Origin of the sequence: Caldicellulosiruptor morganii, from assembly GCF_026810225.1 — a bacterium.
GTDB classification, from domain to species: Bacteria; Bacillota; Thermoanaerobacteria; order Caldicellulosiruptorales; family Caldicellulosiruptoraceae; genus Caldicellulosiruptor; species Caldicellulosiruptor morganii.
The window spans coordinates 801,714-859,384 of the sequence record NZ_CP113865.1; the positions used below are offsets into that span (position 1 = coordinate 801,714).

45 protein-coding genes, 1 pseudogene and 2 riboswitches (1 of these 48 only partly in view) are annotated in these 57,671 nt (G+C 37.2%); of the genes and pseudogenes, 25 read left to right on the plus strand and 21 right to left on the minus strand.

Features of this window, described 5'->3' with window-relative positions; all coding sequences use genetic code 11:
• The 8 genes from OTK00_RS03775 to OTK00_RS03810 all read left to right on the plus strand — a co-directional run.
• Nucleotides 1-573: the 3' portion of a coiled-coil domain-containing protein gene (locus OTK00_RS03775; RefSeq protein WP_045169115.1), read on the plus strand. Its footprint begins 75 nt before the window's first position; 573 of the gene's 648 nt are visible here — the last part of the coding sequence; its start codon lies off the left edge, out of view; it ends in the stop codon at nucleotides 571-573.
• A gap of 16 nt (nucleotides 574-589) precedes the next feature.
• Nucleotides 590-1,237 carry a cytochrome c biogenesis CcdA family protein gene (locus OTK00_RS03780; protein ID WP_052670865.1) on the plus strand — a complete coding sequence of 216 codons (648 nt, stop codon included), beginning with the start codon at nucleotides 590-592 and terminating at the stop codon, nucleotides 1,235-1,237.
• Nucleotides 1,238-1,262: 25 nt separating this feature from the next.
• The gene (locus OTK00_RS03785) at nucleotides 1,263-1,766 is read left to right on the plus strand and encodes a TlpA family protein disulfide reductase (RefSeq protein WP_045169116.1); all 504 of its coding nucleotides are present in this window, start codon (nucleotides 1,263-1,265) and stop codon (nucleotides 1,764-1,766) included.
• A gap of 15 nt (nucleotides 1,767-1,781) precedes the next feature.
• A complete protein-coding gene (locus OTK00_RS03790; protein WP_045169117.1) occupies nucleotides 1,782-2,102 on the plus strand; it encodes a glycine cleavage system protein H in 321 nt (106 codons plus the stop codon).
• A 48-nt stretch (nucleotides 2,103-2,150) separates the two neighbouring features.
• Entirely contained in the window at nucleotides 2,151-3,095 is a 945-nt protein-coding gene (locus OTK00_RS03795) for an ABC transporter substrate-binding protein (protein ID WP_045169118.1), read from the plus strand.
• A gap of 76 nt (nucleotides 3,096-3,171) precedes the next feature.
• Nucleotides 3,172-4,143: a FecCD family ABC transporter permease gene (locus OTK00_RS03800; RefSeq protein ID WP_268760833.1), complete on the plus strand. Its 972-nt coding sequence runs from the start codon at nucleotides 3,172-3,174 to the stop codon at nucleotides 4,141-4,143.
• A gap of 5 nt (nucleotides 4,144-4,148) precedes the next feature.
• Nucleotides 4,149-5,402, plus strand: coding sequence for an ABC transporter ATP-binding protein (locus OTK00_RS03805; RefSeq protein WP_045169119.1), 1,254 nt, complete (start codon nucleotides 4,149-4,151; stop codon nucleotides 5,400-5,402).
• A complete protein-coding gene (locus OTK00_RS03810; protein WP_045169120.1) occupies nucleotides 5,374-6,015 on the plus strand; it encodes a lactate utilization protein in 642 nt (213 codons plus the stop codon). Before OTK00_RS03805 ends, OTK00_RS03810 begins: the two co-directional genes overlap by 29 nt.
• A gap of 56 nt (nucleotides 6,016-6,071) precedes the next feature.
• Here the strand turns inward: OTK00_RS03810 and OTK00_RS03815 are convergent, their stop codons facing one another.
• On the minus strand, nucleotides 6,072-7,019 hold the full coding sequence (locus OTK00_RS03815) for an ISNCY family transposase (RefSeq protein WP_045169121.1): 948 nt from the start codon (nucleotides 7,017-7,019) through the stop codon (nucleotides 6,072-6,074).
• 215 nt (nucleotides 7,020-7,234) lie between these two features.
• Nucleotides 7,235-7,400, plus strand: a riboswitch (cyclic di-AMP (ydaO/yuaA leader).
• A 7-nt stretch (nucleotides 7,401-7,407) separates the two neighbouring features.
• Here OTK00_RS03815 and OTK00_RS03820 point away from each other — a divergent pair.
• Nucleotides 7,408-8,358 (plus strand): C40 family peptidase, encoded by a 951-nt coding sequence (locus tag OTK00_RS03820; protein WP_045169122.1) that lies wholly within the window; start codon nucleotides 7,408-7,410, stop codon nucleotides 8,356-8,358.
• A gap of 67 nt (nucleotides 8,359-8,425) precedes the next feature.
• On the opposite strand, the gene OTK00_RS03825 is transcribed toward OTK00_RS03820, so the two are convergent.
• The gene (locus tag OTK00_RS03825; protein WP_045169123.1) at nucleotides 8,426-9,334 is read right to left on the minus strand and encodes a hypothetical protein; all 909 of its coding nucleotides are present in this window, start codon (nucleotides 9,332-9,334) and stop codon (nucleotides 8,426-8,428) included.
• 176 nt (nucleotides 9,335-9,510) lie between these two features.
• Here OTK00_RS03825 and OTK00_RS03830 point away from each other — a divergent pair, with 176 nt between their 5' ends.
• Both OTK00_RS03830 and aroE read left to right on the plus strand, forming a co-directional pair.
• Nucleotides 9,511-10,020, plus strand: a complete 510-nt coding sequence (locus OTK00_RS03830; protein ID WP_045169124.1) for a YqeG family HAD IIIA-type phosphatase — start codon at nucleotides 9,511-9,513, stop codon at nucleotides 10,018-10,020.
• On the plus strand, nucleotides 10,017-10,892 hold the full coding sequence (gene aroE, locus OTK00_RS03835) for a shikimate dehydrogenase (protein ID WP_045169125.1): 876 nt from the start codon (nucleotides 10,017-10,019) through the stop codon (nucleotides 10,890-10,892). Before OTK00_RS03830 ends, aroE begins: the two co-directional genes overlap by 4 nt.
• A 143-nt stretch (nucleotides 10,893-11,035) precedes the next feature.
• Here aroE and OTK00_RS03840 read toward each other — a convergent pair whose 3' ends face one another.
• The 4 genes and pseudogenes from OTK00_RS03840 to OTK00_RS03855 form a co-directional block, all read right to left on the minus strand.
• Nucleotides 11,036-11,269 carry a hypothetical protein gene (locus OTK00_RS03840; RefSeq protein WP_045169126.1) on the minus strand — a complete coding sequence of 78 codons (234 nt, stop codon included), beginning with the start codon at nucleotides 11,267-11,269 and terminating at the stop codon, nucleotides 11,036-11,038.
• A 217-nt stretch (nucleotides 11,270-11,486) separates the two neighbouring features.
• A pseudogene (locus OTK00_RS03845) lies at nucleotides 11,487-11,699 on the minus strand (helix-turn-helix domain-containing protein); the annotation flags it as partial.
• Between the two features lie 833 nt (nucleotides 11,700-12,532).
• On the minus strand, nucleotides 12,533-12,814 hold the full coding sequence (locus tag OTK00_RS03850) for a hypothetical protein (RefSeq protein WP_157841010.1): 282 nt from the start codon (nucleotides 12,812-12,814) through the stop codon (nucleotides 12,533-12,535).
• Between the two features lie 46 nt (nucleotides 12,815-12,860).
• Nucleotides 12,861-12,983, minus strand: coding sequence for a hypothetical protein (locus OTK00_RS03855; protein ID WP_268760834.1), 123 nt, complete (start codon nucleotides 12,981-12,983; stop codon nucleotides 12,861-12,863).
• Nucleotides 12,984-13,507: 524 nt separating this feature from the next.
• On the opposite strand from OTK00_RS03855, the gene OTK00_RS03860 reads away from it, so the two are divergent.
• Nucleotides 13,508-19,186, plus strand: coding sequence for a glycoside hydrolase family 44 protein (locus OTK00_RS03860; RefSeq protein WP_045169127.1), 5,679 nt, complete (start codon nucleotides 13,508-13,510; stop codon nucleotides 19,184-19,186).
• A 243-nt stretch (nucleotides 19,187-19,429) separates the two neighbouring features.
• Entirely contained in the window at nucleotides 19,430-24,475 is a 5,046-nt protein-coding gene (locus tag OTK00_RS03865; protein WP_198525729.1) for a rhamnogalacturonan lyase family protein, read from the plus strand.
• A 403-nt stretch (nucleotides 24,476-24,878) separates the two neighbouring features.
• On the opposite strand, the gene OTK00_RS03870 is transcribed toward OTK00_RS03865, so the two are convergent.
• Nucleotides 24,879-28,355, minus strand: coding sequence for an adenylate/guanylate cyclase domain-containing protein (locus OTK00_RS03870; RefSeq protein ID WP_268760835.1), 3,477 nt, complete (start codon nucleotides 28,353-28,355; stop codon nucleotides 24,879-24,881).
• Between the two features lie 131 nt (nucleotides 28,356-28,486).
• Nucleotides 28,487-28,576, plus strand: a riboswitch (cyclic di-GMP riboswitch).
• Between the two features lie 148 nt (nucleotides 28,577-28,724).
• Here OTK00_RS03870 and OTK00_RS03875 point away from each other — a divergent pair.
• Complete coding sequence (locus OTK00_RS03875; protein WP_241765470.1) at nucleotides 28,725-29,108, plus strand: hypothetical protein; 384 nt, start codon at nucleotides 28,725-28,727, stop codon at nucleotides 29,106-29,108.
• Between the two features lie 103 nt (nucleotides 29,109-29,211).
• Here the strand turns inward: OTK00_RS03875 and OTK00_RS03880 are convergent, their stop codons facing one another.
• Genes OTK00_RS03880 through OTK00_RS03890 form a run of 3 tightly spaced genes read right to left on the minus strand, consistent with a single transcriptional unit; the run spans nucleotide 29,212 to nucleotide 32,320 of the window.
• The gene (locus OTK00_RS03880) at nucleotides 29,212-30,411 is read right to left on the minus strand and encodes a sensor domain-containing diguanylate cyclase (protein ID WP_045169128.1); all 1,200 of its coding nucleotides are present in this window, start codon (nucleotides 30,409-30,411) and stop codon (nucleotides 29,212-29,214) included.
• Between the two features lie 17 nt (nucleotides 30,412-30,428).
• On the minus strand, nucleotides 30,429-31,148 hold the full coding sequence (locus OTK00_RS03885) for an MBL fold metallo-hydrolase (RefSeq protein ID WP_045169129.1): 720 nt from the start codon (nucleotides 31,146-31,148) through the stop codon (nucleotides 30,429-30,431).
• On the minus strand, nucleotides 31,145-32,320 hold the full coding sequence (locus tag OTK00_RS03890) for a GAF domain-containing protein (protein WP_307188832.1): 1,176 nt from the start codon (nucleotides 32,318-32,320) through the stop codon (nucleotides 31,145-31,147). The genes OTK00_RS03885 and OTK00_RS03890 overlap by 4 nt, the downstream gene beginning before the upstream one ends.
• Before the next feature lie 187 nt (nucleotides 32,321-32,507).
• On the opposite strand from OTK00_RS03890, the gene OTK00_RS03895 reads away from it, so the two are divergent.
• Nucleotides 32,508-34,235: an S-layer homology domain-containing protein gene (locus OTK00_RS03895; RefSeq protein WP_045169132.1), complete on the plus strand. Its 1,728-nt coding sequence runs from the start codon at nucleotides 32,508-32,510 to the stop codon at nucleotides 34,233-34,235.
• Nucleotides 34,236-34,307: 72 nt separating this feature from the next.
• Here OTK00_RS03895 and OTK00_RS03900 read toward each other — a convergent pair whose 3' ends face one another.
• The 4 genes from OTK00_RS03900 to OTK00_RS03915 form a co-directional block, all read right to left on the minus strand.
• Entirely contained in the window at nucleotides 34,308-34,871 is a 564-nt protein-coding gene (locus OTK00_RS03900; RefSeq protein WP_045169133.1) for a uracil-DNA glycosylase, read from the minus strand.
• Nucleotides 34,849-36,054 carry an aspartate aminotransferase family protein gene (locus OTK00_RS03905; protein ID WP_045169134.1) on the minus strand — a complete coding sequence of 402 codons (1,206 nt, stop codon included), beginning with the start codon at nucleotides 36,052-36,054 and terminating at the stop codon, nucleotides 34,849-34,851. Before OTK00_RS03905 ends, OTK00_RS03900 begins: the two co-directional genes overlap by 23 nt.
• Nucleotides 36,055-36,107: 53 nt before the next feature.
• Nucleotides 36,108-36,734: a DedA family protein gene (locus OTK00_RS03910; protein WP_045169135.1), complete on the minus strand. Its 627-nt coding sequence runs from the start codon at nucleotides 36,732-36,734 to the stop codon at nucleotides 36,108-36,110.
• A 190-nt stretch (nucleotides 36,735-36,924) separates the two neighbouring features.
• Nucleotides 36,925-37,719: an undecaprenyl-diphosphate phosphatase gene (locus OTK00_RS03915; protein WP_045169136.1), complete on the minus strand. Its 795-nt coding sequence runs from the start codon at nucleotides 37,717-37,719 to the stop codon at nucleotides 36,925-36,927.
• A gap of 143 nt (nucleotides 37,720-37,862) precedes the next feature.
• Between OTK00_RS03915 and tsaD the strand changes: the two genes are divergently transcribed.
• Nucleotides 37,863-38,873, plus strand: coding sequence for a tRNA (adenosine(37)-N6)-threonylcarbamoyltransferase complex transferase subunit TsaD (gene tsaD, locus OTK00_RS03920; protein ID WP_045169137.1), 1,011 nt, complete (start codon nucleotides 37,863-37,865; stop codon nucleotides 38,871-38,873).
• 20 nt (nucleotides 38,874-38,893) lie between these two features.
• Here the strand turns inward: tsaD and OTK00_RS03925 are convergent, their stop codons facing one another.
• A complete protein-coding gene (locus OTK00_RS03925; RefSeq protein WP_045169138.1) occupies nucleotides 38,894-39,946 on the minus strand; it encodes an HD-GYP domain-containing protein in 1,053 nt (350 codons plus the stop codon).
• A gap of 259 nt (nucleotides 39,947-40,205) precedes the next feature.
• Here OTK00_RS03925 and fusA point away from each other — a divergent pair, with 259 nt between their 5' ends.
• Nucleotides 40,206-42,290, plus strand: coding sequence for an elongation factor G (gene fusA, locus OTK00_RS03930; protein ID WP_045169139.1), 2,085 nt, complete (start codon nucleotides 40,206-40,208; stop codon nucleotides 42,288-42,290).
• Nucleotides 42,291-42,417: 127 nt separating this feature from the next.
• The gene (locus OTK00_RS03935) at nucleotides 42,418-42,714 is read left to right on the plus strand and encodes a zinc-ribbon domain containing protein (protein ID WP_045169140.1); all 297 of its coding nucleotides are present in this window, start codon (nucleotides 42,418-42,420) and stop codon (nucleotides 42,712-42,714) included.
• 43 nt (nucleotides 42,715-42,757) lie between these two features.
• Here OTK00_RS03935 and OTK00_RS03940 read toward each other — a convergent pair whose 3' ends face one another.
• Complete coding sequence (locus OTK00_RS03940; protein ID WP_045169141.1) at nucleotides 42,758-43,696, minus strand: polysaccharide deacetylase family protein; 939 nt, start codon at nucleotides 43,694-43,696, stop codon at nucleotides 42,758-42,760.
• A 166-nt stretch (nucleotides 43,697-43,862) separates the two neighbouring features.
• Here OTK00_RS03940 and OTK00_RS03945 point away from each other — a divergent pair, with 166 nt between their 5' ends.
• From OTK00_RS03945 to OTK00_RS03960, 4 genes are read left to right on the plus strand one after another with little or no spacing between them, the layout of a single operon-like run.
• The gene (locus OTK00_RS03945) at nucleotides 43,863-44,321 is read left to right on the plus strand and encodes a CtsR family transcriptional regulator (protein WP_045169142.1); all 459 of its coding nucleotides are present in this window, start codon (nucleotides 43,863-43,865) and stop codon (nucleotides 44,319-44,321) included.
• 44 nt (nucleotides 44,322-44,365) lie between these two features.
• Entirely contained in the window at nucleotides 44,366-44,878 is a 513-nt protein-coding gene (locus OTK00_RS03950) for a UvrB/UvrC motif-containing protein (protein WP_045170128.1), read from the plus strand.
• 8 nt (nucleotides 44,879-44,886) lie between these two features.
• Nucleotides 44,887-45,873: a protein arginine kinase gene (locus OTK00_RS03955; protein WP_045169143.1), complete on the plus strand. Its 987-nt coding sequence runs from the start codon at nucleotides 44,887-44,889 to the stop codon at nucleotides 45,871-45,873.
• A gap of 14 nt (nucleotides 45,874-45,887) precedes the next feature.
• Entirely contained in the window at nucleotides 45,888-48,380 is a 2,493-nt protein-coding gene (locus OTK00_RS03960) for an ATP-dependent Clp protease ATP-binding subunit (RefSeq protein WP_045169144.1), read from the plus strand.
• A gap of 88 nt (nucleotides 48,381-48,468) precedes the next feature.
• On the opposite strand, the gene OTK00_RS03965 is transcribed toward OTK00_RS03960, so the two are convergent.
• The 5 genes from OTK00_RS03965 to OTK00_RS03985 all read right to left on the minus strand — a co-directional run bounded on the left by OTK00_RS03965 (nucleotide 48,469) and on the right by OTK00_RS03985 (nucleotide 54,001).
• The gene (locus tag OTK00_RS03965; protein ID WP_045169145.1) at nucleotides 48,469-49,716 is read right to left on the minus strand and encodes a 6-phosphofructokinase; all 1,248 of its coding nucleotides are present in this window, start codon (nucleotides 49,714-49,716) and stop codon (nucleotides 48,469-48,471) included.
• A 65-nt stretch (nucleotides 49,717-49,781) separates the two neighbouring features.
• Complete coding sequence (locus OTK00_RS03970; protein ID WP_045169146.1) at nucleotides 49,782-51,533, minus strand: Rqc2 family fibronectin-binding protein; 1,752 nt, start codon at nucleotides 51,531-51,533, stop codon at nucleotides 49,782-49,784.
• Between the two features lie 41 nt (nucleotides 51,534-51,574).
• The gene (locus OTK00_RS03975; RefSeq protein WP_045169148.1) at nucleotides 51,575-52,930 is read right to left on the minus strand and encodes an O-antigen ligase family protein; all 1,356 of its coding nucleotides are present in this window, start codon (nucleotides 52,928-52,930) and stop codon (nucleotides 51,575-51,577) included.
• Between the two features lie 29 nt (nucleotides 52,931-52,959).
• Complete coding sequence (locus tag OTK00_RS03980; RefSeq protein ID WP_045169149.1) at nucleotides 52,960-53,469, minus strand: hypothetical protein; 510 nt, start codon at nucleotides 53,467-53,469, stop codon at nucleotides 52,960-52,962.
• Between the two features lie 13 nt (nucleotides 53,470-53,482).
• The gene (locus tag OTK00_RS03985; protein ID WP_045169150.1) at nucleotides 53,483-54,001 is read right to left on the minus strand and encodes a DUF4330 domain-containing protein; all 519 of its coding nucleotides are present in this window, start codon (nucleotides 53,999-54,001) and stop codon (nucleotides 53,483-53,485) included.
• Nucleotides 54,002-54,158: 157 nt separating this feature from the next.
• Here OTK00_RS03985 and OTK00_RS03990 point away from each other — a divergent pair, with 157 nt between their 5' ends.
• From OTK00_RS03990 to rpsB, 3 genes are all read left to right on the plus strand, one after another.
• Nucleotides 54,159-55,325, plus strand: a complete 1,167-nt coding sequence (locus tag OTK00_RS03990) for a glycosyltransferase (RefSeq protein WP_045169151.1) — start codon at nucleotides 54,159-54,161, stop codon at nucleotides 55,323-55,325.
• Nucleotides 55,318-56,598 carry a nucleotide sugar dehydrogenase gene (locus tag OTK00_RS03995; RefSeq protein ID WP_045169152.1) on the plus strand — a complete coding sequence of 427 codons (1,281 nt, stop codon included), beginning with the start codon at nucleotides 55,318-55,320 and terminating at the stop codon, nucleotides 56,596-56,598. Before OTK00_RS03990 ends, OTK00_RS03995 begins: the two co-directional genes overlap by 8 nt.
• A 260-nt stretch (nucleotides 56,599-56,858) precedes the next feature.
• Nucleotides 56,859-57,635: a 30S ribosomal protein S2 gene (rpsB, locus tag OTK00_RS04000; protein ID WP_045169153.1), complete on the plus strand. Its 777-nt coding sequence runs from the start codon at nucleotides 56,859-56,861 to the stop codon at nucleotides 57,633-57,635.
• Nucleotides 57,636-57,671: the final 36 nt, after the last annotated feature.

Below are 57,671 nucleotides of genomic sequence, written 5' to 3' on the forward strand. Positions count from 1 at the left end.
GGCAGTGGAGTAATTTTTGCATCTAACCAGTCAATTGACAAGGACGCGCTAATAACATATGGTTTTTTCAAAAAGCAAATTGACCAGTTGAGAAGTTACATAGATGCAAAGATAAACGAATTGAATACAAAAATTAACAAAATGAGCAACACCACATTGAGCAATGCTGATGTTGCCCAGCTTCAAAAACAGCTTTCTACTTTGAATTCAGAACTGGAAAAACTAAAAAAACAGGTTTCTGATCTGGAGACCAAGACAAAATTACAAACTCAGAATCAAAACCAGCCAAAAAGTGGCTTTATTTTTACAAAAGGATATGAGGTAATTAAGGTGCCCAGGGATAAGGTTATTGTATTTGACCAATCAACAGAGTTTATTGTAAGGGTGGGGAAAGCAATATCGGTGGTTTCCCAGGGTACCTTTATAATTGACCTGACAGCAGCAAAGGATATTGGGAATAATGTGCAGCTACCTGTCAACCATTTATTACTGGTACCAAGAAATGATGGGAGGGGGTTTAAAGCTTTAAGTGATGTATGGGTAATAATAAATGGAGGGTATAGAATAAAATAGCAGGAGAGTATGAGAGATGAACATAAGTGTGATTTCAGCTGTTGTGGCAGGTTTTCTATCGTTTTTCTCCCCGTGTATTCTTCCTCTTGTGCCAGTTTATATACTTTATATATTTTCACAAAGAGGAAGCAAGATAAAAAATAGTTTTTTATTTATACTGGGGTTCAGTTTAGTATTTGTTGCGTTTGGGATTATGGCGGCAGTGCTTGGGAGTCTGTTTTCCCAGTATAAATGGACAATTACAAAAATAGCTGCGATAATCTTGATTTTGATGGGTCTGGTGATGCTTGATCTGTCTCCAGATTTTTTAAAAAGACTTTTAATACCTATAGAGGGTAAAGGTAATGTTCAAAAAGAGAGGACTCCTCTAATTTTAGGAATGGTTTTGAGTGTTAGCTGGACACCCTGTATAGGACCGGTGTTGACGTCAATTTTGAGTCTGGCTGCAGTGCAAAAGACTTTTATAAGAGGGGGAATGCTTCTTATCTTTTATTCTATTGGTTTTGCCATTCCATTTTTATTGACTGCTATTTTTATGCATAAGTTAAAAAGCTTTTTTGGTTTTATAAACAGACATGTCAAAGTTGTGGAGTATCTGACAGGAATTTTAATGATAATTTTTGGCGCTCTTGTATTTTTCGACAGGGTAAATATTCTTAGATAAAAATAATAGTCAGGGGTGAATTTTTATGTTGAATCAAAAGGCAAAAAGTGTTATCTTTATAATTGTTACAGCTATTCTTGTAGGGCTTTTAATTTATCAATTTGTGCCGCAAACAAAGTCAAAAGTAAAAACCAATGGTGCCATTGAGTTTACACTTAAATCTGTTGATGGTAAAGAGTATTCAATTTCAAACTTCAGAGGGAGAATTGTGATTTTGAACTTTTTTGCTACCTGGTGTCCACCGTGCAGAGCTGAAATTCCCGATTTTGAAAGGTTTCATGAGAATAACAGAGACATTGTTGTGGTTGGAATCAATATTCAAGAAGACAGAAATACAGTCAAAGACTTTTTAAAATCAATGGGTGTGACTTATCTTGTTTTACTGGACAGAGATGGAAATATCTCCTCGCAGTTTGGGATAGACGGAATACCTACTACCTTTTTATTAGATGAAAGTGGAAAAGTAATAGCAAAAAAGGTTGGAATGATGACATATGATGAACTTGAGAATTTTGTAAAACAAAGATAAAGGGATTGAAGAGAGATGCTTTACAATGAAAGGCTTTTTTACGGTGATATATGGGTTGAGGTAAATGGGTCATTGGCCTCGATAGGTATTACCAGAAATCTTGAAAGAGAACTTGGAGACATTGTTATATTTGAATTTTTAAAGACAGACGGTTATCTTCAACAGGGTGAAGAGTTTGCAAGGCTTGAAACAATTTATAAAACATACACATTAAAATCTCCGGTAAGTGGTTTTATAAGACGCACCAACTATAAGCTTTGTTATGATCCCACGGTATTAAATTTATTTCCAGAAGAGACAGAAATAATTAGTATAGACATAGAGCAACTTGTGTGATATAATAGTTCAAGCAAAATATTACAAATAAAGGGGTTGAAAACGCTGATGAGGATATCTAAAAAGGTTGTTGCTATTGTTGTATTGATTGCACTTGCGATAGGTTTGTTGCCACTTTATTCACATGCTGCTGATTTTCCTGTTACAGTAAAAGATGGGAAAGGCAACAATATTACGGTAAAACAAAAACCTCAGAGAATTCTTTCGCTTGCACTTCAAACTGATGAAATTCTTTTAAGCATGGTTTCAACAAGCAGGATTGTAGGTCTTTCTGTATTTGCTGATGATAAGAACAATTCGAATGTTGTGAATTTAGCTAAAAATGTAAAGGGCAGATATTCGAGCAATGATATTGAGAAGATAATTGCTGCAAATCCTGACCTTGTGATAGTGCCCTATTACATTGACAGATCCAAATATGACATTTTAAAGAAAGGTTTAAAATGTCCGATATATGTGAGCTTAAATCCAAATTCATTTGCAAACATCAAACAGGAGATTATCAATCTTTCAAAGCTTACGGGTGAGATTCAAAAAGGACAGGCTATTGTAAAGTATATGGATGAAAAAATAAATGCTGTTCAAAAGAAGGTAAAATATCTCAGAAAGAAAAAATATGTTCTTTTCTACACATATTACTTTAACTCAACATATGGCAAAAACACCACTCAACATGAAATAGCAAAATATGCAGGGGTTATAAATATAGCTGCTGTAGCAGGCTTGAAAGGGTGGCCAACAATTACAAAAGAGCAGATTTTAGAGTGGGATCCGGACATGATTATTATTCCTTCAGCTTCATACAATCCCAAGGAAACATCACAGCAATATATAGAAAAGTTTAAAAAAGATCCGGCTTTCAAGAACTTGAAGGCTGTTAAAAACAATGCAGTAATTATACTTGACGACAGGCACATTCAGACAGTTTCACACTACATTGTGGAAGGTGTTTACGACCTGGCAAAAGCCGCTTATCCTTATTTGTTTAAGTAAAGTAAATCAAGAAGCCTGAAATGAAGTGGTGGTAGTATTGAGAAAAGTTTTTTTGGTGCTATCTATAATGCTTTTAATGGTATTTGTGATATCAATAGGGGTGGGAAGTGTATTTATCCCTCCCCTTCGTGTTTTAAAGGCACTTATTTCATTTGCCGGTTTTAAAGTAGCCGGAGCTAACCAGATGGACCTGACAATTATAGGGCAGATAAGACTTCCACGGATAATAATTGCTATGATTGTTGGTATGAGTCTGTCTGTTGCAGGGGCACTTGTGCAGGGACTTTACAGAAATCCTATGGCGGACCCGGGCATAATTGGAACGTCAAGCGGTGCAAGCCTGGGAGCCATCCTGTGTATTGCCCTTTCGCTCAATACCATAAATATTTTTTATTTACCGCTGTTTTCATTTGCCGGTGCTCTTTTGGTTTCTTTTTTGGTCTACAGGCTTGCAACAAGAAGTAGAAAAACGCCTATCTTGAATCTGATTCTAATTGGTATTGCTGTGTCTACTTTTATATCCTCAATAAATTCGCTTATCCTCTCAAATATAAGTCAGTATCAGGTGAGTGAATATATATTCTGGATGCTTGGTGGACTTGATGGTCGCAGCTGGACACATGTAAAAATAAGTTTTGTGCCCCTTGTTATTCTGATACTGTGTTCATTTATTTTTGCAAAGAGGATAAACATTCTGATATTGGGTGAGGAAGAGAGCTACACAATTGGTGTTAATCCTGAGAGGCTGAAAAAACAGCTTTTGATTTTGGTTTCTCTCTTAACAGGAATAGCGGTTTCGGTATCCGGTGCGATTTCATTTGTTGGGCTTATAACACCTCATATTTTGAGGCTCATTGTCGGAAGTGATTACAGAAAACTCATTCCTGCTTCAATTCTGGGCGGTGGAATCTTTTTGATTGTGTGTGACACCATTGCAAGAGTGCTGTTTTCACCGGTTGAGATAAAGGTTGGGATTATAACCTCAATTGTTGGTGCGCCTTACTTTTTGTACCTTTTAAAAAAGCGTGAAAATGAGGTGACAATCTAAAAACTATGCCTCTTTACGTAGAGAACCTGAAGTGTGGATATACAAAGCCTGTAGTTGAAGTTAAAGGAAAAATAAAGTTCGAAGAAGGGAAGGTCTACGGAATAATAGGACCGAACGGGAGTGGAAAAAGTACATTTATCAAAGCTCTGGCAGGCATTGCAAGGATTTTTGAAGGCAGGGTTTATTATAATCAGACCGACCTTTTATCGCTATCAGATCTGCAGCGGGCGAGAATAATTTCATACATGCCCCAGAACGTATTTTCAAACTTTCCCTTTACAGTATTTGATGTTGTGATGATGGGAAGATACCCCCATGAAAAGAGCAAGTTTTTCAACGACAGAGAGAGCAAAAAAATAGCAGAAGAAAAAATAGAGGTGGTTAATCTAACAGATAAGAAGCAATCGAACATTCTGCAGATTTCAGGTGGAGAGAGGCAGAGAACCTCATTTGCAAGGGTGCTTGCTCAGGAGAGCAAGGTTTTGCTTTTGGATGAGCCAAACTCGAACCTTGATATAACCCATCAGGAGAAAATTTTGGATATTATAAAAGATGAAGTTGCAAAAGGTAAGATTGCAATAATGGCGCTTCACAATATAAAACTTGCAGCAAAGTTTTGCGATATTGTATTTTTGATGAAGCATGGCAAAATTATAGCTTCTGGAAGACCGCAGGATGTGATAAATCAGGAGAACATAAAAAAGGTGTACAATGTGGATGCTATCATATATAAAAATTCGTTTGGAATATATGACATTGAACTAATTCAAAAGGAAGATGAAAAAGGTATTCACGTGCATGTTGTGGCAGGTGGTGGTACAGGCCAGGCAATTTACAGGATTTTAATTGAAATGGGGTTTAAAGTTACAACAGGTGTTCTTGCTACAAACGACACAGATTACGAAACTGCTCAGCTACTGTCTATTTACACAGTTTTTACAATGCCATTTATGCCAATTGGAGAAGAAGAATACTTTGAGAATGTTGAGCTAATAAAGAAAGCAGATTTTTGTATCCTGTGTGATATTTCTTTTGGAATACAGAATTTTAAAAATCTTGAAGCACTGAAGTTTGCAAAGAAATTATTTATTATAGAACAAAATGACATCTCAGGTCGTGACTTTACAAATGGAATAGCAACAAATCTTTACAATAGCCTTAAAGAAAAAGCTGTGGTCTTAAATAGCCTGGATGTTCTAAAACAAATGCTTCAAAAGGAGGTTGAAATAATTGAATCCAAACAAAAAATGGTGGATTGATACGAATATTGAAGTTTTAAAAAAGAATTTGGAAGCACGAAATTTTGAATGCTTTGTTGTAGAAAGAAAAGAGGATGTTGTTCCTTTGCTTGAAAGGATAGTAAAAGAAGGTTCGGTGGTATCATGCGGGGGCTCAATGACGCTTTTTGAGTGCGGAGTGATCGAGTTTTTGAGAAATGGAAAGTTTAACTTTTTGGACAGGTATAAAGAAGGTTTGAGTGGTGAAGAAATAGGTGAGATATACAGAAAGTCATTCTGGGCGGACTACTATTTAATGTCAGCAAATGCCATAACTCTGGATGGCAAACTAATCAATATCGATGGCAATGGTAACAGACTTGCAGCTCTGATGTTTGGACCAAAGAATGTGATTGTAATTGTTGGGATAAACAAACTGGTTCTGAATGAGCAGGAGGGTATTGATAGAGTGAGAAACATTGCATCGCCAATGAATGCCAGAAGACTTTCAAAAAACACACCATGTAGCTCTTCAGGCAGATGCCATGATTGCCTGAGCGATGATTGCATATGCAGCCATATTGTGGTTACAAGAAGACATCCGGTAAAAGGGCGTATAAAGGTTATAGTGGTAAAAGAGGAGTTGGGATTTTAAGCAAAGTAATTAAGTTGTTGAATAAATAATTCTACTATTAATGTAACTATATGGGACTATAAATTATTCCATGCATATTTAAAAGAAAATTTACAGTTTTCATTTTTTTGAATATAAAGCTCTATCAAATAAGTAACCATTATCCAGTCAACGTGTCTCTTATATGTTCTAAAACCTCTTAGCCGTACTTGTTCTAAATTATATTCTCCTTTCAGCTTCCCAAATAATCTTTCAATTTTTATCCTTTGTTTATATACTCTTTGTCCTTCTTTACTTCTTAAAAATTCTATGTTTTGTGCTCTCAAAATATTTTTGACATTGTTAAAATCCTTAATATTTCTCTTATTTATACCCGCTACAAACTTTATTCCAAGTCTATCAGCCACATCAAACCACTTTGTACAATCATAACCTGCATCTGCTAATATTACATCAGGTCCAAATATCTTAGCTTCATACAAAAGTTCTACCGCTTTACTATCATGAATATTTGCACATGTCAACCACCATACTATCGGTATGACCTCATCTTCAACTGTTGCTAGCACATGTAATTTATACCCATTGTAAAAACCTAAACTAACACATCTTCCTACTCCTGCTTCTCTATCACCCCTCGAGCTTCTCAAAGGTGTAGAATCTATAGCACAAACTCTTGTCTCGGGGTCTATTTCTCTTACTAAAATTCTTGCTATTGCTTCTATATATTCTTCTTCAATCATTTTAGCCCATTTTGAAAAATATGAATGATCGGGGCTCTTTTCTATTCCTATGGTCTTTCTAAATTCTTCATCTTCATTTATCTTGTACTCTAATTCCCTAAAGCTGTTTATCCTATTTTTGACTTTATAAACAAAACAAGCTATTATATGGCTCAGCTTAAATTTCTTTGGTCTTCCTCTTTTGTAGTTTTTTATCTTCAATCCTAAATCTTTTATTACTTTTTCAATTGTCATAAATATCTTTAAAAATTTTTGTTTTTGTGCTTTAATAAAATTAGTCATTGCCATCCTCCTTGCTTGGGTTTTTTAGTATTCTCTTCTTAAAATTTTATCTCAAGGAGGATGGCTTTTTCCATTTATTAATTTATTACTTTTATGTCAATATGTTTTATTCAACAAGCTACAAAGTAATATTTTAGCAACATTTGTGTAACAATTTTGTAAAGAGAGGTTGACGTAATTTCGAATTTATAATAAAATAATAACATCAAAATAATTAACAATGGTGGCTGAATGCATGGGGCTTGTTTTGTAAAATTTGCTCCATGCAGCGGGAGAACCGACATTTAAGTGGGGTGAATCGGCAGGCTTTTGCTTGCCGTAGGGATGTCCTTCTTGTCCCGAACCCGTCAGCTAATCCCGTAAGCCCGAAGAAGAAGGGAGTTTTTGTATGAATTTTAAAGCTTTATTTGCAACACTTTTGCTGGCTCTTTTCTTATCTACTGGCACGACAGTTTTTGCAAAAACAGCACAGGCTACAGCCACAATCAATATTAGAAGTAGCCCTTCTACTTCTGCAAAGATAGTGGGAGTTTTTCCAAAAGGCTTTAAAGCTCAGGTTATATCAACGTCTGGTGAATGGACCAAGATTTCATATGATGGTGTTGTTGGTTATGTTAAAACTGATTACATAATGATCACAAATGATAACAGCAAGGCAAATTCCAAAAAGGCATTGTCAACTTCAGATCAGGTTTTTTATCAAACGGCTGTTGTTTTAAAAGACAATGCAAGACTTAGAAGTGATAAGTCAACATCCTCAAAAATAGTAAAGACTTTATCAAAAGGCAGTAAAGTATATGTTCTGTCAAGGGAGCAAAACGGATGGATAAAGGTGAAAACTTCTGATGGTGTTATCGGTTATATGGCATATTATCTTTTGAAAATAAACGGAGCATCTTCTTCAAAAACTGTGTCACGTGGCGGATATGATAGAGAAGATAAGATAAATTACAATGGGAGCTTGGCTGATAGAATAATAGGATTTGCCAAGAACTTTCTGGGGATACGATATCGGTATGGTGGTTCATCTCCTTCAACAGGCTTTGACTGTTCAGGGTTTGTGCAGTATGTGTTTAGAAATTTTGGGATTCACTTAGAGAGAACAGCAGCTGACATGGCAGCATCAAACGGTGTGAGAATTTCACCCGATGAGTTAAGACCCGGAGATTTGGTATTTTTTGATACAGACGGTGGAAGAAACTATATAAACCATGTGGGCATTTATATTGGAAATGGAATGTATATTCATGCATCGAGTGCAAGAAGGTGTGTAACAATCTCAGACCTTACCTCAAAGTATGGCACGTCGTTTATGATGGCAAAAAGAGTAATAAGGTAAAAACAAAAGGGGGTTTTCTAACGTTGAAAAAGAAAACCCCCTTTTGTTCTGGGTGCTTGTTACAAATTTAGTTTCTGTCTTTTTTCACAATCGGCAAGATCAGTCTTTTCACATCATCTTCAGATGAAATCTTACCAGAGACCCTGTGAAGTTCCCACTCTTCATTGTGAATGATCTCACTGCCGGGAGCTAAATTATAAAGCGGGCTCAAAGTTTCCATCTCAAGCATAAAATCTGTTGTATATGTTTCATACGAAGAACCAAAGTCAGGGTATTCAGCACCTTCTGTATGCCTGTAGTATTTTATGAAAAGATCACTTTCATTTAGATAACAAGCCCAGCCATCTATGTTAGGATATCCAATTTTGAAAGCAGGCTTGCAATTTGGATCCTGCCTCAGGATAATAAAGCTTTCGCCCCATATAACTCTGTGGTCATTGAGTTTTGTATATGGCCACATAACAAGAGGATAGCTTGGCAAAAGTCCTGTGTCAATCTTTGGAATTGGCATAACTTCAACTCCGCCGGGTCTCATCACAGAAAGTGCCCATGCAGCAACTTTTACATCAAAAAGCCCGTTATTCTTTATTATGTATGTAACATATGCTTTTGGAAGATTTGAATCAAGCTTAAATTCAATTATTTTCTGGAGTTTTGTCCACTCTTCAGTCGGCTGGATTAATACAATACCGTCGGGCAGGATTTCATACTCAACAGGTGTGTTGTCAGGATAGTATGAACGTGGCATTGCCTCCGGACTGTGCCAGAGCCTTGTGCCGCCATATATTCTCCATTCATCTGACCCTTTTTTGCCGGCTTGTTCTTCCACCACACAAAACACGTTTTTACCACCTTTGAAACCAAAGTAAATTATTCTTGGACCGACATCTGTTGTGACAATTGCCTCTAATCTGTTATTTGAAATCAAAAAGCAGTTTTCCCATCCTTTAAATTCGACCTTCCTGACCTCAACCATTTTTTAATTTCCCTCCTGTTAAATTGTTTTTGAAAAAATTCCATTGTTAGAATATAATTTAATTATACTCTACAGAGAATCTTTGCTCAAATGAACTTTTAAAAAAGTTGTACTCTGTCAACTAATATATTTCAAAACTTGAACTAATTTCTTCTTTGGAGGAGAAAAAGGACCGAATGTTAAAGCGTTTTAAACCGGACATGATATGCAATAGTATATATGATATTGACCTTGGAAAATTAAAGGAAAAGGGTATCAATTATCTTATCATTGACATTGACAATACACTGGTTGCATGGGGTGAATTTGAAGTAGATACCAGGGTTCTGTCATGGTTAGAGGCTGCCAAAAAGCTCGGGTTTAAAATATGCCTTGTTTCAAACAACCAGAGAGAAAGGGTAAAGAAGATTGAGAAGGCGCTTGGGCTTCCGGGTGTCTACAGTGCAAAAAAACCTTTAAAGTCTGGTTTTTTAAAAGCATCTTATATTCTTCATGAAGGGAAAAAAAACCATCAAACAGCTGTGATTGGTGACCAGTTTTTCACGGATGTTATAGGTGCCAAAAGGCTGAAACTTTTTGTGATTTTAGTAAGACCACTTAAAGAAAAAGAGTTTTTTTTAACACGAATAAACAGGATTTTTGAAAAGAGGATTTTGAAATACTACATGAAGGATGAGGAAGAATGAAAAAGCTATATCTTATTGGAAAGAGTTTGAAACACTCTATCTCTCCTCTTATTCACAACAGGATCTTATCTTTCTTAAAAATTGATGCTGTTTACTCCAACATTGAACTTCCAGATTATGACAGGCTCAAAGAGTTTGTTGAAATGGTAAAAAGAGATAAAGATGTTGTCGGGTTTAACATCACAATCCCCTATAAAGAAGATATTCTGGAATTTTGCGATGATTTCTCTGAAGATGTAAAAATAATTCAGGCAGCAAACACTGTAAAGAAAGAAAATGGCAGACTTAAGGCATATAACACTGATTGGCTGGGTTTTAAAAGAAGCCTGGAAGAAACAGGGATTGATATAAAAGAAAAAAGAATTTTAATCCTTGGTGCAGGTGGTGCTGCAAAAGCCTGTATTTATGGACTTTACAGAATGGGTGCAGAGGAAATTTTTGTTTTTAATAGGAATTCATGGAAGGTTCTGGAACTTAAAAGTCAGTTTGGGGATTTGGTTAAAATAGACCCAGTAACCATAGATACTGTTTTTGATTTTGAAATTGATATCATAATAAACGCAACACCGATTGGGATGAATGGTCACAGCGAAGGACAGGTGCCTTTTGGTATGGATAGGTTTATTCCTGAGAGACGAAATCAATTAGTGCTGGTATATGATACTATTTACAATCCTCTTACGACTAAGCTTCTTTCAATAGCAAAGGAGAATGATATTTTGGTTCAAAATGGATTAAAAATGCTTGTTTATCAGGCAATGTTTGCTAATATGATATGGTTTGAAAACAAAATGGAAATATCTTTAAGGTTTATACAGCAAATAACAGAAATGGCCAGCGACTATATTATTCAATTAGAAACTCAGAGTTAAAAAGTAGTTTCTGAATTGCAATATTAAATGCAATAATTTTTTGATGAAACTGGAAATTATAACTTGATTAAAGCAACAACTGTGTATGATATTAGTTGCCAATATATGCCAGCTTTCCTATAGGAAAGCTGGCAAATGCCATTTTATACTATATTTCCCTCTATGTATGCGCCACTTCTTATACCTCTACTAAAAACTTCTCTATTATCTATGTTTTGCATATTTCCTTCATCTCCACTAAAAACTTTTCCATACTGCTCTTTTAGTTGAATATTCTCCTTAAGAAGCCTGTTGTACCAATCTTGTATCCTCTTTATTGCCTCTCTCGATATTTCTTTTATTTCTTTACCCTTAGGTAAAAACGCCTTATCAATCAATTCATGCGCTCATTTGTTCAGCTCTCAATTAAATTTATTTCCCAATATCTTTTGAAGTTTTATAAACAGATCTTTGACATATGAATCCCTACCCGGTATAACAAATATCATTCCAAACTAAGTTTTCTCTCCGTCAAAGTAACAAGTACATTATTTCTAAGAACGCTTGCCAAGCAAAGTATCAATCTCTAAATAGCCAAATTCTTCTCTTTTAGGCAAAATATTTTTCATATGTACTCAAATCACTCTTCATTTGAGTTACTGTACCTCTTTTAACTTCTCTTGAAATTGTACTTACATTCCTGCCTATCTTCCTTGCTATTTCTCTTAAACTCTTACCATCATTTAGTAATATTTCTATTTTACCTCTCTCTGCTTCACTTAGGTGTTTAAAACTTCTTTTCTTTGTGATATTATTATTATGAAAAATGACAGTATGGCATTAATTTTTGGATTGAATTACCTATAATAGATATGCATAACATTTAATGTATGCTTGAAAAAGCTAAAAAGGTGAGAATTCAGAATACCCACCTTACTACTTGACAAAGAGCAAAAGTTTTTTTGATTCTATGGGACATATCCTGTATTTGCAGTATTGCTAATAGTAATCAAATTACTCATAATGGATAATAATCACCATGAAAACTTTGCAGAAAGTCCAAAGGAATAATTTTCTGTAAGATTTGGTATTGATAATATTTATAATTATTGATTTCAAATAACATAGCAAAATTGTTTTAAAATTTTGCAAAAAAATTATAGAATATTTTAAAAGATTAATTTAATCTCAAATTGTAAGAAATGTTCAAAAGCAATTGTGAACCTGTAAAGGATTTAGACAAAAATTCAAGAAGACAAACGGTAAAATGTCAAGAGTGTTTTAAAGAGGAATTTTTTAGATTATTAGACAAAAAAGGCAATGAAATAACTGACCGTACAACATAGTAAAATTTAAATGGCAGCTTGTTCAGAGAAAATTATTAAACTAAAAGTTTGAGATTAACTAAATATTGTAAACGTCACCTTTTTCTTGATATATTTGACCAAGGATAGAGCATTGCAAAGATCAGAGGAATTAAGCTTATAGCTAGTTTTAACGAGGGCACGTTTATGCTGATGGCAGGTAAATCTCTGAGAACTTCTTGCTGTAAAAAGCTTTGTAGCGAACTGTGGGCTACAGTCCACAGTTAGCAGCTTCAACAAGATAGAGAATTTTAAGGTATATGAGAACAAGAAGCTCTGTTTTTTTCACGAGTTAGATTATGAACAAGGTGGTAGCGCATAAAGGTCAAGACGTTGCTGTGCAGCATATTTAAAGTCTGGTAAAGGTGTTGGATTTAGTTTGCTGAACCTGGCACATTCAGCGATAATGATGGCATCGATGTTTATCTGTTTTAGGCAAGAGAGTGTAGATTTTTTTGAATCCTTTGACGATGCTTGGGTTAAGTACGTAGAAGGTTGGTTTGTAAGGTAGTAGTTCAGAAGAAGAAGCAAGATGAAGGTGAAGATGCCATGTGTAATGTGAAGTTGCTTCCATGCCAAACTTTACAAAGGATAGATTGTACTGATTGAGGCAATTGATAACTCTTTAGATTAATTCGTTAGCCCCTTGTTGGTCGTTTGGCAAAGAAAAAGGTTTTTTGATTAAATGATTTCCGGCATCATCGATGAAGAGGATGGAATTTGACTGACTACTGATATCAATGCCCACGATTAATGTATTAGGCAATTTTAAAGCCTCCTTTCTTAAAGTATGGTGTTAGAAAAAAGAGTTAAGCCCTTTATCCCGGTGGATTACATATCAATAGCAGCCTCGCCGATATTAGAGCTACGAAGCAGTTTATGCTGTAGCACACATCGGATATGCTCAAATCAGATGTGGTAAACTGACCGTGCTTAAGCCTTCGAGTAAACACTACTTATGCGATCCTTTGGGACTGAAGTCTTTCGCAAGCTGTGGCGTACAGTTATCAAAGCACGTCCAGCAGGGGGAAGCCAAAAATATCCAACAAACTAAAACCAGGCTTAACTTTTTTCTGATTTTAGTTTACCAAAGATAAAGGGCAAATTTAAGCTGCAGCAAATTTTAATATTCAATTTTTGAAAAGTGAGTGTTTAGAGAGGAGAATTTAATTTAACAAATTTCCGGTAATCAATTGGTACTGACAATTAGATGTACCAATTGAGATATGAAGTTTTAATTAATTTGATAATTATATGAGGAGGTAATATTTTATGAAACGGTTAATTTCATTATTTTCTATTTTGTTGATATTGAGCTTTCTTATAGTAGGATTTTTACAGGTTAGTGCAAAGGCTGATACAGGCATTGCTGTTCAGCCTTATGTGTGGAAGAATGTTAAAATTGAAGGTGGAGGAGGTTTTATTACTGGAATTGTGTTTAATCCGAAAGAGAAAAATCTGGTTTACGTTAGGACAGACATAGGAGGGGCTTATCGCAGCACAGACGGTGGTAATACATGGACACAACTTATGGACTGGGTTAGTTTTGATGATTGGAATTTGCTGGGTGTAGAGAGCATTGCAACAGATCCTGTTGATCCCAATCGACTGTACATTGCGGCAGGCACTTATACAAATTGGTGGACAGAAAGTAACGGTGCTATTTTGCGTTCTACTGACAAAGGAAATACTTTTGAAATCACTCCACTTCCCTTTAAATTGGGTGGAAACATGCCGGGGAGAAATATGGGAGAAAGGTTAGCTATTGATCCAAACAATAATAAAATATTATACTTGGGAACAAGAGAAGGAAATGGGTTATGGAAAAGTGAAGATTATGGAGTATTGTGGAAGAAAGTAACAAGTTTTCCTAATCCCGGCACATATATTGAGGATCCAAACGATCCCTATGATTATCTGAACCATATAACGGGCGTAGTATGGGTGGTATTTGATCCTACAAGTGGTAAACCTGGTGAAGGAAGCAAGATAATTTATGTGGGTGTTGCCGATAAATCTACAAGTATTTATTATACAAAAGACGGTGGTCAGACATGGCAAGCATTGCCAGGACAACCAACCGGGCTACTTCCACAGCGTGCAAAATTAAGTTCTGATGGGATGTTATATATAACTTATAGTAACACTCAGGGGCCGTATAATGGTGATTATGGTGAAGTATGGAGATACAATACTAAGACCGGAGAGTGGAAAAATATAAGTCCAATGGCTGCCAAAGATACTTATTTTGGATATGGTGGATTGGCTGTAGATGCCAATAATCCTAAGGTAGTAATGGTAGCAGCCCTTAGCTCATGGTGGCCAGATACCTATATTTGGAGAAGCACCGATGGTGGAGAAACGTGGAAATGTATTTGGGAATGGAATGGATATCCTAATAGAACTTTGCATTACAACATGGATATTTCTGCAGCTCCTTGGCTAAACTTTGGAATTACTAATCCCACACCACCTGAAGTAAGTCCAAAACTTGGCTGGATGGTTGGAACACTTGAAATAGACCCATTTAATTCAGATAGAATGCTTTATGGAACAGGAGCTACATTGTATGGATGCGATGATTTGACAAATTGGGACAAAGGGCAAAATATCAACATTAAAGTCAAGGCTATAGGAATTGAAGAAACTTCAGTCCAGGCACTGATAAGTCCACCAGTGGGACCTCATTTATTTAGTGCACTGGCAGATATAGCAGGATTTAGACATGACGACCTGGAGAAAGCACCTAATTGGACATATGTTCAGCCCAATATGGGGACTACAACTGATATTGATTTTGCAGAGTTAAATCCAAATTTTATGGTTCGTGTAGGGAATGTTGATAAACAGTGGAATCCGAATACTAATAGAATTGGTTTTTCATATGATGGTGGTAAGTCATGGTTTCAGGGAAATACAGAACCTCAAGGAACAAAGGAAGGCGGTACAGTTGCAGCTGCTGCAGATGGAAGTGCTGTTGTTTGGGCGCCAAAAGGAGCCAAAGTATGCTATTCTACAGATAACGGAAACAAATGGATTGAATGTGCTAACGTACCTTCAGAAGCTATTGTATATTCTGACAGAGTAAATTCAAATAAATTCTACGCATTTAAGAATGGCAAGTTTTATATAAGCGCTGATAAAGGGAAAACATTTGTTGAGAGTCCTGCCACTGGTTTACCAACATCAGGAAATTTCAAAGCTGTTCCAGGAATAGAAGGTGATATCTGGCTGGTTGGTAATAATGGGATGTGGCACTCAACTGATGGTGGATATTCGTTTGTAAAAATTTCAGGTGTTGAGGATGCCGCTAGTATAGGATTTGGTAAACCTGCTGAAGGGAAAACATATCCTGCAATTTATACCTATGCAAAAATTAATGGGGTAAGAGGTATATTTAGATCTGATGACTGCGGTAAAACGTGGATAAGAATAAATGATGACAAACATCAGTTTGGATGTGCAAATGCAGACATAACTGGAGATCCACGCGTGTACGGTCGAGTATTTGTTGCAACAAACGGCCTGGGTATAAAATGGGGTGAAATTGCTGATTCAAATATTTTGCCATCTGCAACTCCAACATCAACACCGGGTTCCAGCCCTACACCGACTCCAACAGCAACTATTACATCCACACCTGCACCAACATCAACAGCAACACCAACCCCGACCCCAACACCGACGGTGACAGTTACCCCAACACCAACGCCAACCCCGACCCCGACGGGTGCACCTGGTACGGGAAGTGGATTGAAGGTACTGTACAAGAACAATGAGACGAGTGCGAGTGCGGCATCAATAAGGGCATGGTTTAAGATAGTGAATGGAGGCAGCAGCAGTGTTGATCTTAGCAGGGTTAAGATAAGATACTGGTACACGGTGGATGGTGACAAGCCGCAGAGTGCGGTATGTGACTGGGCACAGATAGGAGCAAGCAATGTGACATTCAACTTTGTGAAGCTGAGCAGCGCTGTGAGTGGAGCGGATTATTACTTGGAGGTAGGGTTTAGCAGTGGAGCTGGGCAGCTGCAGCCTGGTAAGGACACAGGGGATATACAGGTAAGGTTTAACAAGAATGACTGGAGCAATTACAATCAGGCAGACGACTGGTCATGGATGCAGAGCATGACGAATTATGGAGAAAATACGAAGGTAACGCTGTATGTAGATGGAGTTCTGGTATGGGGGCAGGAGCCGGGAGGAGCGACACCTGCACCGACAAGCACAGCAACACCAACGCCAACGCCGACAGTAACAGTAACACCAACTTCAACACCTACACCCACACCTACAGCGACAGCGACCCCGACACCGACAGTGAGTGTAATGCCAACACCGGCACCGACGGCATCACCGGCAGGTGGGAGTTACTGGACACCGAGTGAAAGTTACGGTGCGCTGAAGGTATGGTATGCGAATGGTAATTTGAGCAGTACGACGAATGTATTGAATCCGAAGATAAAGATAGAGAATGTAGGGACGACGGCGGTAGATCTTAGCAGGGTTAAGGTAAGATACTGGTACACGATAGATGGAGAGGCGACGCAGAGTGTAAGTGTAGCAAGCAGCATAAATCCTGCGTATATAGATGTGAAGTTTGTGAAGCTTAGGGCGAATGCAGGCGGAGCGGACTATTATGTAGAGGTAGGTTTTAAGAGTGGAGCAGGTGTTTTGGCAGCGGGTCAGAGCACGAGGGAGATAAGGCTAAGCATACAGAAGAGCAGTGGCAGCTACAATCAGTCGAATGACTATTCGGTAAGAAGTGTGACGAGCTATATAGAGAACGAGAAGGTAACAGGGTATATAGATGATGTACTTGTATGGGGTAAAGAGCCGAGCAGGAACGCCCAGATCAAGGTATGGTATGCGAATGGTATTATAAGCAGCACGACGAATGTATTGAATCCGAAGATAAAGATAGAGAATGTAGGGACGACGGCGGTAGATCTTAGCAGGGTTAAGGTAAGATACTGGTACACGATAGATGGAGAGGCGACGCAGAGTGTAAGTGTAGCAAGCAGCATAAATCCTGCATATATAGATGTGAAGTTTGTGAAGCTTGGGTCAAATGCAGGCGGAGCGGACTATTATGTAGAGGTAGGTTTTAAGAGTGGAGCAGGTGTTTTGGCAGCGGGTCAGAGCACGAAGGAGATAAGGCTAAGCATACAGAAGAGCAGCGGCAGCTACAATCAGTCAAATGACTATTCGGTAAGAAGTGTGACGAGCTATATAGAGAACGAGAAGGTAACGGGGTATATAGATGATGTACTTGTATGGGGAAGAGAGCCGGGCAGGGGTACAAAGCCGGCGGGTGGAGTGACACCGACACCGGCACCGGCGCCGACAGCAACAACTACCCCAACTCCAACGCCTGCGGTGACCCCCGATGTTAAAATATCGATCGATACGTCCAGTGGAAGAACAAAAATAAGCCCGTATATTTATGGAGCAAATCAGGATGTTCAGGGTGTTGTTCACCCTGCAAGACGACTTGGTGGGAACAGATTGACGGGTTACAACTGGGAGAACAATATGTCCAATGCAGGGAGTGACTGGTATCATTCGAGCGATGATTATATGTGTTATATTATGGGTATAACAGGGAATGATAAGAACGTTCCAGCAGCTGTTGTAAGCAAATTTCACGAACAGTCAATAAAACAAAATGCATATTCAGCCATCACATTGCAGATGGCAGGTTATGTAGCAAAAGATGGTAATGGTACAGTGAGCGAGTCGGAGACAGCACCTTCACCGAGATGGGCTGAAGTCAAGTTTAAAAAAGATGGTGCACTGTCATTGCAGCCTGACGTTAATGATAACTATGTATATATGGATGAGTTTATTAACTATTTGATTAACAAGTATGGCAAAGCATCGTCTGCGACGGGAATTAAAGGATATATACTTGACAACGAGCCGGATTTATGGTCGGCTACTCATCCGCGAATTCATCCACAGAAGGTAACCTGCAGTGAATTGATAAATAAATCGGTGGAGCTGGCGAAGGTAATAAAGACACTTGATCCGGATGCAGAAGTTTTTGGACCTGCATCGTATGGTTTTGCGGGATATTTAACATTGCAGGATGCACCTGACTGGAATCAGGTTAAAGGAAATCACAGATGGTTTTTGAGCTGGTATCTTGAGCAGATGAAGAAGGCATCGGATAGTTTTGGTAAGAGGTTATTGGATGTGCTTGACATACACTGGTACCCGGAGGCACAGGGTGGCGGTGTGCGAATATGCTTTGACGGTGAAAATAATACTTCAAGGGATGTGGCAATAGCGAGGATGCAGGCACCGAGAACGCTATGGGATCCGACATATAAAACTGCACAGAAGGGTCAGATAACAGCGGGAGAAAATAGCTGGATAAATCAATGGTTTCCGGAATATCTACCACTGCTTCCAAATATAAAGGCAGATATAGACAAGTATTATCCTGGTACCAGACTTGCTATAACTGAGTTTGATTATGGAGGGAAGGACCACATATCGGGAGGAATAGCTTTAGCAGATGTCTTAGGGATATTCGGCAAGTATGGAGTATACATGGCAGCAAGATGGGGAGATTCGGGGAGCTATGCACAGGCGGCGTACAACATTTATCTCAACTATGATGGGAAAGGTTCGAGATACGGTTCAACGTGTGTGAGCGCTGAGACAACTGACGTTGAGAACATGCCGGTATATGCTTCAATTGAGGGAGAAGATGATTCAATTGTGCATATTATATTAATTAACAGGAATTATGACAGGAAACTGAAGGCAGAGATAAAGATGAATAATACCAGGGTATACACAGGTGGAGAGATATACGGGTTTGACAGTACAAGCTCTCAAATTAGGAAGATGGGTGTGCTCAGCAATATACAAAACAACACAATCACCATAGAAGTTCCGAATCTGACGGTATACCACATTGTTTTAACCTCTTCAAAGTAGAAAAAGGATAAAAATGGAGACACTGCTGCATGGTAAAAGTTGATATGTGCAGCAGTGTCATATTTTACATTGTTGGGTTGGGAAGAAAGCAATATCTTTTTATCCTTTTCAAAATGCATTTACAATTTTTGATAAGCAAAAAAATGAAAAACAAAAAATGCATATGATAAACTCAAAGCTTGCAATAAAGTTTTTGTATTTATTACAATTGAATGTTAAGAAACTGTTTTGGAGGTGAATTTAATGTTTGTAAAGAAAAAGAGAAGAATAAATGTGTATTTAGCATTAATTATTTTTGTTGTCAATATTGTCTTATTTAATGGACAGGTAAATATAAACAAAAATAATTTAGCAATGGCAGCAACTGAAAGTCAAATTGAGAAGTTAAATCGAGGACTGATAGCTGTTAAAGTGACAAATGGAGTATTTTTGAGCTGGAGAATGTTTGGGTCAGATCCAGCAAATATTGGGTTTAATATTTACAGGAATGGAGTGAAGATAACTAAAACACCTATTCAGGACAGCACAAATTACATTGATGCTGATGGAACAACCGGTTCGAGATATTATGTAAGAGCAGTAATAAATGGGGTAGAGGTAGAACAATCTGAAGAAGTAAGTGTGCTTAATAACAATTATATTGAAATTAAATTAAATAAACCAGCGAATTCTCCCCTTGGTGCTTCATATTCGCCAAATGATGCAAGTGTGGGCGATTTGGATGGTGATGGAGAATATGAGATTGTTTTAAAATGGGATCCAAGTGATTCAAAGGACAACTCGCAATCTGGATATACAAGCAATGTGTATTTAGACGCTTACAAATTAAATGGCAAATTTTTATGGAGAATTGATTTGGGTAAAAATATAAGAGCAGGGGCACATTATACACAATTTATAGTATATGATTTAGATGGTGACGGAAAAGCAGAGGTTGTATGTAAAACGGCTGATGGGACAATAGATGGACGGGGAAATGTTATAGGTGATCCTAATGCTGATTGGAGAAATTCAAGTGGTTACATTTTATCAGGTCCTGAATATTTGACAGTATTTGAAGGTGCAACAGGAAGGGCATTGAAAACTGTTAATTATATTCCTCCGCGGGGAAATGTTTCATCATGGGGAGATTCATATGGGAACAGAGTTGATAGATTTTTGGCTGCAGTGGCTTATCTGGATGGGAAAAGGCCAAGTCTTATTATGTGCCGAGGATATTATACAAAGACATATATAGTTGCCTGGAATTGGCAAAATGGCGAGTTAACAAAGTTATGGCAATTTGATACAGGTGAAACTAATGATGGATACAGAGATGATTATGAAGGACAGGGGAATCATAATCTGAGTGTAGCTGATGTTGACAATGACGGTAAAGACGAGATCATTTATGGTGCGATGGCAGTAGATGATAATGGAGCTCCACTGTATACAACCAAATTGGGGCATGGGGATGCCATGCACGTAACTGATATTGATCCGGACAGACCTGGATTGGAAGTCTGGCAATGTCATGAAGGAAGCACAGGAGCTAGTTTGCGTGATGCAAGAACAGGGCAGATACTGGTGAGAGTTTTGACATCTGGAGATTGTGGACGTGCATTGGCGGCAGACGTTGATCCGAGGTATAAGGGGTTAGAAATGTGGGCAGCAGGGATAAGTATTAGAGATTGTAAGGGAAATGTAATCAGCAGTGCGACACCACCAATTAACTTTGCAATTTGGTGGGATGGAGATTTAGGAAGAGAATTATTAGATAAGACATATATTTACAAATGGGATTATAACAATAACAAAACAAACACAATATTTACAGCAAGTGGGTGTTCATCTAATAATGGTACAAAAGCAACACCATGCTTGAGTGCGGACATACTTGGAGATTGGAGAGAAGAGGTTATATTTAGAACCAGTGATGACAGTGCTATCAGGATATATACAACTACGACTTTGACAAATTATAAGATTCCTACACTTATGCACAACAGACAATACAGGGAGTCCATAGCATGGCAGAATGTAGCATATAATCAACCGCCACATCTAAGTTTTTATTTGGGATATGAGACAAACATAAATGAAATATACAAATATTTTGAGGGATACGGTGACCAAACAAGTAACCCATCACCAACTCCAACACCAACGGCTACAGCAACAGCAACGCCAAGGCCAACATCCACAGCAACGCCAACGCCTACACCGACTCCAACAGCAACTATTACATCCACACCTGCACCAACATCGACAGCAACACCAACCCCGACCCCAACACCGACGGTGACAGTTACCCCAACACCAACGCCAACCCCGACACCGACGGGTGCACCTGGTACGGGAAGTGGATTTAAGGTACTGTACAAGAACAATGAGACGAGTGCGAGTGCGGCATCAATAAGGCCATGGTTTAAGATAGTGAATGGAGGCAGCAGCAGTGTTGATCTTAGCAGGGTTAAGATAAGATACTGGTACACGGTGGATGGTGACAAGCCGCAGAGTGCGGTATGTGACTGGGCACAGATAGGAGCAAGCAATGTGACATTCAACTTTGTGAAGCTGAGCAGCGGAGTGAGTGGAGCGGATTATTACTTAGAGGTAGGGTTTAGCAGTGGAGCTGGGCAGCTGCAGCCTGGAAAGGACACAGGGGATATACAGGTAAGGTTTAACAAGAATGACTGGAGCAATTACAATCAGGCAGACGACTGGTCATGGATGCAGAGCATGACGAATTATGGAGAGAATACGAAGGTAACGCTGTATGTAGATGGAGTTCTGGTATGGGGGCAGGAGCCGGGAGGAGCGACACCTGCACCGACAAGCACAGCAACACCAACGCCAACGCCGACAGTAACATCAACACCAACTTCAACACCTACACCTACACCGACAGCGACCCCGACACCGACAGTGAGTGTAACGCCAACACCGGCACCGACGGCATCACCGGTAGGTGGGAGTTACTGGACACCGAGTGACAGTTACGGTGCGCTGAAGGTATGGTATGCGAATGGTAATTTGAGCAGCACGACGAATGTATTGAATCCGAAGATAAAGATAGAGAATGTAGGGACGACGGCGGTAGATCTTAGCAGGGTTAAGGTAAGATACTGGTACACGATAGATGGAGAGGCGACACAGAGTGTAAGTGTAGCAAGCAGCATAAATCCTGCGTATATAGATGTGAAGTTTGTGAAGCTTGGGGCGAATGCAGGCGGAGCGGACTATTATGTAGAGATAGGGTTTAAGAGTGGAGCAGGTGTTTTGGCAGCAGGTCAGAGCACGAAAGAGATAAGGCTAAGCATACAGAAGAGCAGTGGCAGCTACAATCAGTCAAATGATTATTCGGTAAGAAGTGTGACGAGCTATATAGAGAACGAGAAGGTAACAGGGTATATAGATGATGTACTTGTATGGGGTAAAGAGCCGAGCAAGAACGCCCAGATCAAGGTATGGTATGCGAATGGTATTATAAGCAGCACGACGAATGTATTGAATCCGAAGATAAAGATAGAGAATGTAGGGACGACGGCGGTAGATCTTAGCAGGGTTAAGGTAAGATACTGGTACACGATAGATGGAGAGGCGACGCAGAGTGTAAGTGTAGCAAGCAGCATAAATCCTGCGTATATAGATGTGAAGTTTGTGAAGCTTGGGTCAAATGCAGGCGGAGCGGACTATTATGTAGAGGTAGGGTTTAAGAGTGGAGCAGGTGTTTTGGCAGCGGGTCAGAGCACGAAGGAGATAAGGCTAAGCATACAGAAGAGCAGCGGCAGCTACAATCAGTCAAATGACTATTCGGTAAGAAGTGCAAATAGCTATATAGAGAACGAGAAGGTAACGGGGTATATAGATGATGCGATAGTATGGGGTAAAGAGCCGAGCAGGGGTACAAAGCCGGCGGGAGGAGTGACACCGACACCGGCACCGACGCCGACGGCAACTCCTACTCCGACACCGACAACCACACCTACGCCCACATCGGTTTCATCATCCACTCCTACACCTACAGCAACGCCAACACCTACTTCAACGCCTATACAGAGTGCGACACCAACACCAACGCAAACTCCAGCAGTAACACCTACTCCAACTCCAACAGCAGTTCCAACTCCTGCACCGACGCCTGTTCCTGGTGAGAATGCTATTTATGTGGCGCCAGAAGGTAACCAAAATAATCCTGGTACCATTGATAAACCAACTACATTGGAAAAGGCAATTGCTATTGTAAAACCCGGACAGGTAATCTACATGAGAGGTGGGACTTATAAGTATTCTGTGCAGATTACAATCGGAAGAGATAATAACGGCACAAGCAGTGCAAGAAAATGCATATATGCGTTTCCAAATGAAAGACCAATATTAGACTTTTCATCTCAACCGTATGGAAATGTAGATTCAAATCCAAGAGGTTTACAAATTAACGGAAGTTACTGGCATATTAAAGGGTTAGAAATAATGGGAGCTGCAGACAATGGGATCTTTGTTGGTGGTAATTATAATATAATTGAACAATGTGAAATTCATCATAACAGAGACTCAGGTTTGCAGATAGGCAGGTATAGTAGTTCAGCAACCAAAGATGAGTGGCCCAGTTACAATTTAATTTTGAATTGTACATCACATGATAATATGGATCCAGATAACGGCGAAGATGCAGATGGTTTTGCATGCAAATTAACAGTAGGTCCGGGGAATGTATTTAAGGGTTGTGTGTCATATTTCAATGTGGATGATGGCTGGGATCTGTACACTAAAACTGACACGGGGCCAATAGGAGAGGTATTAATTGAAGATTGTGTGGCATTTAGCAATGGACAAACATCAGATGGGAGTGCTACATCTAACAGTGATGGGAATGGTTTCAAACTTGGAGGCAGTAATATAAAGGTCAATCATACAGTGCGGAGATGTATTGCGTTTAACAACAAGAAACATGGTTTTACTTATAATAGCAATCCTGGAAGCATAACTTTAGAAAATTGTACAGGATATAACAACGGCTTGAAGGTAAGTGCTAGGAACTTCTATTTTGGAGAAGGTACGCACGTGCTGAAAAATTGCTTATCATACAAAGAAGGTGCATCGAGTGATGTAATCAGCGGAACGGTAGTTAATAGTGTTTTATGGAGTAACGGTAAGGCGGTAAAGCCAAATGGGCAGCTGGTGACAGATAATGACTTTTACAGCTTAACACCGACCATAACGAGGGATAATGATGGGAGTTTGAATTTAGGAGACTTTTTAAAACCCAAGCCTGGAAGTGGTTTGGAGGGAATAGGAGCAAGGTGATTACCTTACCCTCTCCGCTTGAAAATAGAAAAGTCAAGCGGAGAGGGTGTACAGTAAAAGTTGTTAATAAAATTAGGAAGATGGAAGTGTTTAATAAATTGAGTTTAAAGGAAGATTTTATTTATTATACTTGAGTATAATAATTGTGAGAAAACATTATTTACAGAAATTAGTTTGCATAAAAAGTGTCAAAACCAGCGAAGCTTTTAATAGATGATTTTGAGGATGGCAACACGGATGGGTGGTCGACATTGGATTGTAGTTGAACAGTAGTAGATGGAATAAGGTTTTGAAGCGGGCCAATATACATTTTGCAGAGAAAGTATATAGGATAACATAAAGGATTTGAACAAGAGTTTGAACTTTAGTTTATCGTTCAAAAATAATTATAGCCTTTATGTTATCATAAGAGATTTTTGATTTTTAATATTTCTAAGTTGATGCTAACTTCGTCATCAAAATGCTTGCTTGTTTTTTCTGCTAACTCAATGAAATACTTTGCCCGGGTTTTCTCTGATATATTTATATAAACCTTTGCCAGTATCACGTAGCACTTTGCAAGCTCTAATAAAAAACCACTTTCTTCACAGAGTTTAATTGCATCAGAAAGACAGTCTATAGCTTCATTGTACTTTTCAGCACCAAACATTATTTCGCTTTTTTTTCTAAGTGATTCTATCTGTTTGAATGTAATTTTGTTTGATAATTCAAGTGCCAGCTCTATTTCTTTTTCTGCCTGCGAAAGATTATTTATTTGCAAAAGGAAATCTGCTTTTGTCAGATGATATTCATACTCAATGTCTGTATCTTTAACCTCTTCAATCAGCAATTCTGATTTGCTCAGAAAATCTTCGCATGCTTTAAAGTTTTTCATGAGGCTCAAAACTTTTGCAAGGTATATATAACCCAGTATCTTTTCTGCTGTAAACATTTTCTCCTCGCTGATATTAAGTGATGCTAAAAACAGTTCATAAGCATTAAAAAACAAGCCTTTTTCAATATAAACCTCGCCAATGTTTAGCAGACACAAACATTCTTCATACAACAAACTCCATTTTTTAGAATTCTCATAAGCCTGGTTTAGATACTCATATGCTTTTTTGAGCAATCCTTTCTTGGCATGAATTATTCCTAAGTTTATCAAAATATCAATTTGTGTGTGTTTGTCATAAATTTTTTTGCTGTCTTCAAAAGCTGATAACAAATTATGAATTGCCTTATTTGTGTTTCCGATCTGAAAATATAGAATGCCAAAGTTTGCAGTAGTTTTGCTTCGCAAAAATATGTTGTTGACTCTGGTTGCAAGTCCTCTTGCTTTTTGCAGAAAGCTTACCGCTTTTTTAATGTTGCCATGATATCTAAAAAGGGAATAAGAAGTAATGTTTAGAGCCTTGATTAAAATTTCAATTTCGCTTTCAAGTGGGGAAAGGGATTCAATCTCCTTGAGGATTTCATCAATTTCCAGTGATGCTGTGTAGCTGTGATAAAGGCTTTTTAAATATATAAGTGTTAAATATAGAGGATGATTTTTGCCAATTTGCTTTTCAAGTTGGACAATAATTTCACGGGCATTGTCAAAGTCAGCAGTTAAAATAAAACATTCACACATATGACATTTAATAAAAAGCTGTTTTTCAGCATCTGCGTGTTCATACAATATCTGCAAATAACTTATTGCATCAGTGTAATTACCCATTTGTTTTTCTAAAATTGAGAGTTCCTCAAGTGCCTCTACAAAAAAACGATGTTTGGTTTGATTGCATTTAGTTAATATTTCAAGTGCAAGTTTGAAGTATTTTACAGAATATCTGTATAGAAGTTGCCTTTTGTAATTGTGTGCAAGCAAAATACAGTATTTAGTGGCATTTAGAAAGTCTTCGGCTTCCATATAGTGATATATTAAAAGGTCGAAGTAATTGTTTATAGCATCTTTAAATAGTTTTTCAATTGAATTTGCAATTCTGTAATGAATGTTTGCTTTTATTTTTTTGGGTATAGATTTTAAAATTGCTTCGAAGACAAAATTATTTGTAAATTCAAAGATTTTATCTGCTGTGGTGTTTTGATACACAATGTCAACAAGTTTGATAAAATTATTCTTTGTAAGAATAAGAATGATATCATTTTCTGGTTTTGAAGGTTTTAAAATATCTGATATAACCCTGAAACTAAATCTTTTTCCATATACCGCTGCAATTTTTAAAAACTCAATCAGCTCTTTATCAAATTTAGAAATTCTATGTTCAGTAATTCTATCAAATATTTCCAAAGAATTTGAATTTTCAAAGTTTATAAGATATAGAATGTTATTTCTGACAGATAATTTATTACTTATCTGAAGCCATTTGCAAATTTCCTGAATATACGCAATTTTACCATCAGAAATATCGGATACAAGCTCTGTAAAATCCCTATCAACACTATTTACATTAAAAACAGCTTTTAGTATTTCTTCGATTTTTTCAGGTGAAAGTTTTTGTATATAAATTGTTTCTTGAAAATTTAGTTTGATGTTTTCATTGTCTGATGTTATGACAAATATGCCTTTGTCAGGCGCTAAATTGGCTTTAATGTATTCAATTACCTTGATTGATTCAATATCAGCAAACTGAATATCGTCTATTAAAAAGATAGAAAAACTGGATGATAAAAATGTATCGAAAAAGAGAAAAGTGCTTTGTATAATTTCTCGTTCAATATCTTCTGGCGTCATTGAAGAAAAAATGTACCTGAATTCTTCCTCAGGATTCAGTTGCAGAATAACAGAGAGAAAATTTAAACAGTTTGACTTTTTCTCAAAATCATCTTTGAACAAAAAATCAAGAAATGAAACCAATCGATGGTATTTTATACCTGGTACATCTTCAGGGCTTATATTCAAAATTCTGCAGATTATCTGAGATATCAATAAATAGGGGCGAGAATAAATATTGGGGCTGCATTTGATATAATAAGTTCTTATACTGTTTGAAAGCAAATGTGAGGACAATCTTTCTAACAATGTTGTTTTGCCAGTACCACCCGGTCCGACCAGAAGTATACCATTTTCCTTTTTTGATGCAATCAAATTGAACAATTTTGATAAATATTGATCCTGGATATTTGAAAATGGTTCCAAAAAGTTGGTTTCACTTATAACTTTTAAAGGCATATAGCACCTTATTGGCTCGCTTTTATTTTTCACATATATTTCTTTAGCTTCAGAATACAGGATGGAATCAAAGGTTTCTCTGTAGATACTTTCTGACACATAAATACCATTTTCAGGCGCGACAGATTGCAATCTTTGAGCCACATTGACCACATCACCTATGACAGTGTAGTCTTTTTCGTAGTATCCGCCCACTTTACCGACAGCCACTATTCCATAGTTTATACCTATCCTGATTGAAATTTTCAAATTTCTTTCTTCAGAAAACTCATTGCAAAGCTTTAACATCTCAAGAGCACACAGAACAGCACGCTTTGGATCATCCAGATGAGAGGTCTTTGTCCCAAAAAGTATCATTACACAATCGCCTATGAATTTGTCTATACTTCCCTCAAAATAATAAACAGGTTTTAAAATAAATTCAAAAAACTCGTTTATAAGGTCATTTACTCTGTCAGGACTTGTCTTTTCAGAAAGCCTTGTGAATCCTGATATGTCTGCAAACATCACAGCTACTTTTTTAAGTTCTTCAACTGTTTGGCGCACATCTCCACTTTTCTTTACAAATTCACCACAATTTGGACAAAAATTAACAAAAGCAGGAAGCAGCCAACTGCACGAAGGGCAGACATCTTTGAATTTCATACCACAGAATATACACCTGTCAGCATCCAATGAGTATATTTTATTTCCGCAGTTATAACAGATCATATTTATCCACAGCCTCAAAAAATTTTTTATAAAACCTCTTGAAATTTTCAAAATTTGTGCGATAATATAATTGTAAAAAGTCGATATACAAATATTATATCATGAAAATTGTATTTCAAAAAACAAAAAAATAAAAAGTGCAGAGCATATGTCGAAAAAGGCAAACCTGTCGAAAGACAGGGGCGCAAAGCCATGGGCCTGTCGGAAGAGAAGCTTCCTATGGTCGCCAGGTTGCCGAAACATATGCCGAAGGTTTCTGTGTGAAAAGCATGAGAGTTTGTGTTTTACCTTTGGCAAAAAAGGCACCTGGCAGATGTCAGGTGCCTTTTAGTTGTGGAAATGAGCAGGAATTTTTCCTGCTCACAAAGAAAGAGAGGTGTTTTTAAAATGAAACCTCTGTTTTCTAAAAAGTGGTTGATGTTAGCAGTCATAATGTTTATTTTTTCAACAGCTTTTGGCAGTTTGGCTTTTGCAAAAGACGAAACTCCAGTTCAATTCAGTGGCAGTTTTACTGTTACAAATGAAGGAGGAAAATTCCAGGTAGGTTTTGTACAGATTGATTTCAAAAAAGACTCACTGCCTGATGGAATAGACTCTATCACATTCAATGCACAGATATATGCAGAAAATGGAGTTGTATATATTGAATTTTCACCTGATGCTAAATTCAAGAAGGATGTTCATCTGAAATGTGAAGGTTACGAAGGTTACATCTACGACAGGTCTGCGGGGATTAATATTTATGTTAAGCTCAAAAAAACAGCAGCTTAAAACAGACCATTTTTCAAGGTTTGCATGGGCAAGATAATCCCTCTATCCTCATAACCCCTCGAACTCCTTAAAAATAATAAATTTTTTGCCCCTCTTTTAAATTTTAAGAGGGGCTGCTTTTTTTATCTCTTTTCATCCTGTACATTTTTTCATCAGCTAATTTAATTAAATCTTCAGAGGTTAAATCCAATTCTGGAGAATATTCGGCAAAGCCATAGCTTATACTTATTTTATATGGCTTTGCTTCTGAGGAATTAAACTTTTCAATTTTTTCCTGAATTCTTGACAGAACAGTATTTGCTTCTTTTACTGTAGCTTTTGAAAGAACCAGAACAAATTCATCTCCGCCAAACCTGAATGCGATATCATAACTTCTGATGCTTTCCTTTAAAATTTGACAGAAATTCTTCAAAAGATCATCACCGGTTTGGTGTCCAAAAGTGTCGTTTACTGATTTCAAACCGTCAACATCTATAAAGCATACAACGAAATGTGACTCGTTCATTTTTGAAAGCTGAATTTGCTTTTCCAGATAAACCATTCCTTCATTTCTTGTAAAAAGTCCTGTTAGGGCATCCAGAGTGGCAAACTTCTTGAATTCTTCCTGTTCAATTAAAATATCTTCGCTGAGGTTGGCAATTACCTGTTTCATGGAATTAAACAGGCTAATTAAAGCATACCTTGTATTTGCGATATTCTTTTCAATCCTCTGATAAAGATGTATTCTTTCGATTAGAAGTGATGCCTGGGATGCCAGAGACAGAATAATTTCTTCATCTTCTTTTGTGTACTCTAAAATATTCTGCTTTATATTTTCTGAAGAAAGTTTTATTTCTTTGTTTTTCTTTTTATTAACAAGCTGGAGAACTCCAATGACATTTCCCTGATAATCAATCATTGGAATTGCCATTGTGTTTACTGTAACATAGTTCAAAGAATCATCAAAAAGTCTAAATTGTGAAAATTGAGTTTTTTGCAGGTTCTGCACATTATTTATTGTTACAGGTATAGCATTTTTTGCAACAAATCCTGCTATGCTGTTTTCATCTACCGGGATTCTGTATCCTGCAAAGTCGAAATTGACAGAAAAGTTTTTAGCAAATGTAATTACAAGGTACTTTTTTCCCTCAAACTCCTTTACAACATAGAGTGTACCACCATCGCTGTTTGTAATATCAATGCTTTCGTTTAGAATCATCTCAAGTATGGAGTCAATATTCTTTTCACGCGAAATTGCAATCCCAATTTTACTCAGTTTCCTTATAAGTTTTTTTAAGTCATGTGATACAATTTGTTCATTCATCCTCTTTATACCTTCCTTCAAATCTGTATTTGTTCTGGAATTTGGAATCCCAAACTTAAAGCAAGCTTAAAATCAAAATTGCTGTCCAAATGGATGCAAAATACGCGGTTTCTCTTTTCTGAAGGAATAAGTAAGCTCAGTTCCTCAAGTGACAGATGAGGTCCTGTGCCATTGTGATTTTCCGAGCAGGTATCTTGATATAAAAATTTTATCTCATCTTTTAAGAACCTATCAATTATAATTTCATCAATTGTTTTTGCATCGCCACTGTAAAAAAAGTTACTTTCTTCTGTTTCAATTAAATACCCAAAACAGGGAATGTCCGTAACATGAATTTGTCTTACAGGTATTATCGTGATTTTATCTTCGTAGATTAAACTATTTTTTAATGGTATCAAGTCAAATGTTTTTTCAGCAACACCAATGCTGCTTAAAAACGAGAGAATAAGAGATTCTTCCGGGAAGAGGATTCTTGCCTTTTTGTTAAGTTCATAAAAACAGTAAAGAATAAGATGCCCCAGGGTTGCGACATGGTCCGGGTGAGTGTGTGTAATTAAAATATTGATATTTGGATACTTTTGAAGAAGTTTCATTTTATAGAGGGTTTCGAATATTCCCTCTCCACAATCTATTAAAAACAGACTATCTTCGTGTTCAAAGTAAGCAGAGGTGTTATTGAAATTTGTATTAAACGCACTTCCAATACCCAGAAAGTTAAGTACAGGGTGGTTTTTCATTTTAGAGTTTCACCATCGCTTTCGTTCACCTTTTTTTGAAGGAAACAGAGTATTTCTTCGATACTTTTTTCTTCATCGGGTTTGAGTTCATAAAAACTCCATGTGAAATTCAATGTGGAAACTGATATATCATTTAAACGAAGTTTTTCTAAAGTCTTTCTTTCTATTCTCTTTGCAATCATACCCGCTTTTATGATATCCACATTGTGAAAAAAAATAACATATTCATCTTCTTTAACTTTTACAGGAATATCATAAGGTCTTATTTCAGTAGATATTACTTCGTGCAAAGTATTAACAATTTTAGTGTCAGTATCTTTGTTTTTTATATAAGCTATGGTGGTGATTGTTTCGGTAATCTTTGTAAGCTCATATTCTTTTTTGAAAAGTTCAATTCCTTCTTTGAGTGAATACAGCTTTTCCTTATTCTCAATCTGCAAAGCCTCTATAAATTTTTGTTGACCATTAATCAAAATATCATTTAAAGTAGAAATGGACTTTTTAATTGACTCAAACACATTGTATAGCATTTTCTGGGTATTGGATATGGAAAGTTCATTTTTTTCATAGGTTCTGAATCTGTCAATAATAAGCCCCAGTAGAGCAGCAACAGCCAGTACAATTTTGATGTCCGTTTCTGTATAATTTATTGTAAGAAGTGAGGCATTGTTTTCGTCAATTTTTATACTGGGTTTTGCTTTTTTGTTAATTACCTGAACTACTCCTAAAAGGTCATTTTCAAAGTCGAATACAGGTACAGAAATAGTGTTGATTGTGACATAATGCAGGCTTTTATCAAAGAACTTGAATTGTCTGAACTCGTGATTTTCGGGAAGGTTCAGAGTGTCACTTATAACAACAGGTTTTTTATGTAAAGCCGTGTATCCACACAGGCTAATTGCAGAGATTGGAATTGAATATCCCAGATAAAACTCAAAATTAACAGACAGGTTTTTTGTTGCTTTTATAACCAGTTTTTCCTCCTTATCCACTACTTCTTTTAGATAAACTGTAGCACCGTCGCTTCCAGTCAAATTTATGCAGGTATCAACTGCTAAAGCAAAAATCTCATCCAAATCTTTTTCTGTTGATGCATTTATGATAAAGCTGCTGAATTGTTCAATGGTATTTTTTAATCTTGTAATTTGTTCATATGCTTCAAACATGCTCATTTCACCATTAACCTTAAGTTGTAGAATTCTTTAGAAAAATTATCTCAAAAATCTGCCTTCCTTTCAATGCAAAGCAGAATACAAATTTACTTAAATTTGTAACAATATCATAATGTAAATTACATATATATTGGCTATAATGTTAATATGTAAAAATCAATATATTAGAAAGGAGTTCGAGAAAAAGATGAAAAAAAGGAGTTTTAAACTACTGACAGGTCTACTGGTAATGCTGTTTATCTTTAATCTATTTAACCTTGTCTCGTTTTCTCAGGAACAATCGACACCAATCTTTTCTGACCTTCCTCAGAATCACTGGGCTTACAATGCTGTAAAGTTTATGGTTGAAAGAGGAATTATAACAGGATATCCAGATGGTACTTTCAGACCGGACAATCCTGTGACACGTGCTGAATTTGCAAGAATCATGGTGATTGCATTGAACCTTCCATTCAAAGTGACAGATAATCCTTCATTCAAAGATGTCCCCAGAGATCACTGGGCTTATCCATACGTTGAAACCGCCAAATACTTTTTAACAGGTTTTAGAACTTCCAGTGGTGACTATTTTAAACCATCAGATTATGCAGTGAGAGAAGATATGGCAGTTGCCCTTGTTAAGGCAAAAGGGTTGCAAAATGAAAATGTTGATGTAAATATTTTGAACAATTACATTGACAGAGAACAGATATCAAAAAACCTAACAAAATATGTCGCAATTGCTATTGCAAAAGGTATTATGGTGGGAAGTCCTGTTCCCAATTCGAATCAGCTCAAGTTTGAACCGCAAGGGATTTTAACGCGTGCTCAAGCAGCTATGCTTTTGTACAATGTGATTTCGACTCAGTCTAATGAGGAAAAAGTTACTTATGATGACAGTTCATCTACAGGCACTAATCAACAGTATAATTACGCTGCTCCAAATGTTAGTGGATATACAAAGGGTGATAAAGTTGTGCTTGTATGGAATAAGATAAACGACAGAAGATTGAAGGGCTATGCGATAGTAGTGTCAAAAAATAACAGCCAGCCTGTATATCCACAGGACGGTTACTTAAAAATACTTGGCAATAAAGATGCTACGTATATAGAGATTGGTGTAAATTCAAAATATAACGGTGGTGACGTTGGAGCATATATAAAGAGCGGGGAAGAATATTATTTTGGTGTTACGGCAATCTACGAAGGCAATGTTTATGTAAAAGGGAATGCTGTAAGACTCAAGGTGCCTGTAATACCTGATTATTACGAAAAGCCTTCTGTTAAGTATGAGTATAAAGATAATAAATTCTTATTGAGCTGGCAGAAGATAGATGATTCACGCCTTGTCGGGTACAGGGTGGTTATATCAAAAAAGAATAAGAAACCTAAATATCCTGAAAGTGGTTACCTTGTCTTCATCAATGATAGAAGTACAACTCAAATGGTGATAGACAATACAATACCTTATAAAGGTGGAGACTTTGGTGAATATCTAAAAGATGGAGAGGAGTATTATTTCAGTGTCACAGCACAGTATCAGGATAGGCTTGTTGCTGGTAATAGCGTAAAAGCTGAGTTTTATTCAAATTTGGAGATAAAAGCTTTGAGGCCCAAGCTTCAAGCGAAGACAATCAAATATTTTGGAAACTGGTATATAAACTTGAAATGGGACAAAATTAATAACGAGAAATTGCAGGGATATAAAGTAGTTGTATCTGACAAAAATTCAGCGCCCGACTACAATAAGGATGGAATTGTTGCAATTATCACAGACAAAAATATTACATCAATAAATATAAGAGCAAAAGACAAATATTTTCTAAATGGTGAATATAAGGAGCTGAAAAAAGGTCAGTATTATTACTTTACAGTATATGCCGTTTATACAGATAAAATAGTTGGTGGAAATGTGATAAGAGAAAAAATTCCATGATAGTAAATACCAAAAAAGAGGCACACAGGTCTAAAGCTGTGCGCCTCTTCTTTTTCATGATTTGATACAAATTTATTCTCTGGCAACTTCTTGCAACTTCTCCTTTACACTTTTCAAATCTCTGTAAAAATCTTCTCTTTTGCCCGGGTCTCTTAAAAGTGCTGCCGGGTGGTATGTAGCCATAATATAAAATTCTCCTTTTTCAAACCATTTACCCCTGTCCTGTGTAATTTTCAGATTTTTCCCGAGGATATATTTCATTGCAGTTGCTCCAAGGCAAACTATTATTCTGGGCTTGATAAGCTTTACCTGTGCACGCAAATAAGGAAGACAGTTTTGAGCCTCAAACTCTGTTGGAACACGATTGTTCGGTGGTCTGCACTTTAAAATATTGCAAATATAAAAATCATTTTCGCGTGAAAGTTCAAGAGCATTCAATGCAAGCTCAAGAAGCTTTCCTGCTCTTCCCACAAAAGGTTTGCCCTGCTTGTCTTCTTCCTCACCGGGTGCCTCGCCAATAAACATAAGTTTTGCATTTTTATTGCCATCCCCAATCACAACGTTTGTCCTGTCTTTTGAAATGGGACATTTTGTGCATGAAAGACAGGCATTTTCAAGCTCTTCCCATGTTGTCATACCTTTTCACCACTTCTTTGAAAATTTCTATTGCTCTGTCAATGTGATGTTTTTCAACAATCAAAGGTGGAGCAAACCTTATTACATTGCCACCACCACATGAACTTGTTAAAAGCCCATTCAGTGCAAGCTCTTTTACTAAGTCTTTCACCGGGAAGGAAAATTCTACGCCAATCAAAAGTCCCAACCCACGAACATCCGCTATAAAATTGAAAGTTTCTTTTAATTCTGAAAGCCTTTGTTTTAGGTAGCTGCTCATCCTATTTACATTTTCAATTATATTCTCTTCTTCAATTATATTCAACACCTCCAGGGCAGCCCTTGTTGCCAGAAGGTTACCGCCAAAAGTAGACCCGTGCTCACCGGGTTCAAAGCTTGTAACCTCTTTTTTGCAGAGCATTGCACCAATTGGAATACCGTTTCCCAGTCCTTTTGCAAGTGTGATTATATCCGGGACAATTCCATACTGTTCAAAGCAAAACAGGCTTCCACATCTACCGATTCCGGTTTGCACCTCATCAATTATAAAGAAAATACCATTGTCCTTACAAAGGTCATAGATTTTGCCTACAAATTCTTTTTCAAGAACTTTGATTCCACCTTCTGCCTGGACAAGTTCTATCATTACGGCTGCTGTTTTGTCATCTATTGCTTCTTTTATCATATCAATGTCGGCTTCTACATTCAAAAAACCCTCTGGCATAGGCTCAAATGGTTTTTGATATTTCTTTTGCCCTGTTGCAGCGGTTGTTGCTAAAGTTCTCCCGTGGAATGAGTTTAAAAGTGTTATGATTTTGTATCGACTGCTTCCTTTTTTATAAAAGTAATTTCTTGCAAGTTTTATGGCAGCTTCATTCGCCTCAGCTCCGGAGTTGCAGAAAAATACCCTGTCAAAAGGTGAAATCTCACAGAGTTTTTTTGCCAAAAGTGCCTGGTTTTCTATATAAAAAAGGCTTGAGGTGTGAAGAAGCTTTTCAACCTGATCTTTCAGAGCCTCAACAAATTTAGGATGACCATGACCCAGGTTGCAAACAGAGATTCCAGAGATAAAGTCAAGATATTCTCTGCCTTCTGTATCGTAAAGTATACAACCTTTTCCCTTTTCAAATGCCAGAGGTATTCTGTCTCCAAATACATTTATATAATACTGTTTATCAAGACTAATTATTTCCTCTATTTTCATTTTATGAACACCACCAGTTTAAATTTTTTATAATTATACACCATCGTAAATATTTATTCAATATCAGCTCTTTTTTTGCGCCCAAAAAGTTTTGCAGCCACATATAGAAGGATTGCAATTATCAGAATAACCAGAATAAAGTAATCCAAACCTTTTAAATGTTCTTCAATTGTTCTCCAGTTATCTCCAAGCTTTTTGCCAAGATAGACAAAAAGCAAGCACCACGGGAATGACCCCAGGATTGTGTACGCTGAAAACTTAATAAAATTCATTTTTGCAATTCCAGCAGGGAGAGATATGAAGGTCCTTATAACGGGCAAAAGGCGACTTACAAATATTGTTATCTCTCCTCTTTTTTGAAAGAATCTTTCTGCTCTTTCAAAGTCATGTTTTGATATAAAAAGGTATTTACCGTACTTTAGAATAAAAGGTCTTCCACCAAAATAACCAGCTACATATGCTATTACAGAGCCTGCGTAACATCCAAGTGTTGCAACAAGTGTCATTGAAAATATACTTCCAATACCTCTGTAAACCAGATACCCGCCAAGTGGCAGAATTATTTCAGAAGGAATGGGAATGCATGCAGACTCAAGTGTCATTCCTATAAATATCCCTATGTGGCCAAATTGTGTTAAATATTCAGCTATGGATATAAATATCTGTTTTAAAGACTCCATTTTGATTTTGCCTCCAGAAAATCAATATTTACATTGTATTAGAATAAACATAAAAATTTTATTATACTTTCAAATCAAGACTTTCAAATTTTACAATTTTCTGTCTTAATAAGTTCAAAAATTTGTTGAGAATCCTTTTGTTCTTTCATGGTCTATATTGATATTGGAGTAATTTTGGTAATACTTGTGTCTACATTCGTAAGAAGAAAACAACAAAAATGATGGTTGCAAGTACAAATCTGTAGTATGCAAATATCTTAAATCCACTTTTTCTCACAATTTCAAGTAAAAAGTGTATAGCTAAAAACCCAACTACTGCTGATGTAAAAAAACCTGTGGCAAAACTTGAAAACTGACTTGTAACATTGTGTATATTTTTCATAAGCGATACAGCTCCTGCACCTAAAATGATTGGTGCTGACATCAAAAAAGAGAATTTTGCAGCGGTTTCTTTTTTAAGCCCCAGCAAAAGTCCTGTTGTCATTGTGATACCCGATCGCGATATTCCCGGGAAAAGAGCAAATGCCTGCGATATTCCTATCAATGTTGCATGTATGATATTCATCTCTGACATGCCTATTTTACTTTTAGCATTTTTATCAACATAGTACAGAACAATACCAAAGAGTGCAAGTACAATAGCTATTAGAAGGTATTGCTTCCTGAATACATTTTCAACAGTATTTTCAAAAAGATACCCAAAAAGTGCTCCGGGGATTGTAGCAACAACTATAAACCAGAGAAGTTTTCCTTTTTCTGAAGATGGGTGTGTTATTCCCTTTACGATAATCTCGAAATAGTCCCTCCAGAAATAAACAAGCACAGCCAAAAGTGTGCCCAGATGGAGTGCCACGTCAAACACAAGCGAGTGTTCCTTCCAGCCAAAAAGCCACGGGAAGATAATAAGATGGGCAGAACTTGAAATTGGCAAAAATTCACCAAGCCCCTGCAGAGCACCCAGAAAAATTGCCTGAAAAATGCTCAAAAGCCACGCCTCCTTTGAAAATTTTAATAGACTCTTATATTATACCAGAATATTAGCCTGAGTTTATTAAAAAAGTGTTAAAAATTTGATATAATAAAAAAGCTAATTTTGAAGACTTTTTTTGAAGGAGATGCAAGCAAGATATGTTTGTACTTGGTATAGAAACATCATGTGATGAAACAGCAGCAGCTATTGTAAAAGATGGCAGAGAGGTTTTATCAAACATTGTATATTCCCAGGTTGAGATTCACACTTCGTTTGGTGGGGTTGTTCCTGAAATAGCTTCAAGAAAGCACGTAGAAAAAATTTCATATGCAGTTGAAGCTGCTTTGAACCAAGCAAATATGGAGATTGATAAAATAGATGCTATTGCAGCAACATATGGACCAGGACTTGTTGGATCTCTTCTTGTTGGGCTTTCGTTTGCCAAAGCTCTTTCGTATGCAAAAAAGATTCCCTTTGTTGCCGTAAATCACATAGAGGGACATATATACGCTAATTTTATTACCTATCCTGAACTCAAACCACCTTTGGTAGTTCTGGTTGTTTCAGGTGGACATACAAATTTAATTGTATTAGAAGACTTTGATAAATACGAAGTTGTGGGCAAAACAAGAGATGATGCAGCGGGTGAGGCGTTTGATAAAATAGCAAGGTATCTGGGCCTGGGGTATCCTGGTGGTCCTGCTATAGATAGAGTTTCAAAGTTTGGGGATGAAGAAAAATATAAGTATCCTGTGGCTGCTGTGGAAGGTTACAATTTTAGTTTTAGCGGCTTAAAATCTGCTGTTATAAACCATGTGCACACGTTAAAACAAAAAAAAGAGAATTTTAAAGTAGAAGACATAGCTGCATCGTTCCAGAAGGCGGTTGTCGACACCCTGGTAGAAAAGACGGTTAAGCTTTCGCTGGAAACAAATATAAAAAGGGTTGCAATTGCAGGTGGAGTTGCTGCCAATTCAAAACTCAGAGAAAAGCTTGTGGAAAGATGTACACAGCATCAAATAGAACTTTACGTGCCTGATTTTAAATACTGTACAGACAATGCAGCCATGGTAGCCTCAGCCGGGTATTTTAGACTGGTAAAAGGGCAAACTTCAAGCTATAGCATAAATGCAATACCATATATTGGGCTTGTAAGCAAAAAAGAATGAAACGCTGTATTGGTAATTTATCAATAATTTATGACATCAATAATTTCTCTTTTTTGATCCTGGGCAAGGTCTATGAAGTAGGGGGTGAGTACTGGCGGTCCTTCTTTTCGTGCAACCACTTTGACAACAGGTCTTGTTTTGTTGAAGGGATTTTCTTCGTACACAATTGCAATCTCACCTGTGTTGAGAACAACAAAGCAGCCAACCGGATACGTTACTACCATCTTCAAAAACCTTTGAACAATCTCTTTATCAAACTGAATTCCGGCGTATTTCAAAAGATAATCAGCAGCCTTTGTGGGGACCACCTTTTTCTTGTAAACTCTGTCGGCAGTAAGAGCATCGTACACATCTGCAATTGCCACAATTCTTGCAAAAAGAGGAATCCTGTCACCTTTTAGTTTTAGCGGATAACCCGACCCATCAAGCCTTTCATGGTGCAAGAGTGCCACCTCGGCAATCTGTTCTGTAACCCCATCCATATTTTTGACAATCTGATATCCATAAATTGTGTGTTTTTTCATCTCTTCAAACTCTTCGTCTGTAAGTTTTGCCGGTTTGTTCAGAATTTCTGGCGGAACTTTCATTTTACCAAAATCATGAAGCAAAGCTGCCAGTGCCAGATCTTCTATTTTTTTTCTGTCAAATCCCAGAAGCTTTCCTATTATTGCAGAGAAGATACTGACATCCACTGAGTGAAAGAATGTATAATTGTCCACATCTCTGAATCCCACAATTTTTAAAAATACATCCTCTTCCTTGATAATCTCGGTAACAATATCATTGACAATTTCACGGGCAACAAAAGGGTCAACAACTTCACCTGCTTTTGCAGAAAGCATCAGATCTTGAATTGCTACAAATGTTTCATGGTAAATAACCTCTTCCTTTACGTAATCATTGGATATTTCATCTTCTACATAGACACTGTCGATGTTGTATTCTCTCAATTTTTCAATAAATGAAGGCTTTATAATAAATCCCTCGGGCAATAAAAGCTTACCGTTTTCGGTCAAAACATCTCTTGCAAGTTTCATGCCCTCTTGTAGCTCATCAACGCTGACTTTTCTCATTTAAATTACTCCTTTTTGAAATGCTGTTGGTAATGCAAAAAACAGAATGTGTCTAATTAAAATTCTAAAGGAATACTTTTATTAAATCAACAGTGTTTTTGTATAATCTTATAAAGTGAGATTTATTTAAGATTTTAAGTTTTTTCGAAAGTATCTAAAAAGATGTTGAGTTTTAAAAGGATTTTTATCTTCTGTGTAGAATATCTTTATTAATATTCTTTATTGCTTTTAGATGTTCAAAATCAAGGGGGAATGTGGTATGAAAGAATATGCTCCACAGTATATAAAAAATGTGGTGTTGCTTGGGCACGGAGGGGATGGCAAAACAATTTTGACAGACAGCATGCTTTTCAATGCAAGGTGTATTGACAGGATAGGCAAAATAGAGGATGGCACAACTACTTCGGATTTTGACCCTGAGGAGATAAAAAGACGAATTTCTATTTCAATGACGGTTGAGCCGCTTGAGTGGGGGGATTATAAAATAAACATTCTTGACACTCCGGGCTATTTTGACTTTGTGGGAGAGGTTTGTGAAGCTGTTCATGTGGCAGATGCTGCAATCCTGGTGGTTGGTGCTAAAACAAATGTTCAGGTCGGGGCAGAAAAAGGATGGGAATTAGCAGAAAAGCAAAAACTTCCAGTCCTGATTTTTGTAAATAAAATGGATGAAGAGAATGCTGACTTTGAAAAGGCACTAGAAAAGATTAATGATGTTTTGAGCCCCAGAGCAATTCCCATTCAGTATCCTATCATTGAAAATGGAAGGTTTGTGGGCTTTATAGATATCATCTCCAAAAAAGCATATGTATATGAGAACAACTCCGCAAAGGAAGTTCCTGTTCCGAGCGGATTGAGTGATAGAGTTGAAGAGATCAGGAATAGCTTGATAGAAGCTTCTGTGGAAAATGATGATGAGCTTATGGAAAAGTACTTTGCAGGTGAGGAGATTTCAACAGAGGAAATCTGCAGAGGATTGAAAATAGGAGTAAGTTCAAGGTCAGTATTTCCTGTCATGTGCGGTGCTACTTCTAAAAATTTGGGCGTAAAAGAACTTCTGGATGCAATCATTAAACTTCTTCCATCTTCACAGGAAAAGCAGTTTAGAGCTATGGATATAAAAAGCGGTAGCGAAACCATGCTAAAGCCAGATCCTAATCTTCCAGCCTGCGCGTTTGTATTCAAAACAGTTGCCGATCCGTTTGTTGGTAGAATTACATTTCTCAAGGTTATAAGTGGTGTTTTAAAACCGGATATGACTCTCTATAATACTTCGTCTGAGAGGCAGGAGAAGATTTCTCAAATTTTTATCATAAGAGGTAAAAAGCAAATTCCTGTTCCAGAGCTCAAAGCAGGTGATATAGGTGTTGTTACAAAGCTTCAAACAACCTTTACCAATAACACTTTGTGTGATCCATCACGACCTTTGCAGGTTGAAGCAATTGAATTTCCACGCCCATGGCTTATGCTTGCAATTGAACCAAAAGCCAAGGGTGATGAGGAGAAGATTTCAAACGGGCTTCACAGATTAATGGAAGAAGACCTGACTTTCAGGATTGAAAAGAATAATGAAACCGGGCAGAACATAATCTATGGTATTGGTGAGCTTCATATTGATGTTATTGTCAATAAACTGAAAAATAAATTTGGTGTGTCGGTTGTCCTTTCTGATCCAAAGGTACCATACAGGGAGACAATCAAAAAGAAGGTAAAGAGTGAAGGAAAATACAAAAAGCAAACAGGCGGGCACGGTCAGTATGGTCATGTATTTATTGAATTTGAACCAGGCGAGAGCGAAGATTTGGTTTTCGAGGAAAAGATTTTTGGAGGAGCTGTGCCAAAGCAATATATTCCAGCCGTTGAGAAAGGATTGAGAGAGTGTATTAAAAAAGGTGTTCTGGCAGGTTATCCTGTTATGAACCTGAAAGCCACACTTGTTGATGGGTCATATCACCCTGTTGACTCGTCAGAGCTTGCTTTTAAGGTTGCAACCTCACTTGCGTACAAAAAAGGCTTAGCACAGGCAAATCCGGTGCTGCTTGAACCTATCATGAACGTCAGGGTAATGGTACCAGAAAATTATACAGGGGATATAATGGGCGATCTGAACAGGCGAAGAGGCAGGGTTCTGGGTATGGAGCCGATTGGTAGGAACATGGAGATGATAGAAGCGGAGGTACCACTTGCTGAAATGTTCAGGTATGCAACAGACCTGAGGTCTATGACCCAGGGAAGAGGCTCATTTACCATGGAATTTGTTAGATATGAAGAGGTACCGCTGCACATTGCTCAAAAGGTGATTGAGGCGGCAAAGGCTCAGATGACCGAGGAAGAGAAGGAGTAAAAAATTTTTTTCAATTTGCTATTTACAAATTGAGAAAATGGGGTTATAATTAAAAAGACGTTGGTTGTTCATGGTGAACAATAGACGTCGGAAAAATCTAAATCCATGAAGTGAGGGGAATTTTAGAATGTATCAAGACAAGGTGTTAGTTTGCAAGGATTGTGGAAGAGAGTTTGTGTTCACAGCAGGTGAACAGGAATTCTACGCACAAAAAGGCTTCAAGAACGAGCCTACAAGGTGCAAAGAGTGCAGAGACCAGAGAAAGGCTATGCAAAGAAGAGATTCAAGACAGGAAAGAAGACGTGAACTTTTCGATGCAGTTTGCAGTGCATGCGGAAAAGAGACAAAGGTTCCGTTCAAGCCGAGAAATGACAGGCCCATATACTGCAGTGATTGCTTCTCAAAGATAAAAGCAACAAGATAAAAAGCTGCAGGTTAAAATAAAAATGGGTAAAAAAGAAGCCGCATCAGTTTGAAGATGCGGCTTTTATTTTGAATTGTAACGGTTTTGACATTTTATCTACTGTTTCAAATACATATCCCTGTTTTTTAAATTCCTTGATTATATAGGACAGAGCTTCAATGACATTTTTCTTTACAGGGCTGTCATGCATGAGCAGGACTATCTCATTTTTGTTCTTTGCTGTGGAAAAAGTTATTTTGATTATCTCTTTGTAGGTGAGTTTTTCATGATTCTTTGCTGAATCACCGGTTATAGCATTCCAGTCAATGTATGTTATCCTGTTTTTATCAAGAAACTCTTTTATTTGAGGTGATACCCTGTTTAAAGACCCGCCGGGGAATCTATAGTATTTTGGTTTTTTACCAGTAATTTTATAAATCACATACTCAGCCCTGTTAAAATCTTCAACAAAGTTTTTAAAACTTTTGTAGATAAACTTATAACTGTGCGAATATGAATGATTACCAATTAAATGTCCTTTTTGAGAAATCTGCTTGAGAAAATTCGGATATTTGATACAATTATAACCAACCACAAAAAAAGAGGCTTTTATTTTCTCTTTATCCAGAATCTCGAGTATTTTTGGTGTTTCAGGTGACGGACCATCATCTATTGTGAGGTATACCACCTTTTCAGATGGCTTTTGAATATTTAGCTTATCTTTTTGATAGGTATTTGAATTTGTGGTGTTATTATCATAATAAACCTGTTTTGAGACATTTTCAGTATTTCTTTGTGAAGGTTTTGAAAGACCAGTTACATTTTGCTTCTTTTTCGATATAATAAAAGAGGACCGGGGTTTTCTTTCTGGACCAGGGTTTTTTAGCTGAGTATTTAGAATTATATGTGGGAGTATTTGCTCAGTTTTGACTGAAAAAAACTTAACTATTAAAAAGGCAGCAAAAATGAGAAAAATAATTGCCAAGATCTTCTTTGCTTTCAAGTTCTTTAGTCCTTTCGTTTTGGAGTTTTATACAAAACATTATAATATATTTATAGCATTTTCACAACAAGAAATGCCTTGACACTTTAATAGTAAGGTGTTAAAATATAATTGCAAGGTCAAAGATAGTCAAAGTCAGTTTGCTATTGAGGCGGGGGAGGTTTTTATGCCAAGGTTATCTGATATCATCGAGGAGTTTATAAAGCAGCTGATTGAAAAAAAAGACGGTGAAATTGAGATTCAGCGAAATGAGCTTGCAAACTTTTTTAACTGCGCACCATCACAGATAAATTACGTTTTATCAACGCGTTTTACAATTGAAAGAGGGTATTATATAGAAAGTAAGCGTGGCGGTGGTGGTTCAATTCGTATTGTTAAAATAAAGTTTGAAAATAGCTCAAACCTGCTTGAAAATATCCTCAATAATATAAATTCACCTGTTACTCAGCATCAGGCAAATGAAATTGTTGAGTGTTTGTTAGAAAACGGCGTTATAAACCAAAGAGAGGCAAATTTGATGAAGGCAGCGCTGAATGATAAGTCTTTACCTGTAAATCAACCACTTAAAGACACTTTGAGGATGTTGATTTTGAAAGCCATGATAATTTCTCTTATGAATGGGTAATATTTATAAAGAAGAGGTTTTTGTAAAGGATGGTGATCTTTATAATGATGTGTGAAAATTGTGGCAAGCGTCCAGCAACTGTCCATTACACTCAGATTATTAACGGTGTTAAAACTGAGATGCATCTCTGTGAGGTATGCGCAAAACAAAAAGGGACAATAGAGTTTGATGCACCCTTTTCTGTTACCAACTTTCTGGCAGGATTTTTGGAGCCGGCTTTTGGAGCACAAATTATAAAGCCAGCTTTTGAGACACAAATTACATGCAAGGGTTGTGGAATGACTTTTGAAGAGTTCAAACGCAGTGGAAGGTTTGGCTGCGCAATGTGCTATAACTCATTTTCTGAAAAGCTCTATCCGATTTTAAGAAGAATCCACGGCAATACAAAGCATGTTGGGAAAATTCCTACCAAAATGGGTGAGAACTTAGCAATCAAAAGAGAGATTGACAGGCTAAAGATAGAGTTAAATGTAGCCATAAAAAACGAAGAGTTTGAAAAGGCGGCCGAAATTAGAGATAAAATCAGGGAACTTGAAAAGAAACTTTCTCGGGAGTGATTTGAAAGATGGATGATGTTGTTGTAACAAGCAGGATTCGGCTTGCTCGAAACCTTTCAGACGTGCCATTTACCATAAAAATGAACGATTATGATGCAGGGCTTGTAATAGACAGAGTAAGGGATGTGATTTCTAAGAACAGCCAGTACAGGTTTGATTTTTATGAAATTAGAAAATTACCTTTTTTAAAAAGGCAGGTCTTAATTGAGAAACATTTAATTTCACCTGCACTGGTCTCATCCAAAATAAAAAGTGCTGTTGCAATAGACCAGAATGAAAATATAAGCATAATGATAAACGAAGAAGATCATTTGCGAATTCAGGTACTGTACAGGGGGCAAAATATCCAGAAAGCGTGGGAAGATGCAAACAGGATTGATGACTTTCTGGAGGAGCAGCTACCTTATGCTTATGATGAAACCTGGGGGTATCTTACCTCATGCCCTACCAATGTTGGAACAGGGCTTAGAGCTTCATTTATGCTGCATCTTCCGGCACTTACACTGCTTGGTTATATGAAAGAAATTATTGAAACAATTACCAAGCTGGGAATTGCGGTGAGGGGTTTTTATGGTGAAGGGAGTGAGGTCTTGGGTAATCTATATCAAATTTCAAACCAGATTACATTGGGACAGCCTGAGGAGGACATAATAGCAAATGTTGTTTCAATCACAAATCAAATAATTGAGCAGGAACGTCAGGCAAGGTTGAAGCTTTTGAACGAAAGCAGTTCATTTATCGCAGACAAGGTCTACAGGGCTTATGGGATTTTGAAGTATGCAAGAAATATTTCATCAAATGAGGCACTGAAATTGATCTCAGATGTGAGAATGGGCATCAGTATGGGTATAATAAAAGAGACCACAATAGATAAATTGGATGTGCTTTTGAATTTGATCCAGCCAGCTATTCTTCAGGACTATTTTGGCAAAGAAATGACACCGGAGGAAAGAGACATAAAAAGAGCAGAACTGATAAGAAAAATACTGGAATAAAGGAGGGGTTAAAAGTGTTTCAAGGAAGATTTACCGAAAGAGCAGAAAGAGCAATAATGCTTGCGCAGCAGGCAGCTGCCGAGCTTGGTCATAATTATGTTGGAACTGAACATTTACTTCTGGGGTTGATTAGAGAAGGCGGTGGAATTGCTGCAAGAGTTTTACAAAGCCAGGGTGTTACAGAAGAGAAGGTGATAGATGAGATAGAAGAACTGATAGGCAGGGGCGATTATCAGCTACCACAACCACCAACAGGATTTACACCAAGGACCAAGAGGGTATTTGAGATAGCATTTATGGAAGCAAGAAGACTTGGCAGCACATATATCAGCACAGAACATCTTTTGCTTGCCATCATGCGCGAGGGTGAAAGTGTTGCTGTGAGAATTTTGATGGATCTGGGCGTGGATCCGCAAAAACTCTTTGAGGAGATTATGAAACTTTTGAACGAAGATGCAAAGAATGTTGGCGGAGTGTCTCCACAGCAACAGATAAATTTCCAAACCCAGAATACACCTACTTTGAACCAGTTTAGCAGGGATTTAACGCAACTTGCGCTTGAAGGGAAAATTGACCCTGTTATTGGTCGTGAAAAAGAAATTGAAAGGGTCATCCAGATATTGTCAAGAAGAACCAAGAACAACCCCTGTTTGATTGGTGAGCCCGGTGTTGGAAAGACAGCTATAGTTGAGGGACTTGCTCAGAAGATTGTTGAGGGGAATGTTCCAGAACTTTTGAGAAACAAAAGAGTTGTTGCTCTTGACCTTTCTGCAATGGTTGCCGGGTCAAAGTTCAGAGGCGAGTTTGAAGAAAGGCTCAAAAAGGCAATGGAAGAGGTAAGGAAAGCTGGCAATGTTATTCTTTTTATAGATGAGATGCACACAATAATCGGTGCTGGTGCAGCAGAGGGTGCGATTGACGCATCAAACATCTTAAAACCTGCTCTTGCGCGTGGCGAGATTCAGGTCATTGGTGCAACAACCCTTGATGAGTACAGAAAACATATAGAAAAAGACGCTGCACTGGAGCGAAGGTTCCAGCCGATTTTGGTTGGTGAGCCCACACCCGAGGAGACAATTCAAATTCTTAAGGGGCTTCGTGATAAGTATGAAGCTCATCATGGGGTTAAGATAACAGATGAGGCAATAAAGGCAGCTGTTGAACTTTCTACAAAATATATCACAGACAGATACCTGCCGGACAAGGCTATAGACCTTATTGATGAGGCAGCCTCAAGAGTACGACTTCAAATGTACACACTGCCACCTCATGTGAAAGAATACGAAGAAAAGATAGAAAAACTTGAAAAAGAAAAAGAGGAAGCCATCAGGCTGCAGGAATATGAGAAAGCAGCTAAGATAAGAGATGAAATTATGAAACTTCGTCAGGACCTTGAAAAGGTTAAAAACTCCTGGACAAACGACCAGCAAAAAGCACAGCCCATTGTTACAGAAAACGATATTGCATACATTGTTTCAAGCTGGACAGGTATTCCTGTTAATAAGCTGACTGAAGATGAATCACAGCGACTTTTGAAATTGGAAGAGGTTCTGCACAGGCGGGTTGTTGGTCAGGATGAAGCTGTAAGAGCTGTTGCAAGGGCTATAAGGCGCGGAAGAGTGGGGCTTAAAGATCCAAAAAGACCGATTGGTTCGTTTATATTCTTGGGTCCAACCGGTGTTGGTAAGACAGAACTTGCCAGGGCGTTGGCTGAGGCATTGTTTGGGACAGAGGATGCCCTGATTAGAATTGACATGTCCGAATATATGGAAAAATTTAATGTGTCCAAATTGATTGGTTCACCACCCGGTTATGTTGGCTATGAAGAAGGTGGTCAGCTGACAGAAAAGGTGAGAAGAAGACCATATTCTGTTGTGCTTTTTGATGAAATAGAAAAAGCTCATCCGGATGTTTTCAACCTGCTTCTGCAGATTCTTGATGATGGAAGACTTACAGACTCACAGGGGAGAACTGTAAGCTTTAGAAATACTGTGATTATAATGACTTCAAACATTGGTGCAAACCTTATTACTAACCCCAAAAAGTTAGGATTTTCAACCTCCGAAGATGAAAAGCAGAGAACATATGAGAGAATAAAGGAAAATGTTATGAATGAGCTCAAGAAAACATTTAGACCCGAATTTCTAAACAGGATAGATGAGATTATAGTATTCCATCCGCTTGATGAAGAGGATGTCAAGAAGATAGTTGAAATTCTTCTAAATAATTTAAAAGAAAGAATAAAGGAAAGCCAGTATTATGCAGAGTTTACCCCTGCGCTTGTTGAAGCGATTGCTAAAAAAGGATTTGACCCGGTATTTGGTGCAAGACCGCTCAAAAGAGCAATACAGAGTATGGTGGAGGACAAGATTTCAGAAGCTATTTTAGAGGGGCAGATAAAGCAGGGTGATGAGTTTATTGTTGACTATGTGGATGACAGAACAGTAATTATAAGAAAAGAAAAAAGTGATAGTGCTGATGTAACTGATACCGGGCAGGCTAAGTAAAATTTGAAAAAATAAATGGGTGCACCTTTTTGAAAAAAGTATTTTTCAAGGTTGCACCCATTTTTTTATTTTGATCATACACTTTTAATTAAACAACCTTCTTTGGTACCATTATCTTTCTGAGCTTTGCATATCGTGGAAGACCCTTTTCAAACTTCACTTCAACCTCGCCTTCAATAAGAGGCTGGATGTAATTGAGAGCCTCTTCTTTTACATAGTTGCCGTCGTGTGAAATCCAGGCAAGAGGTACCAATTTTTCAGCATTTGCCACCTTGTAAAGTTCAACAAGCTCTGTTGAGCTTGAATATGGACTGTCACTGTCACGCTTGATGGCAATCATGTATCCACTTGCACCTTCAACTGCATATTTCACAGCCATTCTTCCAACCATGTAGGCTTCTTCAACATCAACCTTTGACAGGATATGTGCAGCACTGCGCTGCAGAACATTGAATTGAATAGATTTGACTCTCTTTTCTACCTCTTCACGAATAATGTTCTCAAGAACAAATGCTGCACCGCCAAGCTGGACATGACCGAATGCATCTATTCCAAACTTGTGGCTCATATCGGCAATATACTTTCCTTCTTTGTCTTTAATGCCCTCTGATACCACAATAGTAATCTTTCCGGTCTTTTTGTGTATGTTTCTGACATCCTCCAAGAATCTGTCAACAGAAAATGGTACTTCAGGTAGATAAATAAGGTCGGGTGCACCGATGTCTTTTGAAGCAAGTGCTGATGCTGCAGCAAGCCAGCCTGCATTTCTTCCCATGACTTCAATTATTGTGACAATGTTTGTAGGATATACAACAGCATCTCTTGCTATCTCCATTACAGATGTTGCAATGTACTTTGCAGCACTTCCAAAGCCAGGGCAGTGGTCTGTCATGACAAGGTCATTGTCAATGGTCTTTGGAATTCCTATGATAGATATATCATAACCTATCTTTTTTGCATAACGTGTCAGTTTGTCAGCCGTGTCCATAGAGTCATTACCACCGATGTAGAAGAAATATCTTATATTGTGTGCTTCAAAAACGTTGAAAATTTTAACATAGTCCTTTTCGTCATGTTCAAAAGGTTTCAGCTGGTATCTACAAGAGCCCAGGGCAGATGAAGGAGTGGTTTTTAAAAGCTTTAACTCTTCAGGGTCTTCCATTCTAAGGTCATAAAGTTCCTCGTCAATAAGACCGATTATACCATTTTTTGCTCCATAAATAGCCCTTATAGGATGTTGCTTCATTGATTCTTCAATCACACCCAAAAGCGAAGCATTGATAACCGCAGTTGGACCTCCTGATTGAGCAACAACGCAATTTCCTTCTTTTGGCATTTCAAATCCCTCCCGATCAAGTAAAATTTTTAGTTTATTTTAATGTTAGCCATAGAAGCCCTTTTTTATTGCACCTTTTTAAAAGTATCTATGGATTCCGGAGAGTCGACGATTATGGTTTTGAAATTATCATATATGACAAATCCAGGTTTTGACCTGGGGGGTTTTTTAACGTGCTTAACATATGTGTAATCAACAGGTACTTTGGTTGAGTGTTTTGCTTTGCTAAAATATGCAGCCAAACAAGCTGCTTCTAACAGAGTCTTCTCAGGCACCTCTTTGTTGCTTGTTCTGATAATAACATGTGAACCGGGGATTTTCTGGGTATGAAGCCAGATGTCATTGCTTGATGCAAATTTTAATGTTAGATAATCATTTTGAATGTTATTTCTTCCAACATAGATATCAAAACCATCTGAACTGATGAAATGATGAGGATTGAATTTTTTTGTATCTTTCCTTTTCTCGTTTTTCTTTGTCTCAGTTTTAATGTAACCTTCTTTTTCTAATTCCTCTTGTATGCTCAGAAGATCTTCAATATTTGTACTTTTTTCAACAAGAGCATCTAAGCTATACAGAAATTCAAGTTCACTTTCAATCTCTGAAATTTCACTTTTGGCATATTCTTCAGCTTTTTTTAACTTGTTGTATAGCTTGTAGTACTTTTCGGCATTCTGCTTTAGATTTTTATCCTTTTCAATTGGAATTTTAATTGGTGATAAATCCTCGCTGTAATAGTCTATTACTTCAACAAACTCATTGGAATGGGTATTTAGCTGGTACAGGTTTGCCAGGATAAGGTCTGCATACTTTTTGAAAAGTTCAGCATTTTTTGCCTGCTCTATTTTTTGCAGGTTTTGCTCATATCTCTGGCTGAGCTTTTTCAAATTTTGCTCAATTATCTTTTGAAGATGTTGTTTTTTCTCAATAAAAATTGTATACTCTTCTTTTTTAGAATAATACTCTTCTATACAGCTGTTGAGATTTTGGAAAAACCTTTTCGAGAAATTTGAATAACTTTTAAGGTCTATAACGTAAAAGTCTACTGGACTTCCTCTGTCTGTATACAATGTGGGCAAAATCTCACCTTTTTCTACTATACAATATAATAATTCTCTTAAAGATTCAAAAATCCTTCTAATAAGATCACTTTTTTCGAGATTTTTTTCAAAAACTTGTGCATGCAGCACAACTTCACCGGCAAACTGCTTGCTAATTCCTGACAGGTTATCTGTGAGGATATTTTCTAAATTTCTATTCGAACTTTCAAAAAATGAGCAAAATTCTTCGAAAGTTACCTCAAGAGGATTTTTCTTTGTTAAAACAGGTGGCAGATCATATTTTGCACCGGGTAGGATTATGCGCGGAGAGTTTTCAAAAGACATCCTTTTTATTGCATCAATTATCTTTTGAGTTGAATCTATCAAGAATATATTGCTATGTCTTCCCATCATTTCAAATAAAATATATTTTTTTTCGATATCTCCAAGTTCATTTTTTGTTTCAAATTCTATTCTTACTATTCTTTCCAGACCTTCCTGGTAGATATTTGTAATTTTTGAGCCAAGCAAGTTTTTCCGCAGAATCATACAGAAGTTTGGAGCAACATCAGGGTTTTTCTTTTGCTTATCTGTAATATATATTCTCGGAAGTGAGGGATTTGCCGAGATTATCAGTTTTTTTGTTTTGCCAGCCCTGTATACATACAGATTTATTTCAAACTGATTTGGTTGATAGACTCTTTCCACCTTTCCTTCAGAAAGCTCATCTTTTAACTCTTTTATAAGTGTGCGAAGGACAATTCCGTCAAATGGCAAGTTAAATCTACCTCCATCTTTAAGATAGGCTGTCCTGTTTATTATGCTTTTGAATTACTTTCTGAATCGATATACTCCAAAGCAAATAAAAATCCTAAAAATAGCCAGAAATATGTTGTCATCATTGGCACTTCAAAGATATTTTCAACAGTGTTGTGTATCAAAGTGGTGGCAAGACCTATTAAAATTCCAGTTCCTATCATTTTGAGTTCTTTTGATTTTAAGTGTTTTAGAACTCTTGCCGAAAGCAATAAACCCATTGCAAATACCAGTATCATAATAGCAACGCCAATAATTCCCATTTCGACCGCGCTCTTGAGGTAAAAGTTGTCAACATAAAAGGAACCTGCTATGTTTCTTTTTGCCACAGCCCCACCAAATCTTCCAAAGCCAACACCAAACAGTAAATTCTCCTTTAAAATTTCAAAGGATTTTGTCCAGCGTGCAATTCTGCCTGCTCTTGCGCTGCTTTCTGTGTACTTGTTACTTAGCATATAAAGCACTCTCATCAGTATTGAAGGAGCAAATACAGGTACGCAGGCTACTGTTGCAAACAGCAATCCCAGTACCCTTTTATCAACAAAAAATCCATAGAGAAGCATGGAGACTAAAAATGCAAACCAGGCACCCCTTGAAAATGTAAAACCAAGGCAGACAATCATTGAGATTAAAACCATTGAGTAGTAGACCCTCTTTGGGATGGTTTTTTCGTGTAACACAAATGGAAGAACAAAGGGTATAGACATTGCAAGCAAACTTCCCAGAACATTTGGACTTCCAATAATTGAATAAACTCTTGTTCTTATATATGTTTCATAGCTGCTATCAATCCAGCTCTGTGGAATTTCAACACCGATTATATACTGGTAAATACCGTACAGAGAAATCAAAAATATCATGAAAATATAAGCTGAGATAAATTTTTTAAATTGAGAAATACTTTTGAGCAGGTTCAAACCGATAAAGAACCACAGGGCATATTCAGCATATACTCTGAACCCTTCGATTGCAATTCTCATATTTGAAGAGTTTTTTAATAGCAAAAAGATACATGTCATTAAAAAGACCATTATATATACGTCCAGCGGTGATATTCTCAGTTTGGAATTATTATTCAAAATGGATTTTACAACAAAGGCAACAACAATTAGGATAAAGAGCACTTCATCCCATATAGATGCAAATGAAGAAAGTATTGCTACTTTTCTAAAAACAAAGTCTACAAATGCATACAAAATAGCAGCATAAAGCAGCCTTGATGGGTCTTCAAATATGATCAATCCAAGCAAAAACAAACCCAGTGCCAGAACAGAAATTTTCAGTGATACCATACTGCCTATAAGTCCAAGTATAAAAATTAAAAATGCCATATAGTACAAACTTCTTCTTTCAATCATGTTTTTCACCTTTCAAAATAATTTCTTTATCAAGAAAAGATTTTATGAAAAAGTTTACAAACAAAGCTGTTTTTTGCATATTTACTGATATTTTCTTGAAAGCTCAGGAAGGCTAAGAATATTAGTACAGATAAAGTTAAAACCTTTGTCAGAGAAATTCTATTTTTGATTACTTCGCCCGAAAAAAAACCTGCATAGAATGCCAGGATATAAAGAGTTAAAACAGAAAAAGGTCTTTTTTCAAAAAGAGTTATTTGGCTTTTTAAAAAACTTACTACAAAACTGTTTCTCCAGAGCCTTCTGGACTTTCGAAGAAGATTGAAAGATTCTTTGATACAAAAACTATAGAAGTTTTTAGCAGTCCTCAAAAAAAAGGATGCACTTATGTATTTTTTCTTTGCCTCTTTTCTTACAAATTCAAACAAAATAGAGTGGCGGGAAAAGTAAAAAAGTTTTGAAACAAGCTCATAAATTCTGCTTTCCTTCAAATAACTGTAAAGAAGCACTGCCATTTTATATACAGCACTTTCTCTTACCATTTTTTTCACATCCTTACTCTTTTACTATTTCAACACCAGTCACAACTCCAACAAGCTCAGTGGTTCTTGTCTTGACATAGAAGGTTTTTCCAACCCTGACAGTTTGCTTATCCAACTTTATTGTGGCTCCCTCAAATGTCACATAGCCATGGATTGTGACATAGACATCTTTTTTGTATGGATGCTTTGCTACTACAATTTTTCCGTCTGACGATGTTTTTTCGTACACTCCATCTTTAATCTGAATGTCCTGGATATAGGATTTTGTCAGGGTGTTTCCGGTTACAAGAAAATCATTTTTGTGCAAAGAGCCAGCCATGACAGGTTCAACAAGAGGTATTTTGACATTGATAATAGCTTCTCCGTATTTAATTTCTACAAATTCATCTTGTGACGTACTTTCGGTTGCTTTTTCGTGTGACGAAATCTTTGAAAACCCTGCCCATGCAATAGCTATGATGAGCAATATTAGAATAAGATCTACAATGTTGATAATTCCAAATAGCTTTCCTTTTTGGTCTACTATCTTCATTATTTTCTCCCTCCACATAAGATTTATCAAAACCATAGTATTACAAATCATTTTGATTGGTCAAGAGATTTTATATTTTTTTATTGACTATCCAGTTAGAAATATTGTATCTTAGAATCTGTAATAAAAATGCTTGAGGTATTAAGGATGATAAAGGATGATTGATATAATTTGTTTTTCAACAACGCCGTGGGACCCGATTCCTACAAGAAAACAGCAGATAATGAAAAGGATGCCTGAAAATTGCAGGATATTCTACTTGGACCCGCCGGTTACCTACATCGGACCGTTAAAGGATCCCTCTTTAAGACCGTATTTGACAAAGTTTAGAAAGTCTCCAAAAAGAGTTAAGAAGAATCTATATGTTTTTGCCCTGCCACCGATTGTACCTTTTTACAATATAAAAAGATCAGTAAACAAATTCAACCAGAAGATGATAGCAAAGTTTGTGCAGGAGGTCATATACAAAAACTTTGGTTTAAAATCACCTGTTATATGGACGTATATGCCAAACACAATAGACATTTTAAAACATCTTCCGTACAGATTTTTGATATATGACTGTATAGACAAGCATTCAGAATTTCAAGGCTTTATTGACAAACAGGTTGTTGAGGAAATGGAAGATGAACTTGCAAAAAAAAGCGATGTGGTTTTTACAACAACAATGGGGCTTTACAATAAACTCAAAAATCTAAATCCAAAAACATATCTTGTGCCAAACGGTGCAGAGTTTGATCATTTTAATAAAGCAGCGAGGAAGCTTTCTGCGCCGGATACTATGAAAAATATACCTCATCCTATTTTTGGATTTGTAGGGGTCATTCACACATGGATTGATACTAATCTAATCGAGTATTTAGCGTCACAAAGGAAGGATTGGTCATTTGTCCTTATAGGACCTGTCGGCGCAGGTGTGAATGTTGATAATCTAAAGAAATACAAAAATATTTATCTTTTGGGAAGAGTTGACCATAGGATATTGCCACAGTATGTTTCACAGTTTGATGTGTGTTTAAACCTCTTCAGGGTAAACAGGCTCTCAGAAAATGTAAGCCCGCTGAAATTTTATGAGTACTTAGCAACCGGAAAACCAATTGTCTCAACACCAATGCCCCAGGTCGAAGAGTTTTCCGATGTTGTATATATTGGAAAAGATTATAACGATGTGTTAAAAAAGTGTGAAGAAGCAGTTTCAGAGATCAAAAATGAAAAAGATGAAAAGGTATTAAAAAGAATAGAATATGCAAGGCTTACCTCATGGGATAGCAGGGTAAGCCAGATACTTGAGATACTAAAGAGGGAAGGGATATATATTGAATAGCGTATGTGTGATTGGACTTGGATATGTAGGATTGCCTCTTGCACTTTCTTTTGCAATGAAAGGCTATAAGGTGTATGGTGTTGACAGCAATCCGGATTTGATTGGTGAACTCAAAAGAGGTGAAACTCATCATTTAGAAAGCTATAAAGGAAAGACAATCCAGGAAATTTTGAGACAGCAGCTTCAAAATGGGAATTTTGTACCAATGCTTGACTATAAAGAAGCACTTGGCGCCTGCGAAGACATTATAGTTACTGTGCCAATTCCGGTTTACGGTGGGAAACCATACTATGAATACTTGATTTTATGTGCAAGAGAGATAAAAGAAAATTTGCGCCCGGGTCAGCTTATCCTTTTGAGGTCTACAGTTGTGCCGGGGACAACAAGGAATATTTTTCTGCCAGTATTAGAAGAAAGTGGGCTAAAGTGTGGCAGGGATTTCTATTTAGCCTATGCATCAGAGAGGATTGCAGAGGGCAGAGCTTTTGAGGAATTTGAGAATATGCCCACGGCACTTGCTGGTTTTTGTGAGGTCAGCACAGAAAGGGCGGTTGATTTGATAAAGGTAATTTGCAGGGCAGAGGTTGTTGTTGCTTCCTCATTTGAGGTTGTGGAGACTGCAAAGGTAATTGAGAATCTCCAGAGGGATATAAATATTGCAATGGTGAATGAGTTTGAAAGATTTACAAAAGCAATGAACTTAGATATCTTTGAAGTTATAAAGGTTGCGAATACACACAAAAGAGTGAATCTTCTTTATCCTGGACCTGGTGTTGGTGGTTTTTGTATTCCAAACGCGTTTTATTATTTGAATGCAAAGGCAGAAGAGATAGGTGTGGAATTGAAACTATCCAAGACGGCAAGAATGTTCAACGAGGGAATTCCTGCATATATCTCTGATCTTGTAATAAAGACAATGGAGAAATATTCTACTTCAAAGAAGGTTGCTGTACTTGGAATTGCCATGAAAGATTATTCTTCTGATGACAGGCTCAGCCCTGCACTTGAGATTATAGAGATTTTAAGACAGCGCGGAGTTGAAGTTAAGGCGTTTGACCCTGCGGTAAAAAAGGAATATGAGTTTAAAGTAAATACCTTGCAGGAAGCTCTGGAAAAGGTTGAAGTTGTACTCATTTTAGCACGACAGCATGGAATAGATTTTGAGAAGATTTTTGAGTTTATTCCACCGCAAAAAGCTATTGTAATTGACACAAGGGATGTGTTTACCAGCAAGCAGGCCCAAGAAAAAGGGTTTGTTCTCGAGAAAATTTGAAATATAATGCTTGGCAGCGGACAGAAAAAAGGGTCCTGGCAATTTTACCAAGGACCCTTTTTGGATATAGACTTTCAAAATAAAATTTGGGGGGTTTTGCAAAAAAGATTATAGCAAAAAAATTTGAACATGTTAATATTAATATGCTATAATATTGTCGGCTTTGTAAAGAAAGCAGGGCCGGAAATCTTCGGTGGAAGGTAGAACACCTTCTTGCATCCGGCTCGAAGAAAAACCGAATTGAGGGAGGTAAAAACAAGATGCCAGTTTTGACAATGAAACAGCTTTTAGAAGCAGGTGTTCATTTTGGTCACCAGACACGTAGATGGAATCCCAAGATGGCAGAGTATATCTTTACTGAGAGAAATGGTATTTACATCATTGACCTTCAGAAGACTGTCAAGAAAATGGACGAGGCGTATGAGTTTGTGAAGTCTCAGGTAAGAGAAGGCAAGATTGTCCTCTTTGTCGGGACTAAAAAACAGGCTCAGGAGACAATTAAGGAAGAGGCAGAAAGATGTGGTATGTACTACATCAATCAAAGATGGCTGGGTGGACTTCTGACAAACTTCAGAACAATCAAAACAAGGATTGAGAGGTTAAAAGAGCTTCAGAGAATGGAAGAAGATGGCACATTTGAGGTTCTTCCAAAGAAAGAAGTGAACCTGCTAAGAAAGGAAAAGGAAAGACTTTTAAAGTATCTTGGCGGAATACAGAATATGCCAAGAATCCCTGATATTTTATATGTAGTTGACCCGAGGAAAGAGAGAAATGCTGTGCTTGAGGCGAGAAAACTTGGGATTCCGATAGTTGCTATTGTTGATACAAATTGTGACCCCGATGAGATTGACTATGTAATTCCTGGTAACGATGATGCAATAAGAGCAGTAAAGCTAATAACCTCTAAGATTGCAGATGCTGTGATTGAGGGTAGAGAAGGAGAACAGTTTGCACCTGCTTCAACTCAAAAGCAAGATATTGAAGAGCAAGATGCTCAGGGAACTGAAGATAACAATGATGATGTTATAGATGAATAATCTATTGTGTGCACGGTAGCAAAATAACATTTAGGA

What these genes read in the sequence shown, in the direction of transcription:
- OTK00_RS03780 (WP_052670865.1), top strand. Translation starts at nt 590, where the DNA reads ATGAACATAAGTGTGATTTCAGCTGTTGTGGCAGGTTTTCTATCGTTT.
- OTK00_RS03785 (WP_045169116.1), top strand. Translation starts at nt 1,263, where the DNA reads ATGTTGAATCAAAAGGCAAAAAGTGTTATCTTTATAATTGTTACAGCT.
- OTK00_RS03790 (WP_045169117.1), top strand. Translation starts at nt 1,782, where the DNA reads ATGCTTTACAATGAAAGGCTTTTTTACGGTGATATATGGGTTGAGGTA.
- OTK00_RS03795 (WP_045169118.1), top strand. Translation starts at nt 2,151, where the DNA reads ATGAGGATATCTAAAAAGGTTGTTGCTATTGTTGTATTGATTGCACTT.
- OTK00_RS03800 (WP_268760833.1), top strand. Translation starts at nt 3,172, where the DNA reads ATGGTATTTGTGATATCAATAGGGGTGGGAAGTGTATTTATCCCTCCC.
- OTK00_RS03805 (WP_045169119.1), top strand. Translation starts at nt 4,149, where the DNA reads ATGCCTCTTTACGTAGAGAACCTGAAGTGTGGATATACAAAGCCTGTA.
- OTK00_RS03815 (WP_045169121.1), bottom strand. Translation starts at nt 7,019, where the DNA reads ATGACTAATTTTATTAAAGCACAAAAACAAAAATTTTTAAAGATATTT.
- OTK00_RS03820 (WP_045169122.1), top strand. Translation starts at nt 7,408, where the DNA reads ATGAATTTTAAAGCTTTATTTGCAACACTTTTGCTGGCTCTTTTCTTA.
- OTK00_RS03825 (WP_045169123.1), bottom strand. Translation starts at nt 9,334, where the DNA reads ATGGTTGAGGTCAGGAAGGTCGAATTTAAAGGATGGGAAAACTGCTTT.
- OTK00_RS03830 (WP_045169124.1), top strand. Translation starts at nt 9,511, where the DNA reads ATGTTAAAGCGTTTTAAACCGGACATGATATGCAATAGTATATATGAT.
- aroE (WP_045169125.1), top strand. Translation starts at nt 10,017, where the DNA reads ATGAAAAAGCTATATCTTATTGGAAAGAGTTTGAAACACTCTATCTCT.
- OTK00_RS03860 (WP_045169127.1), top strand. Translation starts at nt 13,508, where the DNA reads ATGAAACGGTTAATTTCATTATTTTCTATTTTGTTGATATTGAGCTTT.
- OTK00_RS03865 (WP_198525729.1), top strand. Translation starts at nt 19,430, where the DNA reads ATGTTTGTAAAGAAAAAGAGAAGAATAAATGTGTATTTAGCATTAATT.
- OTK00_RS03875 (WP_241765470.1), top strand. Translation starts at nt 28,725, where the DNA reads ATGAAACCTCTGTTTTCTAAAAAGTGGTTGATGTTAGCAGTCATAATG.
- OTK00_RS03880 (WP_045169128.1), bottom strand. Translation starts at nt 30,411, where the DNA reads ATGAATGAACAAATTGTATCACATGACTTAAAAAAACTTATAAGGAAA.
- OTK00_RS03885 (WP_045169129.1), bottom strand. Translation starts at nt 31,148, where the DNA reads ATGAAAAACCACCCTGTACTTAACTTTCTGGGTATTGGAAGTGCGTTT.
- OTK00_RS03890 (WP_307188832.1), bottom strand. Translation starts at nt 32,320, where the DNA reads ATGAGCATGTTTGAAGCATATGAACAAATTACAAGATTAAAAAATACC.
- OTK00_RS03895 (WP_045169132.1), top strand. Translation starts at nt 32,508, where the DNA reads ATGAAAAAAAGGAGTTTTAAACTACTGACAGGTCTACTGGTAATGCTG.
- OTK00_RS03900 (WP_045169133.1), bottom strand. Translation starts at nt 34,871, where the DNA reads ATGACAACATGGGAAGAGCTTGAAAATGCCTGTCTTTCATGCACAAAA.
- OTK00_RS03905 (WP_045169134.1), bottom strand. Translation starts at nt 36,054, where the DNA reads ATGAAAATAGAGGAAATAATTAGTCTTGATAAACAGTATTATATAAAT.
- OTK00_RS03910 (WP_045169135.1), bottom strand. Translation starts at nt 36,734, where the DNA reads ATGGAGTCTTTAAAACAGATATTTATATCCATAGCTGAATATTTAACA.
- tsaD (WP_045169137.1), top strand. Translation starts at nt 37,863, where the DNA reads ATGTTTGTACTTGGTATAGAAACATCATGTGATGAAACAGCAGCAGCT.
- OTK00_RS03925 (WP_045169138.1), bottom strand. Translation starts at nt 39,946, where the DNA reads ATGAGAAAAGTCAGCGTTGATGAGCTACAAGAGGGCATGAAACTTGCA.
- fusA (WP_045169139.1), top strand. Translation starts at nt 40,206, where the DNA reads ATGAAAGAATATGCTCCACAGTATATAAAAAATGTGGTGTTGCTTGGG.
- OTK00_RS03935 (WP_045169140.1), top strand. Translation starts at nt 42,418, where the DNA reads ATGTATCAAGACAAGGTGTTAGTTTGCAAGGATTGTGGAAGAGAGTTT.
- OTK00_RS03945 (WP_045169142.1), top strand. Translation starts at nt 43,863, where the DNA reads ATGCCAAGGTTATCTGATATCATCGAGGAGTTTATAAAGCAGCTGATT.
- OTK00_RS03950 (WP_045170128.1), top strand. Translation starts at nt 44,366, where the DNA reads ATGATGTGTGAAAATTGTGGCAAGCGTCCAGCAACTGTCCATTACACT.
- OTK00_RS03955 (WP_045169143.1), top strand. Translation starts at nt 44,887, where the DNA reads ATGGATGATGTTGTTGTAACAAGCAGGATTCGGCTTGCTCGAAACCTT.
- OTK00_RS03965 (WP_045169145.1), bottom strand. Translation starts at nt 49,716, where the DNA reads ATGCCAAAAGAAGGAAATTGCGTTGTTGCTCAATCAGGAGGTCCAACT.
- OTK00_RS03975 (WP_045169148.1), bottom strand. Translation starts at nt 52,930, where the DNA reads ATGATTGAAAGAAGAAGTTTGTACTATATGGCATTTTTAATTTTTATA.
- OTK00_RS03980 (WP_045169149.1), bottom strand. Translation starts at nt 53,469, where the DNA reads ATGGTAAGAGAAAGTGCTGTATATAAAATGGCAGTGCTTCTTTACAGT.
- OTK00_RS03985 (WP_045169150.1), bottom strand. Translation starts at nt 54,001, where the DNA reads ATGAAGATAGTAGACCAAAAAGGAAAGCTATTTGGAATTATCAACATT.
- OTK00_RS03990 (WP_045169151.1), top strand. Translation starts at nt 54,159, where the DNA reads ATGATTGATATAATTTGTTTTTCAACAACGCCGTGGGACCCGATTCCT.
- rpsB (WP_045169153.1), top strand. Translation starts at nt 56,859, where the DNA reads ATGCCAGTTTTGACAATGAAACAGCTTTTAGAAGCAGGTGTTCATTTT.